The following is a 57,230-nucleotide window of genomic DNA, read 5'->3' on the forward strand; positions in this document are numbered from 1 at the left end:
GTCCGATGATCCGTAAGGATTTGCCGGATCTGGTGTACATGACCGAACAGGACAAGATCGCGGCGATCATCGAGGATATCCGCGAGCGTACGGCCAAAGGGCAGCCGGTGCTGGTGGGCACGGTCTCCATCGAAAAATCTGAAATGGTCTCTCATGAGTTGACGAAGGCCGGTATCGCCCACAGTGTGCTGAATGCCAAGTTCCACGCCAAAGAGGCCGATATCGTTGCTCAGGCCGGTCAGCCGGGCGCAGTCACCATCGCCACCAACATGGCCGGCCGCGGTACCGATATCATGCTGGGCGGCAGCTGGCAGGCAGAGATCGCGCTGCTGGAGTCGCCGACCGAAGCGCAGATCGAGGCAATAAAAGCGGAGTGGCAAACGTGTCACGATGCGGTGCTGGCCGCCGGCGGTCTGCACATCATCGGCACCGAGCGCCATGAGTCGCGCCGTATTGATAACCAGTTGCGCGGCCGCTCCGGTCGTCAGGGGGATGCGGGTTCCTCCCGTTTCTATCTGTCGCTGGAGGACTCCCTGATGCGTATCTTCGCTTCTGATCGCGTGGCCAACATGATGCGTAAGCTGGGGATGAAGCCGGGCGAGGCCATTGAGCACCCATGGGTGACCAAGGCGATCGCCAACGCGCAACGCAAGGTGGAAAGCCGGAACTTCGATATTCGTAAACAGCTGCTTGAGTACGATGATGTGGCCAGCGATCAGCGCCGCGCCATCTATACCCAGCGTAATGAGCTGCTGGACGGCGGTGATGTGGTCGATACCATCAACAGCATCCGTGAGGATGTCTTTAAGGTGGTGATCGACAGCTATATCCCGCCGCAGTCCCTGGAGGAGATGTGGGATGTCGCCGGACTGGAAGAGCGTCTGCGCAATGACTTCGATCTGGAGCTACCGATTACGGAGTGGCTGGATAAAGAGCCGGAGCTGCATGAGGAGACGCTGCGCGAGCGTATTCTGACGATGGCGGTAGAGCACTATCAGAGCAAGGAAGAGGTGGTTGGCGGCGAAATGATGCGCAGCTTTGAAAAGGGCATCATGCTGCAGACCCTGGACTCCCTGTGGAAAGAGCATCTGGCGGCGATGGACTACCTGCGTCAGGGGATTCATCTGCGTGGCTATGCGCAGAAAGATCCCAAGCAGGAGTACAAGCGCGAATCCTTTGCCATGTTTGCGGCGATGCTGGAGTCTCTGAAGTATGAGGTGATAAGCGTACTGAGCAAGGTACAGGTGCGGATGCCGGAAGAGGTTGAGGCGCTGGAGCGCCAGCGCCGCGAGGACGCGGAGCGTCTGGCCCGTCAGCAGCAGCTGAGCCATCTGGACGATCAGAGCGCGGCGGCGCAGGAGATGGCCTCTCAGACCGGCGATCGCAAGATCGGGCGCAACGATCCCTGCCCATGCGGCTCCGGCAAGAAATATAAGCAGTGCCATGGTCGCCTCAACGCCTGATAGTTCGGGCACTAGGTGATTACCGACAGGGAAGCGCAGTGCGCCTCCCTGTTTTTTATTTTACGGGTACCCTGCGGCCAAAGAGAGGTAGATATGATCCAGTCGGTGCCGACGCTACAGATTTCCGTCGGGATTATTCGCAACGCGCGGCAGGAGATCTTTATTGCCCGGCGTCAGTCCGGCAGCCACCTGGCCGGTCTGTGGGAGTTTCCCGGTGGTAAAATTGAGCCGGGAGAGCACGCCCGGCAGGCGCTGGCGCGTGAGCTGCAAGAGGAGGTGGGGATTACTGTAGCGTCAGCGCAGCTGCTGCGGCGTATCGAGCATACCTTCAGCGATCGGCGGGTGGTGCTGCACTTCTTTTTGGTCGGTGCCTGGCAGGGGGAACCCTGTGGTCGGGAAGGGCAAGAGACCCGCTGGGTCGCGGCGGCCTCGCTGTGTGCCGCCGATTTTCCAGCGCCGAACCGGGCGATAATCGAAGAGCTACGCGCCCAGGGATAGCGCACAAAAAAAGGCGCCTATCGGGCGCCTCAATTGCGGTGAGCGAGGGGACAAAGCCTCAGCGGTCGTCGACCTCACTCCACTCTTCGCTGTCGGAGTGGGTCGCGTCACTGGCAATCCGCTTCTCTTCGTTGGCCCATTCGCCCAGATCGATAAGCTGGCAGCGTTTGCTGCAGAACGGGCGGTAAGGACTCTGCTCTCCCCAGATAACCGCGCTGCCGCAGGTCGGACAGGCGACAGTGATGATCTCGTTTTCCATTGCTAACTCCCTAAGGCCGCGGCTCAACAGCAGGCCAGATTGAACGACAGGCGATCCGGTACCACGCCCTGCTCGCTGTCCAGCGGCAGAAAACGAATGGCAAAGCGGCTCTTATGGCCGGAAACCTGCGGATAAATTTGCAGATCCAGCGCCAGCTGAATACGCAGCATCTCGGTGCCGTCGGCATTGTCTTGGTAGAAGCCATGTAGGCTGGTCATCGGCTTAAAGGTGGCGGCCTTTCGCAGCAGATCCAGCACCAGCATCAGGCTGTCCGTCAGCGGTGCCAAGGAGGCTATCCAGGCGTCGATCTGACGATCGCGGGTAGTCTGATCCAGGTTTAGCCACAGGTAGAGCGTCGGCAGATCAAAGCTGCAGCAGCCACCGGGGATCCCCAGCCGTTGGCGGACTAAGGCGACCAGGCGATCTTCGCGCAGCGTCTGACCGATACGCGGTGCTGCCATCAAAATGGCGGCCTGCTGCTTTAGATGCTGGCTCAGCGCATGGATCATCTCCTGATCGACGCCCGGCACGTTGATCCACTGCATTAGCTTGCGCTGCTGGTGCTCCAGCTCTTTGAGCAGCTCGGCCCGTACCTCGCCGCGATCCAGTACGTCGAGCAGGTCGGACAGGGTGCGAAAGAAGGTGAGGGCACCGCTGGTATCGCACTGTGGCCGATGCTGCAGCAGCTGCTGTAGCAGAAACTCCAGGCGCAGCCAGGTGCGCATTTTTTCATTGAGTGGGTATTCAAACAGTATGGCCGGAGCGGTGTCACTCATGCTTGTGATCCTGTCGAGGCGGTCGCCGCCTGCGCGAGCGCCAGATAGCGGCGATGCAGGACGGCGACCTGTGGGGCCAGCGCATCGGCGGACCCGCTGTTATCAATAATATCATCGGCGCAGGCCAGGCGCTGCTCCCGCGTAGCCTGGGCGGCCAGGATGCGCTGCGCCTGTGCTGGGCTGATGCCATCGCGCGCCTGGGTACGTGCCAGCTGCTGTTCGACGGGCAGATCGACGACCGCGATGCGATTCACCTGCGCCGTGAGGTGATTCTCGATCAGCAACGGCACCACCCACAGGGCGTAGGGGGCCGCTATCTGCGCCAGCTGGCGCTGGGTCTCCGCCTGGATCAGCGGGTGCAGCAGGGCGTTAAGCCAGGCTTTTTCCTGCGGCTGGGCAAAAATGATATGACGTAGGGCGGCGCGATTCAGGCTGCCGTCTGCCCGTAAAACCCGCGCGTCAAAATGGGCCGCAATCTGCGCTAGGGCCGGCTGTCCCCGCTCGACCATCTGGCGTGCGATGACGTCGGCATCGACCAGCGGCACGCCGAGGCGGACAAAGGCCTCAGCTACGGTAGATTTACCGCTGCCGATACCACCGGTGAGAGCAACTGTGTATGCCATGAGGAGATCCTGCGAGACTGTGCGCGGGCGTGAGCTGCGCGGAAAAATCGGCGAACCTGCGGATCATAATGGACCTGACGGTAAGTGCAAGCCACGCGTGCGGCAGAAGGCGATACCGAGAGGATGCTGAGGCCGATTATCGTGGGCAAATTCAGAACAGTGTACCTGAAATTTTGTTGAAAAAGCAGACTTGTCGCCGTGTTATTCCTGCGTATGATAACGTCACTGGAACTGGCGTCATACGGCAGCCAATCGTTTGTATGATCACATTTTCTCTAATATTGTCGCCATTAACCAGGAAAGTATCTCATGCGCATTGAAGAAGATCTGAAGCTGGGTTTTAAGGATGTTCTGATCCGTCCGAAGCGTTCTACGCTGAAAAGCCGCTCTGATGTTGAGCTCGCCCGCGAGTATCGCTTTAAGCACAGCGGCTGGCAGTGGTCAGGCGTTCCGCTGATCGCGGCCAACATGGATACCGTCGGCACGTTCAGCATGGCGCGGGTGCTGGCCGGTTTTGATGTGTTGACCGCCGTGCATAAGCACTACAGCGTGGAGCAGTGGCAGAGCTTTGTCTCCAGCGTCGGTGAAGAGACGCTGCGCCATGTGATGGTATCGACCGGGACCTCCGAGGCGGACTTTATCAAGCTGCGTCAGATCCTCGCGCTCTCCCCGTCCCTGAAGTTCATCTGTATCGATGTCGCTAACGGTTATTCCGAACACTTCGTTGATTTTCTGCGCAGGGCGCGCGACGTCTGCCCAGACAAAGTGATCTGCGCCGGTAACGTGGTCACCGGTGAGATGGTGGAGGAGCTGATCCTCTCCGGCGCCGATATTGTTAAGGTGGGAATTGGCCCCGGCTCCGTGTGCACCACCCGGGTCAAGACCGGCGTTGGTTATCCACAGCTCTCTGCCGTCATTGAGTGCGCCGATGCCGCGCACGGGCTGGGCGGGCAGATCGTGTCTGATGGCGGCTGTACCATGCCGGGCGACGTGGCCAAAGCGTTTGGCGGTGGTGCTGACTTCGTGATGCTGGGCGGCATGCTGGCGGCTCATGCGGAGTGCGAAGGACGTATTGTCGAAGAGCAGGGGCGCAAGATGATGCTGTTCTACGGTATGAGCTCGGCCTCGGCGATGAACCGCCATGTCGGCGGCGTCGCAGACTATCGCGCGGCGGAGGGGAAGACCGTTAGCCTTCCGCTGCGTGGTCCGGTGGAAAATACCGTGCGTGATATTCTGGGCGGCCTGCGCTCTGCCTGCACTTACGTCGGGGCATCGCGTCTCAAAGAGCTGACCAAGCGTACGACTTTTATCCGGGTTGCCGAGCAGGAGAACCGTGTTTTTGGCCGGGCCGATTGAGCGCTTGCGCCGAGAGTTCTGTTCCGTATCAATAACGCCGGCGATCGCCGGCGTTATTGCATTACGTTGCCCAGACGCAGAATTGGCAGGTACATGGCCAGCACCAGTAGGGCTATCAGGGTGGCGCTTATCACTAGCATAGCAGGCTCCGCCAGTGAGGCCAGCGTCTCACTGCGCCGTTGTGCGCTGTGGCGATAGAACTCTCCCAGATGGTGGCTGACGGCAGCGAGGCGCCCCGCGGCCTCACCCTGGCGGATCAGCTGTCGGCACTGGGGCGGAAAAAGATGCGGATCGCGCAGGGCCGCCGAGAGCAGCTCTCCCTGACGCAGGCGCAGCACGCCGGTGTGCAGGGCGCGGCGATAGGCTGCCAGCGGTAGAGAGCGGCGGCAGCAATTTAGCGCCGCTGGCAGCGTGATCCCGGCCTGTAGCATCAGTGACAGCATTTGAAACAACTGCGCGAGAGTGACATCGCGCAGCAGAATACCATAGCCCGGAAGGTGCAGGGTGAGGTGCTGCAGCGCGCCCTGTAGCCGTGGGCCGCGGCGGCGCAGCGTGACCAGCGCGAGTCCGGCCAGCGGGATACCCGCTGCCATCCGGTGCCACCCATGACGCAAGGCATCGGCCAGCGTCAGGAGTTGCTGGGTCAGCCAAGGCAGCGGCGCATCGAGCGATGCGTACAGCTGGGCAAATTGCGGCAGCAGGGTTAACAGCATGCCCAGTGCGATCAGCAGTGCGACCGACAGCAGGAACAGCGGGTAGCGTAGTGCACGCAGCAGGCGTTGGTGCAGTGCGTGCGCCTGCTGCTGCTGGCGGGCCAGCTGGCGACAGACGTCGGCCAGTGCGCCGCTTTGCTCCGCCGCCGCCAGGGTTCGACTGTACAGCGCGGGAAAAATAGCGGGCTGCCCGCGCAGCGCCTGAGAGAGTGTCAGCCCATCGGCAACCTCGCGGCTCAACTGATGGATCAGCACCCGCCACTCGGTGTGAGGGTGCCCGTTAGCCATCAGATCCAGCGCCGAGAGCAGCGGTACCCCGGCCTCCAGCAGATCGGCCAACTGGGCTATAAAGTCACTGCAGGCGCCGCCATGCCAGCGATAGCGCAGTGGGCGACGGGCGGTGACGATAGCGAGCGGCAGAATGCCGCGCGCTGCAAGGTCGCGGCGCAGATGGCGACGACTGAGACTGAGCCGCGTTTCCATCCACCCCTTGCCATCCTGATCGATAAGCTGGCAGTGATACAGCCGGGGCTTCACGCCTGCGGTCCCAGCACCCGTAGAATCTCACCCCAGGAGGTCTTGCCCTGTTCGGCCAGGCGGTGGGCCGTCGTGTGCAGCGGGATCATCCCCTGCGCTTCGGCCAGCTGTTGCAGTTGGGCGCTGTCAGCGCCGCTGCGCATGGCCTGTCGTAGGGCGGGCGTCGGCGTCAGCAGCTCAAATAGGGCACGCCGGCCGCGGTAGCCGCCGCTGCAGTGGGCACACTCGCCCGGCAGCCAGCTGGGACGGGCGGCGTCGGGCTCCCGCTGGCGACAGTGGCGGCACAGGCGACGTACCAGACGCTGGGCGATGACCAGCAGCAGGCTGTCGGCCAGCAGATAGGGCGCGATACCCAGCTGTAGCAGGCGGGTCAGGGTCTGGGCCGCGCTATTAGTATGTAGGGTCGAGAGTACCAGATGCCCGGTTTGGGCGGCGTTAACGGCAATATGCGCGGTGGTTTCATCACGGATTTCCCCGATCATGATGACGTCGGGATCTTGGCGCAGCAGGGCGCGCAGTACGGTGGCGAACTGCAGCCCGGCGCGTGGGGCGATCGCGGTCTGATTGATGTTTTCCAGTGGTGTTTCAATGGGATCTTCAACGCTGCAAATATTGAGCGTCTGCGCATTCAGTCGGCGTAGTCCGGCGTAGAGGGTCGCAGTTTTTCCGCTGCCGGTCGGCCCGGTCACTAAGATCAGGCCTTGGGGCTGCGCTAATGCCTGAGCCAGCGTCTGACACTGTGCGGTACCCAGCCCCAGCCGGGCTAGGCTACGGGGCGTTTCCCGCGTGCTGACCTGGCGCAGCACCGCTTTTTCACCGTGTAGCGTCGGTAGCGTAGAGAGGCGAAAGCTGTGCGTTTGTTCGCTCAGGGGGATACACAGTTGGCCATCCTGAGGCAGGCGTCGCTCGGCGATATCCAGACCGGCCAATACCTTCAGGCGGGTCACTAAACGGATGAATTGCAGTGTGGGGTAGTCCGTCAGCGGGTGTAGTACCCCGTCGATACGCAGCCGTACTTGTCCCCGCGTCTCCAGCGGCTCCAGATGGATGTCGGAGGCGCGTCGCCGCAGCGCATGGAGCAGCAACTGTTCCAGCTGTGGGGCGGTTTGGCTCTCCTCCGTGGCGGGATACAGCGCCTCTTCCTCCTCTGACTGCCGACGGCTCAGGGGGCGCCACTGGGCATCCAGGCCGGTAGCGAAACGGATGGCTTCCAGCAGCGCGGCGGGTGCCTCGTTCAGTCCGCCGACGATAATGCTGTGCCGATCCTGATGCAGCAGACGGCAGCGATAGCGGCGGCAGAGCCGCTGGAGATCGCTCATGGTCTCTCTCCGCCGTCGGTTTCTCGCAGGACGCTGCGACAGGCCTCCAGCAGTGCGGTATTATTATCTTCGCTCTGGCAGCGCTGCTGCCAACGCAGGGTGCCCGCGCTGCGATCCAGCGTTGGCGTTAGCGTCACCCGCAGGCCGGCCAGTGTTTGCTGGCCGCTCAGCGAGATAATGCCCGCATCGACACTCAGCGTGCTGACGTAGGCCGACGGCGGAAACGCCGCCAGCCCCAGTTGCGCTTCGCTGCAGGGGGCAAGGTTGCCCTGTTCCAGCGCACACAGTTCGACCTCGGTGCGATAGGGGGTGACCGCCTGCAGAACATCCGTCATGGCCGCTTTTTGCAGGTAGCGCTGATAGGCCGGTACGGCGATGGCGCCGAGAATGGCGATGATGGCGATTACGATCATGAGCTCCAGCAGGGTGAAGCCGTGCTGTGATGACATAGACACCTCCACGGGTTGCGTCTGTAAAGTGTGCCTGAGCGGGCTGCTGCCGACGAGCCGCGCTGACGCAGGCTGCGTGCCGCGCCGCGGTTTAGCTGTATCGGTTGCTCTGGTGTCCGTCGCCGGTGCGGCGTGTGCTATAGAATGGGGCGTCGCTTTTCAGCGGCTTCTCGCGGGGATGAGGGGGCGCGAATGGCGAATCATGCTACCCTGTAGGCAGTTTGAATCGCGGGAGGTCACGTTAGTGATGCAATTAGAGCAGGGATGGCTGACGGGCGCGCGGCGCGTACCGTCACCACATTGTGATGCGCGTCCGCAGGGGGAGTTGCCCTCCCTGCTGGTGATCCACAATATCAGTCTGCCTCCGGGAAAGTTCGGTGGCCCCTATATCGACCACTTGTTCAGCGGTACGCTGGCGTGTGACGGCGATCCTTTTTTTGTCGGTTTGCAGGGGCTGCGGGTCTCTGCGCACTGCTTGATCCGGCGCGATGGGGAGATTGTCCAGTATGTGCCCTTTGAACGCCGGGCGTGGCATGCCGGCGTATCACGCTATCAAGGGCGCGAGCGCTGCAATGATTTTTCTGTGGGCATTGAGCTGGAGGGGACGGATACGCTGGCGTATACCCCGCAGCAGTATCGGGCGCTGGCACGGATCAGCGCACTGTTGATGCGTCACTATCCGATGTCACCGGCGCGGGTGACCGGCCATAGCGATATCGCTCCCGGGCGTAAAACCGATCCCGGTCCGGCGTTCCGCTGGGATGAGTACCATCGTTTACTGCGGACAGCGTTGGCCGGATCCGCGGGTACACCCGATCGTCACTGAAGAGAGAGCTACCGGAGATGACGTTATTCTCGCTACTGCTGGTTTTGGGCTGGGAGCGGCTGTTTAAGCTGGGGGATCGCTGGCAGCTTGATCGCTGTCTTGTCCCGCTGTTTGCCCGCATAAAGCGGGTATCGCTGACCAAAACGCTGCTGCTGCTATTGCTGTGGATGCTGCTGATCGGCGCGCTGCTCCAGGGGATTAAGGGGCTGTTTTTCGGCCTGCCGACGCTGCTGATGTGGGTGTTCATCGGGCTGCTGTGCTTTGGCGCGGGGGCTATTCGCCGCGACTATCGCGCTTATATGAAAGCGGCGCGACGAGGAGAACAGGATGCGATGACGCAGATGACGGCGGAGCTGGCGCTGATCCCGGGGCTGTCGGCCGATACGCGCCCGGAGGTCCGCCTGCGTGAGCTGCAGAGTGTGCTGGTGTGGATCAACTATCGCTTCTATCTGGCGCCGCTGTTCTATTTTGTGATAGCCGGGCCCTACGGCCCGGTGGCGCTGGGCGGCTATGTGCTGCTGCGGGCCTATCAGACCTGGCTGAGCCGTCAGGCCGATCCGCTGATGCGCGCGCAGGCCGGGATCGATCGTCTGCTGCACTGGGTCGACTGGATCCCGGTGCGGCTGGCTGGGATTGCTTACGCCCTGCTGGGGCACGGTGAGCGTGCGCTGCCGGCCTGGCTGGCGTCGCTGGGCGATCTGAGGAGCGGCCAGTACCAGGTACTGACGGGGCTGGCGCAGCTTTCGCTGGCACGCGATCCGCACCTGGATGGGTTAAAGACGCCGCTGGCGGCGGTGACGCTGGCGCGGCGCATTACGCTGGTGCTGATCGTGGCGGTGGCGCTGTTGACCATTTATGGCGCGCTGCTTTAGCGGGATAAGCGTCCGCGTGCGATAGGCGAAAAAACCGGCGCGAGAGATAGCGCCGGTTTTTTTATTGGGTGGCGTGGTGCGTTAGCCGGGGAGTCGTGCGCTGTGTTTCCGCGTACGCTGCTTAAGGGCATAGCCGACGGCCAGTACGATCAGCCATAGCGGGATCAACAGTACTGAAATCTGGATCTCTGGGGTCAAGAGCATAATGACCAGAATGGCGGCCATAAACAGCAGGCACAGATAGTTACCCGCCGGGTACCAGAAGGCGCGAAAACGGGGAACCACGCCTTCGCGGTTTTTCTGCGCCCGAAAGCGCAGATGCGCGATGCTGATCATCGCCCAGTTGATCACCAGCGCGGAGACGACCAGCGCCATTAACAGCTCGAAGGCTTTGCCCGGCATCAGGTAGTTAATCAGTACGCATAGCAGGGTGGCCGCCGCCGAGAGGCCGATCGCCACCACCGGGACACCGCGCCCGTCCACCTTGAGCAGCGCCTTCGGGCCATTCCCCTGCAGGGCCAAGCCGAACAGCATACGGCTGTTGCAGTAGACGCAGCTGTTGTAGACCGACAGCGCCGCGGTCAGCACCACGATATTGAGGACGGTGGCGACCAGGTTACTGTCCAGAGCATGAAAAATCATGACAAACGGGCTGCCGCCCTCGACCACCTTACCCCACGGGTAGAGGGAGAGCAGGATCGCCAGAGAGCCGATGTAGAAAATCAGAATGCGGTAAATGACCTGATTGGTCGCCTTGGGGATGCTGCGCTGCGGATCGTCGGCCTCCGCAGCGGTGATTCCGACCAGCTCCAGACCGCCGAAAGAGAACATGATCACCGCCATTGCCATGACCAGCCCCATGATGCCATTGGGGAAGAATCCGCCCTGATCCCACAGGTTACTCACGGAGGCCTCGGGGCCGCCGTGCCCGCTGAACAGTAGCCAGCCGCCAAAGAGGATCATTCCGATGATGGCGACCACTTTGATGATGGCGAACCAGAACTCCAGCTCGCCGTAAATTTTGACATTGGCCAGGTTGATTGCGTTGATCAGCAGGAAGAAGACCGCTGCGGATACCCAGGTCGGGATGTCCGGAAACCAGTACTGTACATAGATACCCACAGCCGTCAGCTCGGCCATGGCGACCAGTACATACAGCACCCAGTAGTTCCAACCGGAGGCAAAACCGGCAAAGTCTCCCCAGTACTTATAGGCAAAGTGGCTGAATGAACCGGCCACCGGCTCCTCGACCACCATTTCACCCAGTTGACGCATAATCAGAAAAGCGATAAATCCACCGATGGCGTAACCCAACAGCACCGACGGCCCGGCCATCTTAATGGTTTGTGCGATCCCCAGAAACAGCCCTGTACCGATGGCGCCGCCTAGGGCAATCAGCTGTATGTGGCGATTCTTCAGGCCACGGTGTAACTGCTCGCCGTGTTGCTCACTCATATCTCTTACCCTCATCCGGCTCTGTTCAGGGATACTGCCAGCGCCATGCTGTAATAATAACGATACAGAAGCCGGAATATTATGTTTACCGAGCTGTTATATTCAAATGCATAAATAATCTACCAACGCATTGAGAATAATGGTATGCGAAAAAAAATGCATCCGATTTCTATGTGTCGTTCGTTTAGGGCGGCATAGGAGCAGCACAGCGAGAAGTGAGTCGTCTTATTATTTTTTATGCACTTTTCATTTATATCAATGCTGATTGTGGTTGGCTTTCTCGCTTCAGCTAGCGTGAAATGCCGTTTATAAAGCGTTAAAGTCCATGTCGAAAAGGTAAAAACTAATACCGTGACTTGGTTATCACGCTGGTGTTTTATTGATTTTTGTTGTTAACAAATGCGTCATTTCATGATTTGCATCAATAGTTATATGGACAACTGGTGAAGATTTTGTTACTTTGAGGTCATGTTTTTGAAATTGGTAATACCAATTTACTTTGTAGTTCTCCGATGAGAACGTCATCTACGTTCAGAGAAGACATTGTCACATGGCCTACAGCAAAATCCGCCAGCCCAAACTATCGGATGCGATCGAACAGCAGTTGGAATATTTGATCCTGGAAGGAACGCTGCGCCCCGGGGAAAAACTGCTGCCGGAGCGCGAACTGGCAAAGCAGTTCGATGTATCCCGTCCCTCTCTGCGTGAGGCCATTCAGCGCCTGGAAGCCAAAGGTCTGCTGCTGCGTCGTCAGGGAGGGGGCACCTTCGTTCAGGCCAACCTCTGGCAAAGCTTTAGTGACCCGCTGGCAGAGCTGCTCGCGGCCCACCCGGAATCCCAATACGATCTGTTGGAAACCCGCCATGCCCTGGAGGGGATTGCGGCCTATTATGCTGCGCTGCGCGGCACCGATGAAGATTTCGTTCGCCTGCGCGAGTGCCATCTGGCGATTGAAAGCGCTCAGGCTGCAGGTGATCTGGATGGTGAGGCCGATGCGGTGATGCAGTATCAGGTGACGGTGACCGAAGCCGCTCATAACGCGGTGCTGCTCCATCTGCTACGCTGCATGGCGCCGATGCTGGAGAAGAACGTAAAACAGAATTTCGAGCTACTCTATACGCGTCGCGAAATGCTGGCGCTGGTCAGCGATCACCGAGCCAGTATCTTTGCGGCCATCATCGCCCGGGAGCCGGAGCGGGCGCGTGAGGCATCATACCGCCATCTGGCTTTTATTGAAGATATTTTGCTGGAGATGAGCCGTGAGCACAGCCGCCGTGAGCGCTCGCTTCGGCTGCTCCAACAGCGTAAGGATTGAAAATTGGTTCGTACGTCGCCCTTCGGGGCGTGTGCGCCGATGTTAACACTAGGCAACTCACCGATTGGGCCTGTCTTCGTGCGTTTTGATACCAGAGCGCACGAAGACAGGCTCCAGACAACCCATTTAGACAGATAAGGAATACCACCATGTCAGATCGTTTATTCAATGACGTGGATCCGATCGAAACCCGCGATTGGCTGCAGGCGATAGAATCGGTCATCCGTGAAGAAGGCGTAGAGCGTGCGCAGTATCTGATCGATCAGGTACTGAATTCCGCCCGTCAGGGCGGCGTTAATCTGCCTTCCGCTGCGTTGGTCCACAATTACGTGAATACCATTGCTCTGGAAGATGAGCCGGCCTATCCGGGAAATCTGGATCTGGAGCGTCGTATCCGCATTGCCATGCGTTGGAATGCGGTGATGATTGTCCTGCATGCGTCGAAGAAAGATCTGGAGCTGGGTGGTCATATGGCCTCCTATCAGTCTTCCGCTACAGTTTACGAAGTGTGCTTTAACCATTTCTTCCGCGCTCGTAACCAGAAGGACGGCGGCGATCTGGTCTACTTCCAGGGGCATATCTCTCCGGGGATCTATGCTCGCGCCTTCCTGGAAGGACGTCTGACCGAGGAGCAACTGAATAACTTCCGTCAGGAGGTTCACGGTACGGGGCTCTCCTCTTACCCGCATCCTAAGTTGATGCCGGAGTTCTGGCAGTTCCCGACCGTCTCCATGGGTTTGGGGCCGCTGGGGGCGATTTATCAGGCCAAGTTCCTGAAGTACCTGAATCATCGCGGTCTGAAGGATACCGCGGCGCAGCGCGTTTACGCTTTCCTCGGCGACGGTGAGATGGATGAGCCGGAATCTAAGGGTGCCATCACCATCGCCACCCGCGATAAGCTGGACAACCTGTGCTTTGTCATTAACTGCAACCTGCAGCGTCTGGATGGTCCGGTGACGGGGAATGGCAAGATCATCAACGAACTGGAAGGTATCTTCGCCGGTGCGGGATGGAACGTGATCAAGGTGATTTGGGGTTCTCGCTGGGATGCGCTGCTGCGTAAAGATACCAGCGGCAAGCTGATCCAGTTGATGAATGAGACCCTGGACGGTGACTATCAGACCTTCAAGTCAAAGAATGGTGCCTATGTGCGTGAACACTTCTTTGGCCGCTATCCGGAAACCGCGGCGCTGGTCAAGGACATGTCTGACGATGAGATCTGGGCGCTGAATCGCGGTGGCCACGATCCGAAGAAAGTCTACGCTGCCTTTAAGAAAGCCGAAGAGACCAAAGATCAGCCGACGGTGATCCTGGTGCATACCATCAAGGGCTATGGCATGGGTGACACCGCCGAAGGCAAGAACATCGCCCACCAGGTTAAGAAGATGAACATGGATGGCGTGCGTCATTTCCGCGATCGCTTCAATGTGCCGGTGGCCGATGCCGATCTGGAGAAGCTGCCGTACGTCACCTTTGATGCCGATTCTGAAGAGGCGCGCTATCTGCATGAGCGCCGCACCGCGCTGCAGGGCTATGTCCCGACCCGTAGCCCGACCTTCAGCGAGCGTCTGGATCTGCCGGCGTTGGCGGATTTCTCCGCTCTGCTGGAAGAGCAGAACAAAGAGATTTCGACCACCATCGCCTTCGTGCGTGCGCTGAACGTGATGCTGAAGAACAAATCCATCAAGGATCGCCTGGTACCGATCATCGCCGACGAAGCGCGCACCTTCGGTATGGAAGGGCTGTTCCGTCAGATTGGGATTTATAGCCCGAACGGCCAGCGCTACACCCCGCAGGATCGCGAGCAGGTGGCCTACTACAAAGAGGACGAGAAAGGGCAGATTCTACAGGAAGGGATCAACGAGCTGGGTGCCGGGGCATCCTGGCTGGCGGCAGCCACCTCTTACAGCACCAACAATCTGCCGATGATCCCGTTCTACATCTACTACTCCATGTTTGGCTTCCAGCGCATCGGCGACCTGTGCTGGGCGGCGGGCGACCAGCAGGCGCGCGGTTTCCTGATCGGTGGTACCTCCGGGCGCACCACCCTGAATGGGGAAGGTCTGCAGCACGAAGATGGCCACAGCCATATTCAATCCCTGACTATCCCGAACTGCATCTCCTACGATCCGGCCTATGCCTATGAAGTGGCCGTGATCATGCACGACGGCCTGGAGCGCATGTATGGTGATAAGCAGGAGAACGTGTACTACTACATCACCACGCTGAACGAAAACTACCATATGCCGGCGATGCCGCAGGGCGCAGAAGAGGGCATCCGCCGTGGGATCTACTCGTTGGATACCCTGTCCGGTGACAAGGGCAAGGTCCAGCTGCTGGGCTCCGGTTCCATGTTGCGCCACGTCCGTGAGGCCGCGCGTATCCTGTCTGAAGAGTATGGCGTTGGCAGCAATGTGTACAGTGTGACCTCCTTCACCGAGCTGGCGCGCGATGGTCAGGACTGCGAGCGTTGGAACATGCTGCATCCGCTGGAGACCCCGCGCGTACCGTATATCGCTCAGGTGATGAACGATGCGCCGGCCGTGGCGTCTACCGACTATATGAAGCTGTTTGCCGAGCAGGTACGTACCTATGTTCCGGCCAGTGATTACCGCGTGCTGGGCACCGATGGCTTTGGCCGTTCCGACAGCCGTGAAAACCTGCGTCACCACTTTGAGGTCGATGCCTCCTACGTGGTCGTGGCGGCACTGGGTGAACTGGCAAAACGTGGGGAGATCGCTGCTTCCGTGGTGGCGGACGCCATCGGCAAGTTCAATATCGATCCGGAAAAAGTAAACCCGCGTCTGGCATAAGAGGTACGGAATAATGGCAATTGCAATCAAGGTACCGGACATCGGTGCGGATGAAGTAGAAGTCACTGAAATTCTGGTGAAAGTCGGTGACCGGGTTGATGCGGAGCAGTCGCTGATCACCGTTGAGGGCGACAAGGCTTCAATGGAGGTTCCCTCGCCGCAGGCCGGCATTATCCGCGCCATCAAGGTTGTGGTGGGCGATAAGGTCACAACCGGTTCTCTGATCATGGAGTTTGAGGCGGCAGATGCCGCCGCAGCCCAACCGGCGGCTCAGGTGCAGCCGGCAGCGGCTCCGGCCGCCGCTGCGCAGGTGCGTGATGTTCAGGTGCCGGATATCGGTGGCGATGAGGTTGAGGTCACCGAAATTCTGGTTAAGGTGGGCGACAGCGTCAGCGCTGAGCAGTCGCTGATCACCGTCGAAGGCGATAAGGCCTCGATGGAGGTTCCGGCGCCGTTCTCCGGGGTGGTTCAATCCATCACTATCGCCACCGGCGACAAGGTGAAGACCGGTTCGCCGATCATGACCTTCAGCGTGGCGGGCAGCGCGTCAGTGCCGTCGGCATCTGCGCCAGCGGCTGCGCTACCGGTAAGTGCACCGACAGCCTCACCGGTTGCCGCGCCTGCGGTGGTACAGGCGGAGAGCGAATTTACCGAAAACACCGCCTATGTGCATGCGACGCCGGTGATCCGCCGTCTGGCGCGCGAGTTTGGTGTTAACCTGGCCAGGGTAAAAGGCAGTGGGCGTAAAGGCCGTATTCTGCGTGAAGACGTACAGGCTTATGTCAAAGAGCTGATTAAGCGTGCTGAAACTGCACCGGTGGCTGCCGGAGGGGCCCTGCCGGGTCTGCTGCCGTGGCCGAAAGTGGACTTCAGCAAGTTCGGCGAGGTGGAAGAGGTTGAGCTGGATCGTATCCAGAAGATCTCCGGCGCCAACCTGCACCGCAACTGGGTGATGATCCCGCATGTCACCCAGTTTGACGAGACCGATATTACCGAGGTGGAAGCGTTCCGCAAACAGCAGAACGTGGAGTCCGAGAAGCGCAAGCTGGGGGTTAAAATTACCCCGCTGGTGTTTATCATCAAGGCGGTGGCTAAGGCGCTGGAGGCGATGCCGCGCTTTAACAGCTCCCTGTCTGAGGATGCCCAGCGTCTGACGCTGAAGAAGTACATCAATATCGGTGTTGCGGTCGATACGCCGAACGGCCTGGTGGTTCCGGTGCTGCGCGACGTCAATAAGAAGGGCATCATCGAGCTGTCGCGCGATCTGGCGGAAATCTCAGCCAAGGCGCGTGCCGGCAAGCTGACCGCCACGGACATGCAGGGCGGCTGCTTTACCATCTCTAGCTTGGGTGGTATCGGCGGCACGGCGTTTACGCCGATCGTCAACGCACCGGAGGTGGCGATCCTGGGGGTATCCAAGTCGTCGATGAAGCCGGTATGGAATGGGAAAGAGTTTGCGCCGCGCCTGATGCTGCCGCTGGCGCTCTCCTATGACCATCGGGTTATCGACGGTGCCGACGGCGCCCGCTTTATCAGTTTCATCAACAGTGTGATGTCTGATATCCGCCGCCTGGTGATGTAAGCCGAGGGCCGGCTCATGCGCCGGTCTTTTTCTTGAATACGCGGCATGGCTGGTGCTGGCTCGCGTCAGCCATGTCGTCAGAGGCAGACGTCGACGGATCATCCCTTTACAGAATTATTAACATTTCTGTAAACTGTGGGGCGCGACGGGTGCCCCGGCGGAGGCCGCGGCGCCGCGGCGATGTCAGCCCGTGGGGCGGCGGACGGTCGGTCTGGGTGCCATAGCGGTGCATCCACGCCGCCGGAAAAACAATAAAGAGGTCATGATGAGTACTGAAATCAAAACTCAGGTCGTGGTACTTGGGGCGGGCCCTGCAGGGTATTCTGCGGCGTTCCGCTGCGCGGATTTGGGGCTGGAGACCGTTATTGTCGAGCGTTACTCCACCCTGGGCGGGGTGTGCCTGAACGTCGGCTGTATCCCCTCCAAAGCCCTGTTGCACGTGGCTAAAGTGATTGAAGAGGCCAAGGCGCTTGCGGAGCACGGTATCGTGTTCGGCGAGCCGAAGACCGACATTGACAAGATCCGCACCTGGAAAGAGAAGGTGATCGGTCAGCTGACCGGCGGCCTGGCCGGTATGGCCAAAGGCCGTAAGGTACGGGTGGTCAACGGGCTGGGTAAGTTTACCTCGGCCAATACCCTGACGGTTGACGGGGACGCGGAGCAGACGGTGATCCATTTTGATAATGCGATCATTGCAGCCGGTTCCCGTCCCATCCAGCTGCCGTTTATCCCCCATGATGATCCGCGCGTATGGGATTCAACCGACGCGCTGGCCCTGAACAGCGTGCCGCAGCGCCTGCTGGTGATGGGCGGCGGGATTATCGGCCTGGAGATGGGGACGGTATATCATGCGTTGGGCTCCGAGATCGATGTGGTTGAAATGTTCGATCAGGTGATCCCGGCCGCCGATAAGGACGTGGTGAAAGTCTTTACCAAACGCATAGGCAAACGCTTTAACCTGATGCTGGAGACCAAGGTCACCGCCGTGGAGGCCCGTGAAGATGGGATCTATGTTTCCATGGAAGGCAAGAAGGCCCCGGCAGAGGCGCAGCGCTATGACGCCGTGCTGGTGGCCATCGGCCGCGTGCCTAATGGTAAGCTGATCGACGCCGGGCTGGCCGGGGTTGAGGTGGATGAGCGCGGTTTTATCCACGTGGATAAACAGCTGCGTACCAATGTGCCGCACATTTTCGCCATCGGAGATATCGTCGGTCAGCCGATGCTGGCGCACAAAGGGGTTCACGAGGGACACGTTGCCGCAGAGGTTATCGCCGGAATGAAGCACTACTTCGATCCGAAGGTGATCCCCTCTATCGCCTATACCGAGCCGGAGGTCGCATGGGTGGGTCTGACGGAGAAAGAGGCGCGTGATAAAGGCATCAGTTACGAAACCGCCACCTTCCCATGGGCGGCCTCGGGGCGCGCCATCGCCTCTGACTGTGCCGACGGCATGACCAAGCTTATTTTCGATAAAGAGTCCCACCGCATTATCGGTGGGGCGATTGTCGGCACCAACGGCGGCGAGCTGCTCGGTGAAATCGGTCTGGCGATTGAGATGGGTTGCGACGCGGAGGATATTGCTCTGACCATTCATGCGCATCCGACGCTGCATGAGTCCGTTGGCCTGGCGGCCGAGGTCTATGAAGGCAGCATCACCGATCTGCCAAATGCGAAGGCGAAGAAAACGTCGCGCTGAGTTAGCGCCAGTAAAAACGGCTCCCCACTGCAGGAGCCGTTTTTTTTTGCCAGTCGCTGCCGTCAGTCATACCGAAAGCCAATAAAAAAGGCGATGGTCGGTATGCAGATCCCCAGCCCCAATGAGCAGAGAAAATAGTTCATTCCCCACAGGAAGCCATCGTGAGCCAGCATTTCCTGGCCATGCAGACCGCTGTCCAGAGCCAGCGCGTTTTCGCTATGACTGACGTCGATAAGATAAAACAGTGCGCCGACGGCCAGTATCAGGGAAAGGATTTGCAGCAGGGTCAGGCAGCGGGTGTGAGTGGTTGTTAATGGCATCGTCACCTCCCGGGCCGCAGAAAGCGTGGCATGATACAGAAAAATCGCCGGGGGTAAATGCAAAACAGGTCATTCATGTGTATTTATTGTACGTTTTTGGCCAATGGAAAGTGATTTTATATGCTTATGTTGCTTTTTTGTAAACCGTTTAACACGATGGCTAAATGCTGATATGCTGAAAAGGCCATCCGGGTATCCGACAGGCGGTCAGGCGATGGGGCAGGGCACGCTATCGGCATCCCGGTATCTACAATGACAATGAGAGCGAGGAGTCGAGTCGTGCTAAAAGAATACCGTGAGCACGTCGCCGAGCGGGCGGCCCTGGGTGTGGTTCCTAAGCCGCTGGACGCGGCACAGATGGCAGCGCTGGTTGAGCTGCTGAAGTCACCGCCTGCGGGAGAGGAGGCCCTGCTGCTGGATCTCTTGACCAACCGGGTACCGCCGGGCGTTGATGAGGCTGCCTATGTGAAGGCGGCTTTCCTGGCTGCCCTGGTGAAGGGCGAGGCCCACTCGCCGTTGGTCAGCGCAGACAAGGCGCTGGAGCTGTTGGGAACCATGCAGGGTGGTTATAACATTCACCCACTGATTGAAGCGCTGGATAACACGGCGCTGGCGCCGATCGCCGTCGGCGCGCTGTCCCATACTCTGCTGGTCTTCGACAGCTTCCATGACGTTGAGCAGCGTGCACGCGCCGGGAATCCGTTTGCCCACCAGGTACTGCAGTCCTGGGCCGATGCCGAATGGTTCCTGTCCCGCCCGGCTCTGGCGGATAAGCTGACGGTAACCGTATTCAAGGTCAGCGGTGAAACCAATACTGACGATCTGTCTCCGGCGCAGGATGCTTGGTCCCGCCCCGATATTCCGCTGCACGCGCTGGCGCTGCTGAAGAACCCGCGCGATGGCATCACTCCGGATCAGCCTGGCGCCGTAGGGCCGATTCGTCAGATGCAGGCGCTGGCCGGGCAGGGATACCCGCTGGCCTACGTCGGCGATGTGGTGGGTACCGGTTCCTCGCGTAAATCGGCGACTAACTCGGTACTGTGGCTGATGGGGGAGGACATTCCCTTCGTTCCCAACAAACGGGCCGGTGGCGTCGTGCTGGGCGGTAAAATCGCGCCGATATTCTTTAACACCATGGAGGATGCCGGCGCACTGCCGATCGAGGTGGACGTCAGCCTGCTGCAGACCGGTGAGGCGATCGATATCTACCCCTATCTGGGGGAGATCCGCCGCCATGCTGACGGCGCCCCGCTGGCGACCTTTACCTTGAAAACTGAGGTGTTGCTGGATGAAGTGCGCGCCGGCGGGCGTATTCCGCTGATCATTGGCCGGGCGCTGACGGCGCGCGCGCGCGAGGCGCTGGATCTTCCGCCCAGCGATGTCTTCCGCCAGCCCAAAGCGGTCAACGACAGCGGAAAGGGATATACCCTGGCACAGAAAATGGTGGGGCGCGCCTGCGGCGCAGCCGGTGTACGTCCTGGTCAATATTGCGAACCGCGGATGGCCTCCGTCGGCTCGCAGGATACCACCGGCCCGATGACGCGTGATGAGCTGAAGGATCTGGCCTGTTTGGGCTTTTCCGCCGATCTGGTGATGCAGTCCTTCTGCCACACGGCCGCCTATCCCAAGCCTATCGATGTACAGACTCACCATACGCTGCCTGATTTTATTATGAACCGGGGCGGGGTGGCGCTGCGTCCGGGTGATGGCATTATCCACTCCTGGCTGAACCGGATGCTGTTACCGGATACCGTTGGCACCGGCGGTGACTCCCATACCCGCTTCCCTATCGGGATTTCGTTCCCGGCGGGGTCCGGCCTGGTGGCGTTCGCCGCTGCGACCGGGGTGATGCCGCTGGATATGCCGGAGTCGGTTCTGGTGCGTTTTAAAGGGCAGATGCAGCCGGGGATCACCCTGCGCGATCTGGTACATGCCATCCCCTATCACGCGATTCAACAGGGGCTGCTGACCGTCGAGAAGCAGGGTAAGAAGAACATCTTCTCCGGACGGATCCTGGAGATCGAAGGGCTGCCGCAGCTGAAGGTTGAGCAGGCCTTTGAGCTGGCTGATGCCTCGGCGGAACGTTCGGCGGCTGGCTGCACCATTAAGCTGGATCGTGCGCCGATCGTGGAGTATCTGCAGTCCAATATCGTGCTGCTGCGCTGGATGATCGCCGAGGGCTACGGCGATCGCCGCACACTGGAGCGGCGCATCCGCGCCATGGAGAAATGGCTGGCCGATCCGCAGCTGCTGGAGGCGGACGCTGACGCCGAGTATGCCGCGGTGATCGAGATCGATCTCGACGCGATTAAAGAGCCTATTCTGTGCGCCCCCAACGATCCGGACGATGCCCGCCTGTTGTCACAGGTGGCCGGGGCGAAGATCGATGAGGTCTTTATTGGCTCCTGCATGACCAATATTGGCCACTTCCGCGCCGCCGGTAAGCTGCTTGACAGCCATCAGGGACAGCTGCCGACGCGGCTGTGGGTGGCGCCGCCGACCCGAATGGATGCTGCGCAGCTGACGGAGGAGGGGTACTACAGCGTGTTCGGCAAGAGCGGGGCACGCGTTGAGATCCCCGGCTGCTCCCTATGCATGGGTAACCAGGCCCGGGTCGCTGACGGGGTGACGGTAGTATCGACGTCGACACGTAATTTCCCGAACCGCCTTGGTACCGGCGCCAACGTCTATCTGGCATCGGCCGAGCTGGCGGCAGTGTCAGCCTTATTGGGCCAGCTGCCGGATGTCGCACAGTATCAGCAGTTTATGGCAAAGGTTGGGGAGTCGGCGGCAGACACTTACCGTTATCTCAACTTTAATCGCCTGATGCCGTACACCGAGAAAGCCGGGCAGGTGATCTTCCAGACCGCGGTATAAGCGCCCCTCGTCGGGATCTCGGGGGGAGTCTGTCTTTGCGGGCTCCCCCTTTTTTTACCGGTGTTACATAGCATTGCAATACATCGACATAACTTGACGCTTAGCCCCGTAATCTAATTATATTGGGTTGATTTTTGGGGTGTGGAGATGAAAAAAGGCTGGATGGATCAACTGCAGTCGCTGCTGGGTGACGCTAAGCGCGGCAACGGCGGCGAAGGGCTGAGCAAGCTGCTGGCACCGGCGGCGCTCGGTGGCCTGGCAGGGGTGTTGCTGGGGAATAAATCCGTGCGCAAGCAGGCGGGTAAGCTGGGTAAGAATGCCCTGCTGCTTGGTGGCGGCGCGGCGATCGGTGCCCTGCTGTGGAACAAATACCGCGAGCGGGTGAGAGAGACGCATCGCGATGAGCCGCAGTACGGTCAGCAGAGCGCACCGCCCGATGCGCGCGCGCGGCGTCTGGTGCAGGCGCTGGTGTTTGCCGCGAAAAGCGATGGTCACATTGATTATCGGGAGCAGCAGGCCATCAACGATGCCCTGACGCGGCTGGCGCTGGGCGATGAGGCACGCGGTTGGGTGGGCCAGGCGTTGGAGCGCCCCCTCGATCCACATCTGCTGTCCCGCGAGGTGCAGGATGAGGAGGAGGCGCTGGAGATTTATGCTGTGAGCTGTACGGTCATCGATATCGACCATTTTATGGAGCGCAGCTATCTGGATGCGCTGGCACAGGCGCTGGGCATTCCATCGGATGTGGCGCAGGGGCTGGAGCGTAATATTGGCGCCGGGAGTGCATAGCTGGCAGGGAATCCTACCCCTATTGACCCTCAGAGGCTTTTTTGCTGAAATCGCTCGCCACACAGCGCGGAGACCCAGTCTCCGCGTTATTTTTTGCAGATTGCGAGCCGGATTTCAGGCCGCATCATGGCGTTGAGTTACACTGAAAAAGAGTCCCCTGATGGGACTGAGAGGGAGGGCTGGCTGTGGATTATGAGTTTCGCCATGATATTGGAGGCCAGGTGATCGCGTTGTTTTCGATGGGACATGAAGCCGTCGGGCACTGGCTTAATGAAGAGGTCAAGGGAGATTTGGCGCTGCTGTCGCGTATCGAGCAGGAGGCCGCAGCGCTGAAGGGCAGCGAACGGCAGTGGCAGCTGGAGGGGCATGAGTACACCCTGTGGCTGGACAGCGAAGAGGTGATGGTACGCGCGAACCAGCTGGCGCTGGAGAGTGATGAGCTGGATGACGGTATGCGCTATTACGATGAAGAGAGCCTCTCGCTGTGCGGGCTGGAGGATTTTCTACAGGTGCTGACGCGCTACCGCAGTTTTATTCAACAGCACTAAGCGCGGCGGGTCGTCGCGCCCGTCCGGCGGCGGGGGCTCCAGCACAGCAGTGATCCCGTCACCACCAGTAGTACGCCGGGCCACAGCTTGGTCGGTGTCGGCGCTGCCAGCCACAGTACGGCAATGGCAATGGACAGCAGCGGTGTAAAGTAAGAAAGGGCCACGACCAGCGTGGCGTTGCCCCTTTTCATCGCCTGATCCCAGCGCCGCTCGGGTCATGCACAACGGAGGCGGCGGCGTCAGCAGCCACAGACACAGGGCGGTTATTATAAGAAACAGTGGCAGGACGACGCTCTGGCTCCACGGCAGAATGGCGAACACGCGCAATAACGTCGCCCGGTGTTTCATGGCTATCATCCCTGTTAGGCCGGCGCTGAATGTAACATGTTGATGTTATCTGGCGCAGGCGGCGAGGTGAAATGATTTCACGCTGACGGGCGTGCAGGGCGCGTATAACGGGGCGACGAGAGGTCAGTTAGCGTAGGTCAGCAGTCCCAGCGAATCACGGGCCAGGTATTTGCATTTTGTTTCTATCGGTATGGCGATGCGGCTTAAATCATGGTAACTCTCCTCACCCAGCCTTTTCATCTGCTTGGTGTTGTAATTACGCATATCCCAGCCGTTGCGGCTGGCAAAGAAGACGATCGCCCGCTTAATCTGATTATTGGGGAGGTCGTGGTAGCCACAATCATTTTTTAAATAGACGAAAATAGCGGTTAAGTCAGCCAAATCTTCCGCCTGCATCTCATCCAGCGCCCGACTGGAGGTCGTGATACTCAGTAAGCCCAACAATAGCACTAGCAGAGAGGTTTTTTTCATACCGGAAAACACGATTTGTCATTGTGCTATGACGGTATCATATTTCATCGGTATGACTACAGTCTGATAGTTACTTTTAATATGTAATTAGAGGAGATTTTATGCCATTTGGCCTATGGTCGGCCGGAATGCTTTTCGTACCTTAGGGCGGCAGACCCGTTTAAGTAGCCCCCTTGGCCTGCTATACTCTGCGCCCTTAACAAACCGCGCTTGTTTTGTGCCGTTGAGCGGAGCCATCCGCCGGCACAGGACAGGTTGATTTTGCCGTCCGCCCGCGCGACGGCACGCACGCAGGGTAAAACCGATGAAACATACCGTAGAAGTCATGATCTCTGAACAGGAGATCAAGGCACGCGTAGCTGAACTGGGACGCCAGATCTCCGATCGTTACCGTAACAGTGGCAAAGAGCTGGTGCTGGTGGGGCTGCTGCGCGGCTCCTTCATCTTTATGGCCGATTTGTGCCGCCAGATCAGCGTACCGCATGAAGTCGACTTTCTGACGGCCTCCAGCTATGGCACCGCCATGAATAGCTCCCGTGATGTCAAGATCCTCAAGGATTTGGATGAGGATATTCGCGATAAGGATGTCCTGATCGTTGAAGATATCATCGACTCCGGCAATACCCTGAGCAAGGTGCGCGAGCTGTTTAGCTTGCGTGGCCCGAACTCACTGGCCATCTGCACGCTGCTGGACAAGCCGAGCCGTCGCGAGGTCGCTGTTCCGGTGGAGTATATCGGCTTTTCGATCCCCGATGAGTTCGTGGTGGGGTTTGGTATCGACTACGCTCAGCGCTATCGCTATCTGCCCTATATTGGCAAAGTTACCATGCTGGAAGAGTAATTCCGCGCTGCGGTGCACAAGGCGACTTCGGGTCGCCTTTTTAGTGTATACACTAGTATCTGTACGACAATCGCTCGAATGATGAATAATTAATTCGTTGACCGGACAGCATTTTTTTATGAACCCGCGCGGATTAGCCTTCCAGGCTTTGCTGTTGTAGCAGTTTGGCCATGGCATTGCGGTAGCGTACTTCCAGACTCTCACGGCTGATGGCGGTAATGTCCAGATCGTGCAGACGTCCGTCCTGCAGACCATAGACCCAGCCATGGATCATCACTTTTTGCCCGCGTTTCCACGCTGACTGTAGAATGGTGGAGTGCCCTAAATTGTAGACTTGCTCAATCACGTTCAGCTCACACAGCGTATCCATGCGTTTTTCCGGCGGCAGTTCGCCCAGCAGGGTACTGTGCTTGTACCAGATGTCGCGAATATGCAGCAGCCAGTTGTCAATAAGCCCAAGTTCAGGATTGTTGACGGCGGCTTCGACCCCGCCGCAGCCCAGGTGACCACAGATGATGATGTGCTCAACCTGTAGCACGTCGACCGCATACTGCACCACGGATAGGCAGTTCAGGTCGGTATGGATCACCAGATTGGCGACGTTGCGGTGTACAAATAGCTCCCCCGGCTGTAGACCGGTCAACTGCTCCGCTGGTACCCGGCTGTCCGAACAGCCAATCCACAGGAAGCGTGGACGCTGGGATTCTGCCAGCTTGGCGAAGAAGTTCGGATTATCCTCCTTCACCTGCTGTGACCATGCCTGGTTGTTGGCGATCAGTTTCTCGATTTCTTTCATGAAGGTTAATCAGCTGTAGCGGGAAAGAGGCCTAATATAGGCCAATCGACGGGCTTTGGAAATCGGAACAGTGGGCCCTGCGGGCGTTTTACTCAACGCTGAACCCGATGCCATGGTGCGTGTTGAGTGGGATATCATGGGGCGTGATCCGCTGCAGTTTGGCCCTTAGCGTCTTGATATGGTGCTCGATGCTGCGCTCGCCGCCCTTCTCATTCAGCGGGCGCAGCAGATCGTTCAGCTGGCTGCGGGAGAACACTTTTCCCCGTCCCTGCAGCAGCGTTTTCAGCAGCAGGTATTCACAGTGGTTCAGCTGCAGGGCATGTCCAACATAGTGGGCGCAGCTGCGGCTATCGTTGAGGGTAAAGTTGCCATAGCACTCCAGGCGGGTCGCCTTGCTACCCATCCTTTCCGGGTGCGGCAGCAACGTGCGCATACGCACGCAGATTTCACGGGCGGAAAAGGGGGGGAGAATGACGGCGCTGTGCGGCAGTGCGGTATCACTGGCCTGCGCTGCTTCCCCGGGGGTGCTGGCCAGAAAGAGCAGCGGCAGCGTGGGGTGGTGTGCCTGTAGGTGGCGCCCCAGCGCCAGGCCGCTACCGTCGGGCAGCGTCAGTTGGATGATAGCGAACTGCGGTATTTGCTGTTTAAGGGCGTCAAGGGCGGGCTGGATATGGTTAAACCAACATACGTTAAACCCTTCCGTTTCCAGCGTATAGATCAACGGGTCAGCGGTGCTGGCCCGATCTTCGATAAGCCAAATTAACGGTGGCACAGGATGTCTTCCACGACAGGATGAATCGTTGCATCATAACAAAGTCGACCCGCCAGTGGCAGCAGGTGATTTCAGACAACACGTTATGTAACATATAATCTTGCAGAGAGAGCCCGTGGGGGGAGTCGTTTTGCCGCTCCCTGAAGGTCTCTGCGTGCACCGCGCTGCGTCCAGGGCAAAACGCTTGATGTAAGGTTAATCCATCGCCATGACGAATGCTCTTGAGCTATCTCAGCTTACCAAAACCTATGCCGGCGGCGTTCAGGCGCTGCGCGGTATTGATTTAACCGTAGAGGCCGGTGATTTTTATGCGTTGCTGGGGCCAAACGGCGCTGGAAAATCCACCACCATTGGCATTATCAGTTCGCTGGTAAATAAGAGCGGTGGGCAGGTGAACGTATTTGGTTATGATATTGACCGCGATCTGGTCAATGCCAAGCGCCAGCTGGGGTTGGTGCCGCAGGAGTTTAATTTTAACCCGTTTGAGACCGTATTACAGATTGTGGTGAATCAGGCCGGTTACTACGGCGTGAAACGCCACGAGGCGATGCAGCGCGCCGAGCGCTATCTGAGCCAGCTGGATCTGTGGAAAAAGCGCAATGAGCGTGCGCTGATGCTGTCGGGAGGAATGAAGCGTCGCCTGATGATCGCCCGGGCCCTGATGCATCAGCCAAAGCTTTTGATCCTGGATGAACCGACGGCCGGGGTTGACATTGAGCTGCGCCGGGCGATGTGGGGATTTCTGAAAGAGCTGAACGCCCAGGGAACCACGATTATTTTGACAACCCACTATCTGGAAGAGGCGGAGATGTTGTGTCGTAATATCGGTATTATTCAGCATGGGCTACTGATCGAGAACACCCCGATGAAAGCGCTGCTGGCGCAGCTTAAGTCGGAGACCTTCATCCTCGATCTGGCGGCCAAAAGTCCGCTTCCCCGCTTGGAGGGATACCAGCACCGGCTGTGCGATACTACGACGTTGGAGGTGGAGGTGCTGCGTGAGCAGGGACTCAACGGGGTATTCAGCCAACTGAGCGCTCAGGGGGTTCAGGTGCTCAGCATGCGCAATAAGGCCAATCGGTTGGAAGAACTGTTTGTGTCATTGCTCAACGCTGAACAGGAGAAGCAGTCATGAGGCGTTTGTACTGGGTGGCGCTTTGCAGCATCTGGAGCAAGGAGGTTCACCGTTTTGGCCGTATCTGGGTGCAGACGCTGGTACCGCCGGTGATCACTATGACTCTGTATTTCATTATATTTGGGAACCTGATTGGTGCACGCATTGGTGAGATGCACGGATTCAGCTACATGCAGTTCATTGTGCCGGGGCTTATCATGATGTCGGTGATCACCAACGCCTATGCCAACGTGGCCGCATCGTTTTTCAGCGCCAAGTTTCAGCGCAGTATTGAGGAGTTGCTGGTGGCGCCGGTGCCGACTCATGTGATCATCGCCGGCTACGTTGGCGGTGGCGTGGCACGCGGGGTCTGCGTCGGCTTTCTGGTTACGCTGATCTCGCTGTTTTTTGTGCCGCTGGTGGTAAACAGCTGGCTGGTGGTGGTGATGACCCTGTTGTGTACGGCGGTGCTGTTCTCCCTTGGTGGGCTGATCAACGCGGTGTATGCACGTACCTTCGACGATATCAGCCTGGTGCCGACCTTTGTACTGACGCCGCTGACCTATCTCGGCGGGGTGTTTTACGCTCTGAGTCTACTGCCACCGTTCTGGCAGACGGTCTCCAAGCTCAACCCCATCGTTTATATGATAAGCGGGTTCCGCTACGGTTTCCTGGGGATCCACGATGTGCCGCTGACGCAGACGTTTGCCGTTTTACTGGGATTCATTGTTGTACTGTATCTTATGGTCTGGTACCTAATTGATCGGGGGCGCGGCTTGCGCAGCTGATCGTGCGATATCATGCGGCACCTACCGTATATGCTGGGGGCGGTGCCGTAAAATTCATCATTTCTGCCTGACCTCACACTCCTGAGTCGCCGTTATCACCGATTGCTGCCTACGACGCCGTTTCCTGTTACACCATCATTATCAAGAGTGTTTATGCCTGGCCGTTGTGTCGGCGGGCGGTGCTGAAAGGATGGACTGCATGCTGGGTATCGTATTTGCCGGACACAGCGGTTTTAGCAGCGGAATGCTGAAGGCCTTAACCCATCTGCAGGGTGCCCGGCCGCCCCAGTGCGTGGTCGTAGAGTACAGCGACGGCGTGAGCGCCAATATGCTCAGTCGTATGATGTGCGATGCGCTGCATCAGGTGGACAGCGGCAGTGGCGTGGTGATCGTTACGGATATTCTCGGCGCGCCGCCGTTCCGCGCCGCCGCGTTAATGTGCCATAAACATCCGCATTGTGAGGTGGTGGTCGGGGTGAGCCTGTCGGCGCTGGCGGCGCTGTGGTCACAGCGTACACAGAGCGATGCCGCCATGTTTCGCGAGGCCCTATTGGCGCAGACACAGCGTCACGCCACCAGCCTGTGGCATGAGCAGAGCCGCCAGGCTGCGCTGTTTACGCCCCCCACCTCTGGGGTGTAGACAGCGCGCGGTGGCTCGCTGGGGAAAAGATAATCATTGCGTTGTTACGCAGCGATTGTCTTTGCTTGCGTTGTGATAGACAACCTGCGCTAATATATAAAAATGTGAAGTTGAACGGTCAAACAACACAACTTTCATTGCCTCATTTCGGTCCTCTTTCCTTTCGATTTATGCGTAATCGTTCGCTTAACAAAGGCGCCAGGCAGGATAACTCTCAGGCTGGCGCCACGGCGTAGCCGTACGCCGAATCTTTCGGTTGGCAATTAACTGAAAGTATTCCTGTTGCTATCTAATGGAAAAATAAGATGTAACTTCGATCACATCTGGTCTGTGATTCCTTTGCTGTAATGTGATGGTCGCTGTACGAGAAGGTTTATCTCCGACCTTGACCGTCTGGGAGGCTGTATGGGCATCGATACCTTAAGGCGCCGTGAACAGATCATCGACAGGCTATGCCTGGAGGGTAGCGTGCGGGTGGAGCAGCTGCGTCACCACTTTGGCGTCTCCAGCGTGACTATCCGTAATGATCTGCGCTATCTGGAGCAAAGAGGGTGTGCGCTGCGCTCCTACGGTGGTGCCATGCTGAACCAGCAGTTTGTCTTCGATCGGCCGCTGCAGGACAAAGGTCGCCTGAACCGCGACGTAAAGTCGCGTATTGCCGCGCGGGCGGCGGCGCTGGTGCAGGACGGCGATACGCTGATCATCGATTCCGGCTCCACCACGGCCCAAATAGCCCCCTTTCTGAAGGTACGCCGCCATCTGGTGGTGGTGACCAATGCCTTGAATATCGCCTGTGAGCTGGCGGGGTATGAGCAGATTGATGTGCTGGTTCTGGGTGGCAACGTACGCCAAAACGCCTACTCCCTCTATGGACAGACTGCTGAGCAGCAGCTGCGCCAGTATCATTTCGATCGGCTATTTCTGGGGGTCGATGGTTTTGATCTTATCTGCGGCATCACTACACCTCATGCGGGGGAGGCTCAGCTTAACCGGGTAATGTGCGACGTGGCCAGTGAGATCATCGCCGTTGTGGATGCCAGTAAATTTGGCCGGAAAAGCTTTTGTACCATTCGCGGTGCCGCACAGATCCACCGAGTGATCACTGACAGTCGGATCCCGGAGGGGTATCACCGTGCGCTGTGCGATTTAGGGGTGGATGTGATCATCGCTGACGGATGACGGCGAACACCCCATCGTCTCTGTTTTCGTTATGCAGCGTAGCCGGGCGCCGGCTGTGCAGGGGAGACTTTACCCTGAGAAGGAGCTTCCTGCGGCCTGACTCAATCTGAGGATTAAACGCATGAGTGATGAGGTACTTGGCTACTCCCCTGCGTGGATACAGGCACGCGGAGTCTGGCATACGGCCCGCGAAATAGCGCAACAGCCGGTACTCTGGCGGATGCTACAGCGCGAACTGAGAGAGGCGCAGTCGCGTTGGCATTCCTTCCTTCAGACCATACCGGCACCGCCTGCACTGCGTAGCGCTAAGCGGCGATGGCATGGCGCGCTGGCGTGTGATCTGGACGATCTGTGGCTGATGTTTCCATTTTTGCAGTACCTGCAGACGCTGGCGCTAGAGACCTCTCTGGCGCTGGGGATCACGCCGGATAACCCCTACCCGAGCAGGGAGGTCAATCGGGTGGTGCAGGGCGTTGTCATTGATGAGTATCCCGTAACGCATTCAACGATAGCCACGATGGAGGTGTGATATATGTCAACCCCTAACATCCTGATGACCCGTATCGATAACCGGCTGGTGCATGGGCAGGTCGGGGTGACCTGGACCAATACGCTGGGCGCCAATCTGGTGCTGGTTGCCAACGACGCCGCTGCCGCCGACCCCATCCAACAGAATCTGATGGATATGGTGGTGGCGGAGGGCGTGCAAACCCGCTATTTCACTCTGCAAAAAACCATCGAGGTGATCCACCGTGCCGCGGATCGCCAGAAGATCTTCATCGTCTGCAAAACGCCGCAGGATGTGCTGACGCTGGTGCGCGGCGGGGTGCCCATTCACTTTGTCAACGTCGGCAACATGCACTTTTCACAGGGAAAGCGCCAGATCCACAAGACGGTGTCGGTGGATGATGAGGATATCGCAACGTTCCATGCGCTGGCGCAGCTTGGCATTCCCTGCGAGATCCGCCGGGTGCCGGATGAGGCGGGGGAGTCGATTCACCCGCTGTTGGACTGAATGCAGGAGGTAAACCATGTTAACCGATGCATTATTGATAGGGCTGCTGGCTGGTATCGCCGGCATCGACCTGTTCGACGGACTGACCCACCTGCACCGTCCGGTGGTGATCGGGCCGCTGGTCGGGCTGATCTTGGGCGATATACAGACCGGCCTGCTGGTCGGCGGGACGCTGGAGCTGGTGTGGATGGGAATGGTGCCTCTGGCCGGCGCTCAGCCACCCAACGTGGTGATCGGCGGTGTCATCGGTACCGCGTTCGCCATTTTGACCCACGCCGATCCCAAGGTTGCCATCGGGGTCGCGGTACCCTTCTCCATCGCGGTGCAGGGCGGCATTACCCTGCTGTTTACCGCCTATTCGCCGATGATGCACCGCTGCGATGAGATGGTGAAGCGGCTGAACTGGCGTGGGGTGGAGTGGGTGAACTACGCCGGGCTGCTGATCCTGTTCTGCTTCTACTTTACCGTCGCATTTTTACCGGTCTATTTCGGGGCCGATGCCGCCAGCGCCATGGTGGAGAGGGCCCCGACCTGGCTGCTGGACGGGCTGGCCGTTGCGGGGGGAATGATGCCGGCCATCGGCTTCTCTCTGCTGATGAAGATTATGATGAAGAAGACCTATGTGGCCTATTTTATTCTGGGCTTTATCTCCGTGACATTCCTGAATATGCCGATTATCGCGGTAGCGCTGGGCGCACTGGCGATCGCCCTGATCGATTTCTTTAACCGTACCCGCAATGAAGCCGCGCTGACACAGCGTCCTGCCGCGCGCCAGAACCAGGAGATGGAAGAAGATGGCATTTAACGATAGCGATGACACGCTGGTGGCCAAGGCAGAAAAGCGGATGGCCCAGGCGCTGGCCACCAGCCAGGCCGAGAGCGACGAGTATGTGGATCAAACGCCGGGGCAGGCGATGAGCCGCCGCGATATCAATATTATGGCGCTGCGTTCCCTGCTGCTGCAGGCCTCCTTTAACTATGAGCGTATGCAGGCGGGCGGCTGGCTGTATACCCTGATCCCCAGCCTGCGCAAGATCCACCGCAATCCACAGGATCTTGCCAACTCAATGAAAATGCACATGGAGTTTATCAATGTGCACCCCTTTGACGTCACCTTTCTGTCCGGGCTGGTGCTGGCGATGGAGCGTGGCAAAGAGCGCGTCTCGACCATCCGCGCGGTGAAGGTGGCGCTGATGGGGCCTCTGGGCGGCATCGGTGACGCGCTGTTCTGGCTGACGCTGCTGCCTATCTGCGCCGGCATCGGCGCCTCGCTGGCGCTGGAGGGGAGTCTGTTCGGGCCGCTGGTGTTCCTGCTGCTGTTCAACGCGGTGCACTTTGCCCTGCGCTTTGGGCTGGCGCACTATGGCTACAGCGCGGGAACCAGCGCGCTGGCGCTATTGAAAACCCATACCAAAAATATCTCTCACGCCGCCTCGATCGTGGGCATGACGGTGATAGGAGCGCTGGTGGCCTCTTATGTTCACCTCTCGACGCCGCTGGTGATGCACGCCGGCAAGGCGACGGTGGCGCTGCAGAAGGAGGTGTTGGACAAGTTGATGCCCAACCTGCTGCCCCTGTGCTTCACCCTGCTGGTGTATTGGCTGATGAAGCGGGGCTATTCGCCGATCAAGCTGATCGGTGTGACGGTGGCCGTGGGCATCGTGGGCAAATTGGTTGGCTTTCTGTAAGGGACATCAGGCAGGGGATTGTGATTACCGGCGATGGCGGTTTTGCCAGCGGGCTACGACAGGGCGTTGAACAGGTGGTCGGCGTCCAGATGCCGTGTCAGGCGGTCGACGTTCCCGACGGCATGAGTACAGTCGGGCTGTCGCAGTCCTTGGCCGAAGCTTGTCAGCGCTGCGACAGCGGCGATGGTAGCAGTGCTACGGCTATGAGCTTCTGGCCGAAACCAATAGCAGATGGTGGCAGAAAAATGGTGCTGGAGCGTGAGGGGTTTGATGCAGCGGCGTTTCGCGGGCAGGCACAGTGCTGCGGACGGCGTGGCTTGACCAGCCTATGGCATGAGGGACGGTGCGGCGTACAGCACGGCGCCGCGGCCGGTAACGATGGTATTTGAGGTGGAGGAGAGAGGATGTACCTGATACCCCATCGGGTGATGTCGTATCGGCCCAGTGGAGAGGATATGCGGTGCCGCCGTTCAATATCCACAACCTGCGGAGACGGTACTGGCGGTGATGGAGACCGCCGCCGAGCTGGCATCGCCTGTGATTTTGTCGGCGGTGCCGGAACTTTCGGCTACGCTGGCACCGATAACCTGGTGACGCTGTGTTGTCAGGCGGCGGCGCGCCACGATCTGTCGCTGGCGCTGCATTTGGATCATCACGCGTCGCCGACCGATATTGCGGCAAAGGTACGCGCGGGCGTTCGTTCGGTGATGAGCGGCATCTCTCATTCTTCCCTTTGAACAGAATATCGCGACGGTGACCGGGGTCGTATGCTTTTTCCGCCACTATGGAGTTAGCATTGAGGCTGCACTGGGGCGTTTGGTGGGAGAGGAGGAGACGCTGAATGATCCCGCCGTCGTACAGTCTGTCGAGCGAACCGGGATAGATCCCCTGGCTGTAGCCATCGGCTCGGCGCATGGTTTGTATCTCGGGACGCCACATCTGGATTTTGCGCAGGCGTCGGTGGCGATCCCACGGGTATAGCACGACACCTCCGGGCTGCCTGCGGCGCTGAGATGTTATTCCGCCGAAAATCAGGATGATAACGATCCGCGTCAATATATGCATGTGGGGAAACAGGCTATGCGTGAGGGGGGCCGATAAGATCCGCCACTGCGCCAGCGCAGGGGAGTGGTAGCAGCATACTGATTTGAAAAGATGTTACCTCTTTGGTCGCTCATCGCCGCGCGTGCTATGCTGAAGATATCACCCATTGGGCAACGGATGCTCCGCACTGATTTTTTCATGTATAGGCATTTATTATTGGCGGGTCTGCTACTGCTGGCCACGCTTTCTGTAGCCCGGGGAGGACAGCTCGCGGCGGGCGCTGACTCGGCGCGTTATATGGTGACGCTGCGCGACAGTGAGATTTACTCCCCGGTTGGCGATCGCATCATTCCCGTAGGGCGCCTGAACCGGGGGATGCTGCTCAATGTACAGCCCGCTGACAACGGCTATTTCATCTTTCGCTTTGGCAACGCCAGCGGGTTTATTGCCAGAGATAGTCTGGCGGCGTCGACGCCGCCGCTGCCGGCGGCCCGCGACGTCGCCCTGCTGCATAAAAAGAGCCTGGACTATTTGCTGACCCTGCACCCGGTCATGGTCTATGACCGCCCGGAGAGAACGGCGGCGCCGGTCGCGAGTCTGATGGGAAATCTACGCTATCCTATCTTGGCCAGAGAGACGGACGCGGCGGGCTGGCGCTGGCTGGTGATCAACCTGGGCGGACGGCTGGCCTATGTACGCGCCGATCGGGTTGAGCTGGACAACGGCATTCCGATCCTCACCTATCACCACATATTGAAAAATGAGGAGAACCACCGCTTTCGCCACACTTCGACCACCACCTCGGTCCAGGCGTTTGATGCGCAGATGGCCTATCTGCGCCAGGCGGGCTATTTGACCATTTCGCTGTACCAGCTGGAGGGATATCTGCGTGGCAATGAAAACCTGCCGGCGCGCGCGGTAGCGCTGACCTTTGACGATGGGCTCAAGTCGGTCTATCGCTATGCCTATCCGATCCTGAGGGAGAACGGCCAGCGGGCGACCGCATTTATTATCTCATCGCGGATTAAGCGTTATCCTCAGCCCTGGAATCCCAACGGCCTGCAGTTTATGAGTCTGGCGGAGCTGCACACGATTCAGTCGGTATTCGATATTCAGTCCCATAGCCATTTTCTGCACCGTCTCTCCGCGGATAAACGGCCGATCCTGTTTCGGCGTAGCCAGCATAATATCCTGTTTGATTTTGAGCGCTCGCGCCGGGCGCTGACACAGTTTACTCCGCACGTGCTGTATCTTTCCTACCCTTTTGGCGGCTTTAACCGTCAGGCGATTGAGGCTGCCCATCAGGCCGGCTATCACATGGCGGTGACCACGGTACGCGGCAAGGTGCGGCGTGGCGATAATCCCTACACCCTGAAACGACTGTATGTCCTGCGCACCGACTCGGTTCAGACCATGGCACGCCTGATAGCCAATCAGCCACAGGATGTGCCGCCGGTCGATACGCCGGTACCAATTCGCCTGCCACCGCTCATGCAGGCGCTGATCCCGTTGGATTGAGTCCGCGGCATCGGGGCTGATTATGGCCAGACACGCGGGAAGCGCCGCAGCGCTGTGTTGATGCCAGAGCTGTTGGACTTGTGTATTGAGCGGTCTGGATGCCACTCCACCGCTTTCGGCAGCCCAGGAGATTGAGGTGATAGAACAAACGTATCCCGGGTAAAACCAGCGGTACCAGCGCCAGCAAACACCGTGTCAGACGGCGCAGGGGCTGCGCCGGTAGATCGTGGATGGTCGCACAGAGCAGAGGGATGGCGATGACCACGAAAAGCTGGATCCACTCGTTTACCCTCTCACCGTGGTACAGAGTGAGTCACAGATAGATCCGCGCCAGCGGGAGCAGAAATCGCAGGAGCAGGCTTCAGAGGGGGGGGGCGATGGCCAGCGCAATCGCCCGCTGTACAGGTATGCAGGATACAGCGGTAAAATACGGACAGCAGCGCGACGGTAGTGCGCAGGTTTAGCTTTGGCCATCTCTGCATGCGAACCCAGTGAAACGCGGGGTATCCGGGGGGTATCCGCCACAGGGCGGCTAAAAGATAGTTATCATATATTGAATCTCCGGGGGGTATCCGTCACAGGGCGGCTAAAAGATAGTTATCATATATTGAATCTACTGATGCCGGAGAGATTGATCACCAAGTCCTGCCAGGTCAGATCCTCCCGCCCGCACAGGCGAGGCGTCGACATTCAGACGCCCAGTATGCCGAAGGTGACAGCGATAAGGTGGGGGGATACCCGTAACCGTCTGGTGCCAGTGTGGAGAAATAGAGCAGCAGCTTTATCATAAACCCGGCGAGCCACGGGTTTCTGGGTGAGCCCCACTCGCGCTTTGTGCCCAATGTGCCACTTCGGTGGCATCATAGGGAGCGCAGGGTTCAACCATGGCGTGGCGGGGTAAGTGCGTGGTATAGATTCATAGTCACGGTATCAGCTGCGGCGGAGGAGCGGTATGCAACCAGCGGGGGGCATGACTGGCACCCCCTGAATATCCAATATTCCTATTCGCGGCGTTGCAGGGCCACGGGACGATGTGCTTGCTGGGAAGCGGTCCGTTAATTATGGCAGGAGTGGCGGGAAAAGTGAACAATGAACCGCTGCGGACGCTCGCCGCAGCGGAAGGCACTCAGGCGACTTGTACCGGAACAGATTTGGCCAGGCGCTTCATCTGGTTGGCGCCTTCGAAGTAGACCACCCTGGGGTGGTGTGTGCGAGCCTGCTCATCGGGTATCTGAACATAGCTGCAGATGATCAGTGTGTCGCCGACGCAGGCGCAGCGGGCGGCGGCACCGTTGACCGAGATAATTTTGGAACCGGGCTCGGCGGCGATGGCGTAGGTGGAGAAGCGCTGGCCGTTGTCGACATTATAAATATCGATAGCCTCATATTGCAGGATACCGGCCGCGTTCAGGAAATCCTGATCGATTGCGCAGGAGCCTTCGTAATTCAGGTCGGACTGGGTGACTTTCACGCGGTGCAGTTTACCCTGTAGCATTGTACGTACCATAGTGTAATACCTGTAATCATCGTAATGGAGCCGACGTGCAGCACGATAAAATAATATAACGTCAACCGCCATGTGGCTACAGCGGTTGACGTTATGGTTGCGCATTTCGCCGTCGCTGTCTACCCGCCGACCGTTACGCGTCGGCGTTAAAGGCAATGCGTACGTTGTCGATGAGCCGTGCCTGCCCAAGCCAGGCTGCCATCAGCACGATCGCTGTACGGGTATCGACGTTGACGTCACCCAGCGTGTCGGCGTCGCGAATAAACAGCTCATCGGGACAGAAACCTGCCTGACGAAGACGACTGGCGGTCTGCTCCAGCAGGGCCTCCAGATCGCGCTCGCCGTTCTCCAGCTGACTGGCCAGCTGCATCATGATGTTGTACAGGCGCGGCGCCAGACGGCGCTCATCACTATCGAGGTAGCCATTGCGTGAGCTGAGTGCCAGTCCATCCTCGCCGCGGACGATAGGGACGCCGACGATCTCGGTGCCATAGCCCATATCTGCGACCAGCTTGCGGATCAGCTGCAGCTGCTGATAATCCTTTTCACCAAAGCAGGCCAGATCCGGCTGCACCAGATTAAACAGCTTGCTGACGATGGTGGCGACCCCGCGGAAGTGACCCGGACGGCTGGCCCCCTCAAGAATGGACGAGAGCGCGGGAACATCGACGTAGGTCTGCTGCGATACGCCCTGGGGATAGATCTCCTCGGCGGCCGGGGCAAAGACCAAATCGACTCCGTGACGGTTCAGCTGTTCACAGTCCTCTTGCAGGGTGCGCGGGTAACGTGCCAGATCGTCCGGGCGATCGAACTGCATCGGGTTGACGAACACCGATACGATCACCACGTCGGCTCTGGCGTGGGCCTCGTTGACCAGGGCCATATGCCCATCATGCAGGTTGCCCATGGTTGGAACCAGTGCAATACGTTTCCCTTCCTGGCGCCAGCGGCGTACTTCGCGGCGCAGCAGAGGGACAGTCTCAAGAATCAGCACAGCTCGTTCTCCAGCAGAAAAATCGGGCGGCCTGTCTGGCCCGCCGCCCAGAATTCCGATCAGTTTCAGTTAAAGGTATGTTCGTCGGCGGGGAACAGCCCCTGTTCGACGTCATTGATATAGCGGCGCACCGCCGCGCGGATATCGCCTTCGGCCGCGAGGAAATTCTTTACAAAGCTCGGCATGTGTCCGCTGCTGATCCCCAGCGCATCGTGCATGACCAGGATCTGGCCGTCGGTATCTCTGCCGGCACCGATGCCGATCACCGGAATACGCAGCGCCTCAGAGATCGTCTTGGCAACCTGGGCAGGCACACATTCCAGAACCAGCATCTGGGCACCGGCTCCCTCTAACGCCAGCGCATCGGAGAGCAGCTGATCCGCCGCATCCTGATCGCGCCCCTGCACCCGATAACCGCCGAAGATATTGACGGACTGCGGCATCAGCCCCAGATGTCCGCACACCGGCACCGCGCGCTCTGTCAACATACGCACACTGTCGCACAACCAGGCGCCGCCCTCCATTTTGACCAGATTTGCCCCGGCGCGCATCAGCTCCGCGGCGTTCGTGCAGGCCAGCTCTGGCGTAGCATAGGACATAAACGGCATATCGGCCATCAGCAGGCAGGCCGGCGCACCGGCGCGTACAGCGCGGGTATGGTAGGCGATATCCGCCACGGTCACCGACAGCGTGGTATCGTGGCCCTGCAGGGTCATCCCCAGCGAGTCTCCGACCAGCATAACGTCGATACCCTGCTCGGCAAACAGCCGGGCGAAGCTGGCATCATATGCGGTGATCGTGGCGAACTTGTGCTTCTCCTGCTTACGCTTGCGCAGGTGTGATAGCGTGGTTGGCGTCATCACTGTCTCCCATTGTCGACCGGCCGAGGGCCGGACAGGTAAGGTTGGGCGGTGCACTGCAGGCACCACTGTGGCGTGTTCTACTGCAAGAAAATCGTTTGCGGTGGAGGAAGATCAAGCAAAGGCGTTAAGCATGGCATTCTCTATGGGAGAGGCGCAGAGAAAGGCGGTCCGCAGCGTGGAGCGCCGGATCAGGCTGGCGTGTCCTGTGCAGGCAGGGCGATCAGGGTGTCTGCATCGTTCAGACGGGCGATGACATCGCGCAGCATCTCACCGTCGGGAAAGCGCAGATCGGGGGCGATCTCCGCCAGCGGCACCAGCATAAAGCTGCGGTTTTTCATGTCGTAGTGGGGCACCGTCAGGCGCGCGCTGTGGATAACCTGCTCACCAAACAGCATGATATCCACATCCAGCGTACGCGGCCCCCAGCGCTCGGTCTTGCGCTCCCGCCCCTGCAGATGCTCAATGCACTGTGTACAGTCCAGCAGAGCTTCGGGGGAGAGTGCGGTCTCCAGCGCGACGGCAGCGTTGACGTAGTCTGGCTGATCCTGAGGCCCGAGGGGACGGGTGCGATACAGGGACGAGGCGGCCAGCAGACGGCACTGCGGCAGCGCAGCCAGCGCATGAATAGCCTGCCGCACCTGACGGTGCGGTTCGGCTAAGTTACTGCCCAGCGCGAGATAGACCCGGGTCATGCACCGCTGCCTTCGCGGCGTGGAGCCCTACGGCGCGGTCTGCGGCGGCGACGGATGGCATTGCCGTCACCATCGTCGTCCAGGGTGTTGACCATGGCCTTTTGCTGGGAGACGCTGGAGATCTGGAAGGAGCCCCACCAGTCCGCCAGGCGCTGTAGCTCGGCGCTGTGTTCGGCCTCGGCACGCAGCGCCAGCAGGTCATAAGCAGCGCGGAATTTGGGCTGCTCCAGCAGTTTATGGGCGCGCTTACCTTGGCGGCGCGACAGGCGCAGCTGCAGAGTCCAGATATCGCGGATCAGGGCGGTGATGCGTTTTGGGATCGCCAGAGAGCGGCACTGCTCATCCAGGATGTCGTTCATTGCCAGGGCGAACGCATCGTGATAGGTCAGCCCCCCCTCTTGGGTGATTTTTTGCGCCAGCTCGATCAGCGGATACCATAGCATAGTGGCAAACAGAAACGCCGGGTTGACCCGCATATCGTTTTGGATTCGGTGATCGGTGTTCTTCAGCACCTGTGCCAGGATCTTTTCCATCGGGCTATCGCCATTAGGGGTAAAGTGGCGGCAGATCACCGGGAACAGCGGCTGAAACAGCTGGTATTCGCGCAGCTTCAGATAGGTTTCATAGCCATAGCCCGCCTGCAATAGCTTCAGAGCCTCCTCAAACAGGCGTGCAGCGGGGATATCGCGTAGCAGCGATGCCAGATGGGCGATGGGCGCCGCCGTTTCCGGGTTGATGGACATCTGCAGCTTGGCGGCGAAGCGTACCGCCCGCAACATGCGTACCGGATCCTCCCGGTAGCGTGTCTCGGGATCGCCGATCAGACGGATTTGCCCGGCGTGCAGATCGTTCAGGCCGCCGGTATAGTCACGGACACTGAAGTCGGCCACGCTGTAATAGAGGCTGTTAATGGTAAAGTCACGCCGCTGGGCGTCTTCTTCAATATTGCCGTAGACGTTGTCGCGCAGCAGCATGCCATTTTTGCCCTGCTGGGCAATGTTTTTGCCCTCATTGGCATGCTCGTGGTGACCGCGGAAGGTCGCAACCTCAATGATCTCCGGACCGAACATGACATGCGCCAGCCGAAAACGGCGTCCGACCAGGCGGCAGTTGCGGAACAGTTTACGTACCTGCTCCGGCGTAGCGTTGGTGGTCACATCGAAATCTTTCGGGCGTTTTCCCAGCAACAGATCGCGGACGCCGCCACCGACCAGATAGGCTTCATAGCCTGATTTATTCAGGCGGTACAGGACCTTCAGCGCATTTTCGCTGATTTGCTGACGCGAGATTGTATGCTGGTCACGCGGGATTACGCTCAGATGGGCAGACTCCTGCTCCGGTGCGCTGTCCGTCTCGCGATTTAGCACTCTACGGCAAAAGTTGGCGACTCGGGTAAAAATGGTACACCTCGATAGTGTCTGGTAAATAGCTCCGTCATCGGTCAGGCGATCGCGCCAACGTAGGCGCGCTGAGGCCGATGGGGCATGGTGTGCAGAAAAATAAGCGGCTAATCATAGCTCACGCAGGGGAATTTGAGAATGGTACAGACGGAATCGTTATCGGCTGAGTGACCTGAAGCGGTACTTTTTCCAGTCGCCAGTGGGCTACCGCCTGGGTTAACAGCGCCTCCGTGCTCAGTTCGCGCAGCGCCGCGTCGGGCGTTTGGCCCAGAAACGTCAGCGCCTGCAGCAGCAGCGGACGCGGATCGTCAAGCGGAATCGGTCTGGCGTGATTCTGCTTGGAGAGCTTGTTGCCGTCGTCATTGAGTGCCAGCGGCAGGTGCAGATAGGCTGGCTCTTGCCACCCCAGCTGGCGATACAGCGCTATCTGACGCACCGTCGGCGCGATCAGATCAGCGCCGCGGACGATTTCATTGACGCCCTGAAAATGGTCGTCAGCCACCACCGCCAGATTATAGGCAAACAGGCCATCTTTACGGTGTATGATAAAATCCTCGCGCGCCAGCGCCGCATCGGCGTCGAGCCAGCCGTGCAGGCGATCGTGAAAGCCGTATACCGGGCGAGTCTGGCGCAGGCGTAGCGCCGCACCGAGCGCCCCTTGTGCCAGATAGCGGCAATGCCCGTCATACAGCCCCCCCAGCGCGTGAATACGCTGGCGGGTACAGGTGCAGTAATAGGCCAGCCCCTGGCGATGCAGCTGCTCCAGGATGGCGTGATAGGCCTCGTGGCGCTGCGATTGGTATAGCACCGGGCCATCCCAGTGCAGGCCATAGTGTTCCAGGGCACGCAGGATACGGGCGGCGGCGCCGGGCACTTCGCGCGGCGGATCGATATCCTCAATCCGTACCAGCCAGCGGCCGCCGCAGGCGCGCGCGCGCAGGTAGCTGCCGAGGGCGGCAATCAGGGAACCAAAGTGTAAATCGCCGGAGGGAGAGGGCGCAAAACGGCCGATGTACTCCGGGGGCGTAGGCAGGGCATATGACATTTTTAACAGCGACGTTTCTGCCGGAGACGATCCGGATCGTGGGTGTGCACGCCGCCCGTCGGTGTCCGCTGGCCGACAGCGTACAAAGGAAATGGGGCCCGGATGGCGGGCCCCCCAATAGGACTTTAGCCTGCCATCTGCTTTTCGCGGATTTCGGCCAGGGTCTTACAATCGATGCACAGATCGGCGGTCGGACGGGCTTCCAGACGGCGGATACCGATCTCAACGCCGCAGGATTCGCAGAAACCGAAGTCATCATCCTCGATTTTCTGTAGCGTTTTCTCGATTTTTTTGATCAGTTTGCGCTCGCGATCGCGGTTACGCAGTTCCAGGCTGAACTCCTCTTCCTGGGTCGCGCGGTCGGCGGGATCCGGGAAGTTGGCAGCCTCTTCCTGCATATGGGATACGGTACGATCCACTTCATCCCTGAGCTGGTTACGCCATGCCTCAAGAATTCGCTTAAAGTGCGCCAGCTGGGCGTTGTTCATATACTCCTCGCCCGGCTTTTCTTGATATGGCTCCACCCCAGCAATGGCGAGAATGCTTAAGGACGACGGTTTACGGTTTTGCCCTTCTTGCATGCTGCTTCTCCTAATAACACGCATTAGCGATCCCCAAATGGGGTAAAAAATCAGGCCGCTATAAATAACAGATGCGGTAGAGGTTGGCAATTATTCCTGTCTACGGCTTGACAAGGGTGTGAAGGGCGGCGTATTTAGCCGTGTTTAATCCTTTTCCACCGTTTATTGCCGACGATGTACCGTCGTGCGGCGCGCTTAAACTGTTACCGGCAGCGGCTGCGTGAGCCTGATACCTGCAGGGTTTATCTGCGCGCCGTAGCAGAGAACCTCCACCCCGAGATCGCTCGCCTGGGCCAATAGTTGCGCATAGCGGGGATCGATGTGGCGGGCCGCCCGCACATGCGTAATCCCGCTGTGCAGCACGGCGAAAAACAGCACCGCCCGCACACCGCTCTGCACCTGATGCTGCAGTTCGCGCAGATGTTTTTGCCCCCGCTCGGTGACCGCATCGGGGAAGTATCCACATGCCGACTGCAGCAACGTGACTGACTTCACTTCAATATAGCAGTCGGGACGATCTTCTGCCTGTAGCAACAAGTCGATGCGGCTATTTTCTGCCCCATAGCGCACTTCGCTGCGTATTTTAGTGTAACCGGATACTTCGCCGATCCGCTGCTGTGCAATCGCCTCATATACCAGCGTGTTGGCGCGCAGGGTATTTATGCAGATCCAGTCTCCAGCCTGAGTATGGGTGAGCTCCCAGCTTGACGGATATTTACGCTTAGGGTTGTCCGAGGATGAGTACCACACCGTATCGCCCGGCGTGGCGCAGCCGGTCATCGCGCCGGTATTGGCACAGTGCAGGGTGATGATTTGGCCGTCGGGGCGGCGTACGTCGGCCAGAAAACGTTTATAGCGCTTGATCAGGATAGCGCTCTGCAGGGGCGTGGTGAACTGCATGGTGGGGCTCCTGTGGGTTAGTCATCGCGCCGCAGGGGCCATCTGGCCAGCGGTTGATAGCGGATGCGTCCCTGAGCCTGCTGCGAGCTGAACAGGGAAAAGTGGGTGACGTCGAACGTCCAGCGAAAGGTCGCCGCAGGGATCGCGACCGGCTGATAGGCGTGGCGCAGCAGCGTAACATGGGGATGAAAAGGGGACGGGCTCTGGTAGCAGCCGCTGCGTGCCGCCTGTGAGCGGAGCAGCTCCGCCAGCTGGATCAGTCCGCGCGGCGCCCGGCGTATACCCAGCCAGACCACGCCGGGGCGCGGCCACTGGCCGGCGTCATCCAGCGTCAGGCTAAAGGGCGCCTGACGGATACGCCCAGCCAGCGTCTGCAGACGCTGCTGCTGTGCGCTGCCAACGTCGCCGAGAAAAGCCAGCGTCAGATGTAGGTTGGCAGCGGCGATCGGTCGTCCCGCCTGGGAAGAAAAGTGCCCGGCCCGCCACTGGTTCAGCGTTTGCTGCAGCGGCGGCGGTAGCGGAATGGCAAAAAAAAGGCGTTGCTGCATGGTGGTTTCCCGTTAAGCGCATCGCCCGATGCTACAATGCGCGGCAGAAATTGTTAATACGCTGGGGTAAACGGCGTCGGCGCCGTTTACCCCGTCGCGAAAGAGAGTGGAGTCCACTGTGTCTTTATTACCCGTTGCCGCGGTGCTGCCCGATCTGCTTGCCGCCCTGCAGTCTGCCTCCCAGGTGCTGCTTAACGCCCCGACCGGGGCGGGAAAATCCACTTGGCTGCCGCTGCAGCTGTTACAGTCTCCCAGTCTGAATGGGCGTATCGTTATGCTGGAACCGCGGCGTTTGGCCGCGCGGACTGTGGCGCACCGGCTGGCGCAGCAGCTGGGCGAGCCGCTGGGCGAGACGGTTGGCTATCGGATGCGCGGAGAGAATCGGGTCGGTAAAAATACCCGTCTGGAGGTCGTGACGGAGGGGGTTCTGACCCGCATGCTGCAGCGAGATCCGATGCTGGAAGGGGTGGCGCTGGTGATCCTTGATGAGTTTCATGAGCGTAGCTTGCAGGCGGATTTGGCGCTGGCGCTGCTGCTGGATGTACAGGCCGGGCTACGGGACGATCTGCGGTTGCTGATTATGTCGGCGACTCTCGATGATGCCCGCCTGGGGACGCTGTTACCCGATGCGCCGACCATCGTCTCTGCGGGGCGCAGCTATCCGGTGGCGCGTCACTATCATTCCGTATCCCCCCATGAGCGCATTGAGCAGGCCGCCGCCGCCGCGGTGCTGAGCCTGATGAACCGGGAGAGCGGCTCGCTGCTGCTGTTTTTACCCGGGGTGGGCGAGATCCGACGTTGCGCGGCGCTGCTGGAGGAGAGCGTCGCCGAAGATACCGACATCTGTCCCTTATACGGGGCGCTGTCGCTGGCCGAGCAGCAGCTGGCCATCGCGCCTGCGCCGGTGGGGCGGCGCAAAGTGGTGCTGGCGACCAATATTGCGGAAACCAGCCTCACTATTGATGGCATTCGTCTGGTGGTCGACAGTGCGCTGGAGCGCGTCAGTCAGTTTGACGTGCGCAGCGGGCTGACGCGGCTGGTGACCCAGCGGGCGAGTCAGGCGTCGATGACACAGCGCGCCGGGCGCGCCGGACGTCTGAGCGAGGGGATTTGCTGGCATCTGGTATCGGCTGAGCAGGCCGAGCGGGCCAGCGACTATGCCCAGGCCGAGATCCTGCGCAGCGATCTGAGCGCGCTGTGGCTGGATTTGCTCAGCTGGGGCTGCCGGGATGCGCAGCAGCTGACGTGGCTCGACGCGCCGCCGACCGCGGCGCTGGGTGCGGCACAGCGCCTGCTGCTGCAGCTGGACGCGCTGGATCTGCAAGGGGGACTGAGTGCGCTGGGGCGGGAGATGGCCCGCACGGGCAGCGATCCGCGCCTGGCGGCGATGCTGTGCGCCGCCCGTGACGCCGGCGATGCCGCGTTGGCCTGTGCCGCCCTGCTGGCGGCGATTGTCGAGGAACCGCCGCGTCAGGGGAGCGCCGATATGCGCCAGGCGCTCTACCATCCTCAGCCACACTGGCGTCAGCGGGCGGCGCAGCTGGTTAAGCGTGTGGGAGGGCGGAGGGCGGAGGCCGATCTGGAGTTGGCGCCGCGGTGGCTGGCGCATGCCTATCCTGACCGGATCGCCGCCGCGCGCGGGCAGGATGGGCGCTATCTTCTGGCCAACGGGTTGGGCGCGGCGCTGGATGCGGACGATGCGCTGGGGCGGATGCCGGGGCTGATCGCCGCCTCGCTGCTGCAGGGGGCTTCCGGCGGCGAGCCGCGGATTCTGCTGGCGCTGCCCTGCGATCTGGCATCGCTGGCGGCCCAGCTGCCGCACTTGGTTAGCGAAGGCACCGGTGTTGAGTGGGATGAGGCCAAAGGAACCCTGCGCGCCTGGCGTCGCGTCCAGCTGGGGCGCCTGGTGCTGCGTGCGCAGCCGCTGGCCCGTCCCGATGAGGCCACGCTGGCGCAGGCACTATTGGAATGGGTGCGTACGCAGGGGGTGACCGCGCTGGGGTGGGACGAGGCGGCCACGCAGCTGCGCCTGCGTTTGATCTGTGCCCAGCGCTGGCTGCCAGAGCATGCCTGGCCGGCGGTGGATGATGAGAGCCTGCTGGTGTCGCTGGAGCAGTGGCTGCTGCCCGCGCTGTATGGCGTCCGCGATCTGCGGGGGCTGCGTCAGATCGATCTGGCCGGGGCGCTGCTGCGACTGCTCGACTGGAACACGCGTCAGCGGCTGGATAGTGAGCTGCCGACTCATTACACTGTGCCGACCGGATCGTGTCTGGCGATTCGCTATTTTAGCGATAAACCGCCGGCGCTGGCGGTACGTCTGCAGGAGATGTTCGGTGAGCGGGAGAGTCCGCATATCGCACAGGGGCGCGTCGCACTGGTGCTGGAGCTATTGTCTCCGGCGCAGCGGCCGCTGCAGATCACCCGCGATCTGGCGGGATTCTGGCAGGGTGCCTATCGTGAAGTGCAGAAAGAGATGAAGGGGCGCTATCCCAAGCACGTCTGGCCGGACGATCCGGCCAACGCGCAGCCGACCCGGCGCACCAAGCGGCATTAATTTTCAGAGCGTTCCTCTGTTATTTGCGGGGGACACAGGCGCATATTAGGCGGTTTAGGCCGTATTACAGCCGGAGAAACAGGTTATGTCTGGGGACGATCGCCAGCCAATCGGGCGCAAGGGTAAGAAACGGGCGGCGCAGCCGCTACGCGGAGAGCCTACGCGCCGTCGCCGTCGTTATGACGAGGATGACTACGACGAGGATGACCAGGAGCGTGGGGAGAGTGATGATGACGGATATGATGATGATGATGAGGGTGATGTGGCGCACAAACAGGTAAAACGTTCCCGCCGACGCCGCGTGCTGTGGCTGCTGTTTCGTCTGGCGCTGGTCGCGCTGGTCGTTATCGGCGCCTACGGGGTCTATCTCGATCAGCAGATCCGCAGCCGTATCGACGGTAAGGTCTGGCAGCTGCCGGCCGCCGTGTATGGCCGGATGGTCAGCCTTGAGCCGGGGATGAACTACAGCAAGAAAGAGATGATCAATCTGCTGGAGGGCATGCAGTACCGCGAGGTGAGCCGTATCACCCGCCCAGGCGAGTTTACCGTCTCGGGCAGCAGTATCGATATGCTACGCCGTCCCTTTGATTTTCCTGATGGAAAAGAGAGGCAGATCCACGCTCGCCTGGTATTTGACGAAGATGGCCTGAGCGAAATTGTCAATCTGGAGAATAAGCGCCAGTTTGGCTTTTTCCGTCTCGATCCCCGGCTGATTACGATGCTGCAGTCGCCCAACGGCGAGCAGCGTCTGTTTGTGCCGCGCAGCGGCTTCCCAACGCTGCTGGTGGATACCCTGCTGGCGACGGAGGATCGCCACTTCTATCAGCACGACGGCATCAGCTTCTACTCCATTGGCCGTGCGCTGCTGGCCAACCTGACGGCCGGCCGTACGGTGCAGGGGGGAAGCACCCTGACCCAGCAGCTGGTGAAAAACCTGTTCCTGAGCAATGAGCGCTCCCTGTGGCGCAAGCTTAACGAAGCCTATATGGCGCTGATCCTCGATTATCGCTACAGCAAGGATCGCATTCTGGAGCTGTACCTCAACGAGGTGTACCTGGGGCAGAGCGGCAACGATCAGATCCGCGGTTTCCCGCTGGCCAGCCTGTATTACTTTGGCCGCCCGGTCGAAGAGCTGAGCCTGGATCAGCAGGCGCTGCTGGTGGGCATGGTCAAGGGGGCATCGCTGTATAACCCGTGGCGCAATCCCAAGCTGGCGCTGGAGCGGCGCAATGTGGTGCTGCATCTGCTGTTGGAGCAGAAGATCATCGATCAGGATCTGTACAACATGCTCAGCGCCCGTCCGCTCGGGGTACAGCCCAAGGGGGGAGTTATCTCGCCTCAGCCTGCGTTTATGCAGCTGGTGCGCCAGGAGCTGCAGGCCAAGCTTGGCGATAAGGTACAGGATCTCTCCGGGGTGAAGATCTTTACCACCCTCGATCCTGTCTCGCAGGATGCGGCGGAAAAAGCCGTCGAGGCCGGTATTCCGGCGCTGCGCGCTGCGCGCCACTTAGATGATCTGGAGGCGGCCATGGTGGTGGTCGATCGCTTCAGCGGCGAGGTGCGTGCGATGGTGGGCGGCGCGCAGACCCAGTTTGCCGGCTTTAACCGTGCGATGGACGCCCGTCGTCTGATCGGCTCGCTGGCCAAGCCGCCAACCTATCTGACGGCGCTGAGTGAGCCGGTTAGCTATCGCCTGAATACCCCGCTGACGGATCAGCCGGTGTCGATCAAGCTCTCCAACGGCACCTACTGGGAGCCGAAAAACTACGATCGTCAGTACCGTGGACAGGTGATGCTGATGACCGCGCTGGCGCAGTCGCTCAACGTACCGACGGTGAATTTGGGCATGGCGCTGGGGCTGGACAGGATCAGTGCAACCTGGCAACAGCTGGGCGTCCCGAAGAGCGTCATTGATCCGGTTCCCGCCATGCTGCTGGGCGCGATCAACCTGACGCCGATGGAGGTGGCTCAGGCCTATCAGACCATCGCCGCCGGTGGTAATCGGGCGACGCTGTCGGCGTTGCGTTCGGTGATCGCCGAGGACGGCACCGTACTGTATCAGAGTTTGCCCCAGGCCCAGAGCGTGGTGGCCCCGCAGGCGGCCTACCTGACGTTGTATGCCATGCAGCAGGGGGTGGTGAGCGGAACCTCGCGGTCGCTGTCGGGGAAGTTTGGTCGTTACCATCTGGCGGCCAAGACCGGTACCACGAACGATCTGCGCGATAGCTGGTTTGCCGGTATTGACGGGAAGGAGGTCACGATCACCTGGGTTGGACGCGATAATAACGGCCCCTCCAAGTTGACCGGGGCCAGCGGTGCCCTGACCCTGTACCGTCGCTATCTGGAGAATCAGACGCCGCTGGCGTTGGATTTGGTGCCGCCGCAGGGGATTAGCATGGTGGGGATCGATGCTGCCGGTAATTTCCAGTGCGGCAGCGGGCGAACCCTTCCGGTCTGGACCGACAATCCGCAGTCGCTGTGCAGTGCCTCCTCATCGGCGGCGCCTGTCGGGGGTACGTCAGGCAGTGAAAGTGATGGTGTCGCCAGTTGGATCAAGGATATGTTTGGTCGCAACTGAGCAAACTGACATTGCCAGGTCATATCTCTGAACGGAGGCGTAATCTGTAAAAAAGTAGCCAGTCAGCGAAGCAACTGACTGGCTACTTAATAAGGTGCTTGTTCACCACGTCAGGGAAGGAGCTTTACCATCCATCCCTACTCCTGCGGGAGACCTTATCTTATTAGAAGTTGTACTGAATGCCGATGCCTACCTGGTTGTCGGTATCGACGTTGTTACTCCGACTGAATTTATCTTCATCCAGCAGGTTAACCTTATATTCAATGTAGGTCAGCATGTTTTTATTTAATGCAAATTCGGCACCGAAGCTGAGGTAGTTCACCAGATCGGCGGACTTGACGCTGCTGCCATCGCCCAGGGTGCCTGAATCAGCGTTCAGATCCAGACCGCGTGACAGAACATAGCCAATGGAAGGACGCAGGCCAAAGTCAAACTGATACTGGGCAACAGCCTCAAAGTTCTGAGTTTTGTTGGCAATAAGATTATTTTTATTGAATGGAGTCATATTGCGGGTTTCCGCATACATGGCTGCCAGATAAAGATTATTGGCGTCGTATTTGGCGGCGATAGTCCAAGCTTCGGCGCGCTGGCCACGAGCTTTGCCTAACAGGCCAGAGGTTTGAGCATCGCTGCGATCTGATCCGCTATAGGCGGCGGCCAGGCCGATGCCAATGGGGAGCTCATAGGTGACTGCCAGCGCGACCCCATCGCCGTTATCGCGTCGCACCGATGCATTACCACGGTTACTGGTGCCACTTTGTAAATCGCGTTTTTCTGAAACTGAAATATTTTCTATATTTCCTGTCACCGCATTTTTGACTGGAATAGTGCGTTTAACCTCGTCTCCATTACCTTCATTTTTACCTTGGTACTGCAGGGCGATATTCAGCCCGTCGATCAGGTTGAAGAAGTTGCGGTTACGGTAAGTCGCCAGATTGTTGGCGCGTCCGGTCATATAGTTGTCGGTCATGGTATAGGAGTCACCGCCGTAAACCGGGAATACGTCGGTAAAGTTTTCTACGTCTTTCAGCACGCCATTGTTGCGGCCATAATCCAGTGAGCCAAACTGGGTTATATTGAAACCCACAAATCCCAGACGTGTATAGCTGTTCGGATTTCCTTCGTCACGGCTAGCCTTGGTCTGAAACTCCCAGCGTCCATAGCCTGTCAGAACCTCATTGATCTGCGTCTCGCCTTTAAAACCCAGGCGAGCGTAACTGTCATCGCCGTTGCCCTCACCGCTGTAAAACTCCCCGGCAAGACGGCCATATAAATCAAGTTTATTGCCATTCTTATTATATATCTCAGCCGAATTGGCCATGCCCGCCGCCAGCAGAACTGGAATCGCCACTGCAAGGTATTTATATTTCATATCATATCCTTGATTGGAATAAATAATGGTTATAAATGCGCTTCATAATAATGGTGATGTAACCAAAGGCAGGATAATCGCCAGACAATAAAAATGGCACAATGACTCACGGCAATCTTATTACATAATGTAACTTACAAAGTTCAAACGCTTTCTTATTAATATTTTTGGCTTGTTAGTTTTGTGAATAAATTTTATTTCTAATCAGATTTTTATAAAAAATATATATTATATTTTTATAAAAATATCACATGTGTGCTATTTTATTGATATCTATAAATATAATTCCATGTAATCATAGATATATTCATTTTAATAATTATTAACAATGCTTTATTTGATATAATGATGTTTATTTTTCTCTTTTGTCTATTGGTTTTGTTATTATAATAAATTTAAATTATGATTCACTTTTTATTAATTTGGTTTTTGTCGGTTATTGTGCCTTTTATTCTGTGATATTGATGGTGTGGTTTTGAAAAGATTAAAATAACAGAGGATAATTTGGTGATTTAAAACAAAATAAAAAATATGAATATATTTAAATTTACATTTGGTTACATTGTGTGTGGAAAATGGGAAGGCCAGAGCCTTCCCGTTCCAGAATTGAATGTGGCGCTTAGAAGAAGGATGCGTCGTCGTCGTCACCGCCGTCAAAGAAGCCGCCATCCAGCGGATCGGAAAAACCGTTATCTTGGTCAAATCCACCGCTATTGTCTTGGTGCCAGTCGGCATTTTGCCAATCGGCATCATTTTGGCCGGTGTCCTGGGCATCGTTGCCCCGATCGGCATCGCTGTTGGTTGCCTCCGGCGCAGGATTGTCCTCAATGATATTGACGATCTCCTCTGGACGGCTCTGATGGAACAGTCCGGTCAGCATATTGGCCATCACCATCCCCCCGGCGACGCCGGCCGCCGTCTGCAGCGCACCGCCCAGGAAACTGCCAGCTCGGGAGGGCGCTGCCGCTGGTTGGCCATATCCCGGCGCCGGCTGATTATAGCCGGGCTGAGCATAGTTGGCTGCACCAGGGATCGGCTGGCTGCCCAGCGGCGTACGGGAAGGCGCCGCCGCAGCGGATGACGACGTATCGCTGCTCTGGCTGCCGCCACCGAACAGGCCGGCGAGGAAACCACCGCTGCTGCGCGGCTGGCTCTGGAGCTGGCTGACCTGCTGCTGCAGCTGTTCAACCTGTTGATTGAGGCGCTTGAGGGCGGCTTCCTGGATCAGCATGGCCTGTGCCATGTAATAAGGCGCGGCCGGCTGCTTGGCCAGGCAGGACTGGATAAGCCGCTGTGCGTCGGCGTCGCGGGGACCGCTGCCGGCCTCAGCCTGCTGCAGACGGGAAAAAAGACCTTCAATGATACGTTGTTCTTCAGTTTGCATAATCTGCCTCAACACAGCGCCCGCCGTAGCGGGGTTGATAACGTTGGTAGCCGGTAAAGCGAAAATGGTCCCTACAAAACCGATTCCGGCAGAACCGGGACGGTATTGCAGCGCACCGTGCTCAGGGACGAACGGCCGCCGATTCTCTGAGTAATGTAATGCCCAGATACAGCAACGCAATCCCCCTTTACCTAAAGCCACATTGCCTGATATTTCTCTACATTAGGAAGCCCGCATCGTGTGCAGCGGCAGCGGGATCAGCGGGCCAGCTGCTCCAGCAGCGGCAGCAGGATCCTAACCCCCTCGCGGGTGCGGGCCCGGATCCGCCCCGGCAGGTGCCGATCCAAATATTTCATATTGTCGTACTGGGGCTGATGCCAGCTGGTGCCCTGTGCAAACAGGCTGCCGCCGTGGCGTGTCTGGCGCGTCGGATCCTGGCTATCTGCGGCAGAGAGCAGCAGCAGCGGAAGTCCGGCCTGAGAAAACAGCGCCATCCCCTCGTTCTGGGGGGGGGATTGATCCAGCATCGCGCTGTTGCCGCGTGCGATGTGGATGCCGTCGCGTTTGGCCAGCTGCAGCAGGCGATCGCGGCTGCGCTCGGCCAGCGCCTGAGCGTTGCTGGTGGCGAGCAGCTTGTCGCCGCTGATCAGGGAGTCTATGCCAATCACCAGCAGGGTATTTTTCTTCTCCTCCGGCGTCATGCGGCTAAGGTAGTTTTCGATCCCCTTGCCGCCGAGCTCCTGTGCACTCAGCGCCAGAAAGCGGATGCCGACCTGGGTTTTTACCGTGCGCAGGCGTTCGGCCAGCTCCAGCATGACGCCGACGCCGGAGGCGTTATCATCGACCCCCTGGAGCGTCAGCCCGCCCAAATTATGGTTAACGTCGTCATCACTCTGCGGGGTAAAGGTATCCAGATGGGCGACGATCAGGATCTGCTTAGCGCTGTGCCCTACTTTAGCGGCGATCACCGAGGTGGCAGTAACGTTGTGCCAGCTGTTTTTACCGTTGCTGTCGCGGTACAGATAGCGGGTCTTAAAATCGCGCAGGTTGCTGTCATAACCCATCTGACGAAAGCGCTGGTTGACATAGTCGGCCATCATCAGTTCGGCGGGGCTGCCCGCCATGCGGCCGGGAAAGTAGGTGGCGATATGGCGTACTTCCTGATCGGCGATTTTTCCAATGGGCTGGTGGGTCTGGGCGCTGACCGGTGTGGCGAGCGCGCAGCCCAGGCAGAGCGCGGCCAGGGAGAGAGAGTATCTGCAGCGGGAAAGCATGAATCGGGCGTCCTTTGTATCGGTCTGTCGATGGCGCGTCACACGTCGGCAGAGGTATTTATCTGCCAAATATTATCGCCTGTGACAGGGGATTAAACAATTTCTTGCGCAGACAAAGGGGAAAATAGAGAGGGCCGGTGGGGATGATAAGGGGAGATAACGCCGTGTCCAGATGTCATGTCTCCGTACGGCACCGTTTAGGCTGCTGAGGCCGCTGCCGCGCGCCATGAGAAAGGGAGAAGGAGAGAACAATTGGTAACAAATTTAGCCGTGCAAATGTTAGACGTTTTGTCCTTCGGCGGTATTATCAGCGCATATGCCAGCGTGGGTCTGAGACCGTACGGCTCTGGCATTCGGTGTTGCGCCCGTCGGCCCGGTTTTGCCCGGCGCGCAGTGGTGAGGCCAGTCGCCTTTCCGCGTATGTGAACGCTTTGCTGCCGCAGGATACGGGTATGCTGATTAATGCCGCCAACAGGCGGGCCGATGAACAGACAACCGCCGAACGCGAAGAGCCCTCTTATGCTTTCAGCGGCGGCGTGTTGGGGTTTGTTTTCTATTGGCTGGCGTTCGCGCTGCCCTTTGTCGTTTATGGTACCAATACGCTGTTGTTTATGCTGTATACCTGGCCCTTTTTTCTGGCACTGCTGCCGGTGTCGGTGCTGGTGGGCATTCTGATCCACCGTCTGCTCTCCGGGCGTCTGCTGCTCAGTGTACCGCTGTGCGCGCTGCTGGTGGTTACCCTGTTCTGGCAAACCTTTTCTCTGCTGAGCGGATGGTAAGCGGGCTATCCAGCTGTCTCGTTGTTTTCCGATAACTCGCTGGGATAGATATATCTCGTGATTATCAAGAAATGGTCAGTGAGAGTATAACGGCCATGACCATGGCAGTCCCTTCGCCAGCGGCAGATACGCAGGGCTGAGGCGGACGGATCGCCCGGTAGCAAAAAGCGCTACAGAGGCCATGGGTAAGCCGACGGATTTTCTGCAGCAGTTGGCGGGCAGTATTTCCGCCGATCCCGCACGGTGTGGCGATGGCGTAAATGGTTCCCGAGCGGGGCGCGCGACGATGTTTATCTCTGGCTTACGCCGACGCGACGACGGATCGTCACCCTGCCGTGCAGGCTTCTGCGCGATTGCGCCTGATGCTGCGTGGGTAAGCCTATCTTTTCGGCGGTGATCCGCTTTTTTACATAACTTTATCGTTATACATACCCCGGTCACCCCACTTTCCTATGTTATGATGCGCCACTTGAGCATTTTATACGGTTTCTCAGACAGTATTGTGGTGACAGATGACGAACTATCTGCATTTCCCCAGTTTTGACCCGGTGATTTTCTCCATCGGTCCGGTAGCGCTGCACTGGTATGGCTTGATGTATCTGGTGGGCTTTGTCTTTGCCATGTGGCTGGCGGTGCGTCGGGCTAACCGACCGGGCAGCGGTTGGACTAAGGACGAGGTTGAAAACCTGCTGTACGTCTGTTTTCTCGGGGTATTCCTCGGCGGGCGCATCGGCTATGTCCTGTTCTATAACCTGCCGCTGTTTATCGATAACCCCCTGTATCTGTTTAAGGTCTGGGATGGTGGCATGTCTTTCCACGGCGGTCTGATCGGGGTGATCCTGGCCATGTTGTGGTTCGCCCGTCGCACCAAGCGTACCTTCTTCCAGGTTTCTGACTTTATTGCGCCGCTGGTACCGTTTGGTCTGGGCGCCGGGCGTCTGGGCAACTTTATTAACGGCGAGCTGTGGGGCCGCGTGACGCTGGATACGCCCTGGGCAATGCTGTTTCCAGGCTCCAGCAGTGAGGATATGCAGCTGGCGGCGACCCACCCACAGTGGCAGGCGGTGTATAACCATTTTGGCTTGCTGCCGCGCCATCCGTCGCAGCTGTATGAGCTGTTACTGGAAGGGGTCGTACTGTTTATTATCCTGAATCTGTTTATTCGCAAGCCGCGCCCGATGGGCAGCGTCTCCGGACTGTTCCTGGTGGGCTATGGTGCCTTCCGTATTATCTGTGAGTTTTTCCGCCAGCCGGATGCGCAGCTCGGCCTGTTTGATGGGGTGATCAGCATGGGGCAGATCCTCTCCATACCGATGATCGTGGTCGGCGTTATCATGATGGTGTGGGCCTATCGTCATTCGCCACGCGCGCAGGCGTCCTGATTTTTTCCGTAGAGAGTTAGAGGTGACATGAAACAGTATCTGGATTTGATGAGAAAAGTGCTGGCAGAGGGGACACCCAAGGCCGATCGTACCGGTACCGGCACCCTGTCGATTTTTGGCCATCAGATGCGTTTCAATCTGCAGCAGGGTTTCCCCTTGGTGACCACCAAGAAGTGCCACCTTCGGTCGATCATTCATGAGCTGCTTTGGTTCCTTAACGGGGAGACCAACGTCAGTTACCTGCATGAGAATAACGTCACCATTTGGGATGAGTGGGCTGATGATAACGGCGATCTCGGCCCGGTATACGGCAAGCAGTGGCGCGCCTGGGGCTGCGCTGACGGTCGCCAGGTGGATCAGATCAGTCAGGTGATGGAGCAGCTGCGCCAGGAGCCCGACTCGCGCAGGATCATCGTGTCAGCCTGGAACGTGGGTGAGCTGGATCAGATGGCGCTGGCGCCTTGCCACGCCTTTTTCCAGTTCTATGTCGCCGACGGCCGCCTCTCGTGCCAGCTGTATCAGCGCTCCTGCGACGTATTCCTGGGACTGCCGTTCAATATTGCCAGCTATGCGCTGCTGGTTCATATGATGGCGCAGCAGCTGGATCTGCAGGTCGGCGACTTTGTCTGGACCGGTGGGGATACCCATTTGTACAGCAACCATATGGAGCAGACGGCGTTGCAGTTGACCCGTGAGCCGCGTGCACTGCCGCGTTTGGTGCTGGCACGCCGTCCTGCGTCGATCTTCGATTACCGCTTCGAGGACTTCATCATCGAAGGCTATGATCCGCACCCGGCGATTAAAGCTCCTGTCGCCGTGTGATGCGCAGCGACGCACACTCATCTGTAAACGCCGGTCCTGTGCCGGCGTTTTTTATTGGTGTCGGCCGGATCCCGCCGCGATAGCGCTTGGTCTGCCGTCGTCGCCTGCTTAGGCTGAATGCCGTCACGGCGAGGGCCGCCGTGCCATCGTGCGAACGGGGGCGGTCATGCGGGATACGCCGCGGGGATACACCCTGCTGGAGGTGATGCTGGTTTGTGGACTGCTGGCGCTGCTGGCCGCCGCGGCGCTGCCATTCTGGCTGCCGCGCCGCGATCAGCAGCAGATACTGGCAGAGAGTCTGCGCCTGCAGGCGTATCTGCTGACGCTGCGCGAGCAGGCCTTTCGCAGCAACGGGGTGCGTCACATCCTGCTCCGTCGCGGCAGCGGGGGGGAGGCCTGTCTGGTTGGACAGCCACAGGATGACTGCCGCACCGTCGCGGCCTTTGTGCCGATAGCGCCGCTGCGCCTGGAGGCGCAGATGTCTTCAGACGCCGGGTTTTACGGTGTACGCAATACGGCGCGCCCGGGGCATATCCGCCTGAGCGATGAGCGGCGCGCCGTTCGGGTGATCTGGTCGGCGCAGGGGAGGGTGAGGCTGTGCGCAGAGTATGGACTGCCGGTGCTGACGGCGTGCGATACCAGCGGGGAATGAGTCTGCTGTCGGTCATGGTGGGGCTGTTTCTCGGTGCGCTGGTGATGTCGGCCGCCCTGCGCCTGGTCAGTGAACTGCGGCGCCAGGGGCTGGTTGCTCAGCGTCAGCTGCAGCGCATGGAGGAGGCGGAGGGGCTGCTGGATCGGCTGGAGAAGGATCTGCGCCGCAGCGGATTTTGCGCGGCGCCCTGTCGCCGTCCGGCGCCGCCGGTGCAGATAGCCGCTATGCGTGGGGAGCCGGACGGCTCCTGCGTGCTGTTGGCTTACGATCTGGACGGCGATGGCGCCGTTGAGGAGGCCGAACGCTTTGGCTGGCGTCTGCGCCAAGGGGCGCTGGAGGCGCGTCGCAGTGCCACGCTCTGTGACGGCAGTGGCTGGGAGCGGGTGAGCGATGAGCGGCGTTGGCGGGTCGAGTCGCTGCGTATTGTTCGTCGTGCGGCGACCTTTCACCTGACCCTGAGCCTGGCGGAGCGACGATACCCCGATACGCCGCTGGTGCTGCGGCAGTGGCTGTCCGCACCGAATCTGGCGCGGAACGCAGCCCCATGAGGCGTCAGCGCGGTGCCGCGCTGCTGGGCACATTGCTGGCTGCGTTGGCGCTGGC

At 59.1% G+C, this 57,230-nt stretch carries 53 protein-coding genes and 3 pseudogenes (2 of these 56 running past the window's edge); 32 read left to right on the plus strand and 24 right to left on the minus strand.

All coding sequences use genetic code 11. The annotated features are described in order from the left end of the window. A protein-coding gene (gene secA, locus EIEH_RS12250) for a preprotein translocase subunit SecA (protein ID WP_015870159.1) crosses the window boundary here: on the plus strand, positions 1–1,463 show its 3' portion. Its footprint begins 1,246 nt before the window's first position; the window shows 1,463 of its 2,709 coding nt (coding positions 1,247–2,709); its start codon lies off the left edge, out of view; it ends in the stop codon at positions 1,461–1,463. Between the two features lie 93 nt (positions 1,464–1,556). Then, the gene (mutT, locus tag EIEH_RS12255; protein ID WP_015870160.1) at positions 1,557–1,961 is read left to right on the plus strand and encodes an 8-oxo-dGTP diphosphatase MutT; all 405 of its coding nucleotides are present in this window, start codon (positions 1,557–1,559) and stop codon (positions 1,959–1,961) included. Between the two features lie 58 nt (positions 1,962–2,019). Here the strand turns inward: mutT and yacG are convergent, their stop codons facing one another. The 3 genes from yacG to coaE are packed head-to-tail and all read right to left on the minus strand — an operon-like array spanning position 2,020 to position 3,619. Further along, on the minus strand, positions 2,020–2,220 hold the full coding sequence (yacG, locus tag EIEH_RS12260) for a DNA gyrase inhibitor YacG (protein WP_015870161.1): 201 nt from the start codon (positions 2,218–2,220) through the stop codon (positions 2,020–2,022). A gap of 23 nt (positions 2,221–2,243) precedes the next feature. Beyond that, complete coding sequence (gene zapD, locus EIEH_RS12265; protein WP_015870162.1) at positions 2,244–2,996, minus strand: cell division protein ZapD; 753 nt, start codon at positions 2,994–2,996, stop codon at positions 2,244–2,246. After that, positions 2,993–3,619, minus strand: coding sequence for a dephospho-CoA kinase (gene coaE, locus EIEH_RS12270; protein ID WP_015870163.1), 627 nt, complete (start codon positions 3,617–3,619; stop codon positions 2,993–2,995). The genes zapD and coaE overlap by 4 nt, the downstream gene beginning before the upstream one ends. Before the next feature lie 309 nt (positions 3,620–3,928). Here coaE and EIEH_RS12275 point away from each other — a divergent pair, with 309 nt between their 5' ends. Further along, positions 3,929–4,975 carry a GMP reductase gene (locus tag EIEH_RS12275; protein WP_015870164.1) on the plus strand — a complete coding sequence of 349 codons (1,047 nt, stop codon included), beginning with the start codon at positions 3,929–3,931 and terminating at the stop codon, positions 4,973–4,975. A gap of 53 nt (positions 4,976–5,028) precedes the next feature. On the opposite strand, the gene EIEH_RS12280 is transcribed toward EIEH_RS12275, so the two are convergent. The 3 genes from EIEH_RS12280 to ppdD are packed head-to-tail and all read right to left on the minus strand — an operon-like array spanning position 5,029 to position 7,993. Next, positions 5,029–6,225 (minus strand): type II secretion system F family protein, encoded by a 1,197-nt coding sequence (locus EIEH_RS12280; RefSeq protein ID WP_015870165.1) that lies wholly within the window; start codon positions 6,223–6,225, stop codon positions 5,029–5,031. Beyond that, the gene (locus EIEH_RS12285; RefSeq protein WP_015870166.1) at positions 6,222–7,544 is read right to left on the minus strand and encodes a GspE/PulE family protein; all 1,323 of its coding nucleotides are present in this window, start codon (positions 7,542–7,544) and stop codon (positions 6,222–6,224) included. Before EIEH_RS12285 ends, EIEH_RS12280 begins: the two co-directional genes overlap by 4 nt. Further along, positions 7,541–7,993 (minus strand): prepilin peptidase-dependent pilin, encoded by a 453-nt coding sequence (ppdD, locus tag EIEH_RS12290; protein ID WP_015870167.1) that lies wholly within the window; start codon positions 7,991–7,993, stop codon positions 7,541–7,543. Before ppdD ends, EIEH_RS12285 begins: the two co-directional genes overlap by 4 nt. Positions 7,994–8,240: 247 nt before the next feature. Here ppdD and ampD point away from each other — a divergent pair, with 247 nt between their 5' ends. Then, positions 8,241–8,819, plus strand: coding sequence for a 1,6-anhydro-N-acetylmuramyl-L-alanine amidase AmpD (ampD, locus tag EIEH_RS12295; protein WP_015870168.1), 579 nt, complete (start codon positions 8,241–8,243; stop codon positions 8,817–8,819). A 17-nt stretch (positions 8,820–8,836) separates the two neighbouring features. After that, the gene (gene ampE / locus EIEH_RS12300) at positions 8,837–9,691 is read left to right on the plus strand and encodes a beta-lactamase regulator AmpE (protein WP_015870169.1); all 855 of its coding nucleotides are present in this window, start codon (positions 8,837–8,839) and stop codon (positions 9,689–9,691) included. An 81-nt stretch (positions 9,692–9,772) separates the two neighbouring features. Here ampE and EIEH_RS12305 read toward each other — a convergent pair whose 3' ends face one another. Further along, on the minus strand, positions 9,773–11,146 hold the full coding sequence (locus EIEH_RS12305; RefSeq protein ID WP_015870170.1) for an amino acid permease: 1,374 nt from the start codon (positions 11,144–11,146) through the stop codon (positions 9,773–9,775). A gap of 550 nt (positions 11,147–11,696) precedes the next feature. On the opposite strand from EIEH_RS12305, the gene pdhR reads away from it, so the two are divergent. The 4 genes from pdhR to lpdA all read left to right on the plus strand — a co-directional run bounded on the left by pdhR (position 11,697) and on the right by lpdA (position 18,552). Next, positions 11,697–12,461: a pyruvate dehydrogenase complex transcriptional repressor PdhR gene (gene pdhR / locus EIEH_RS12310; protein WP_015870171.1), complete on the plus strand. Its 765-nt coding sequence runs from the start codon at positions 11,697–11,699 to the stop codon at positions 12,459–12,461. Positions 12,462–12,610: 149 nt separating this feature from the next. Further along, positions 12,611–15,274: a pyruvate dehydrogenase (acetyl-transferring), homodimeric type gene (gene aceE / locus EIEH_RS12315; protein WP_015870172.1), complete on the plus strand. Its 2,664-nt coding sequence runs from the start codon at positions 12,611–12,613 to the stop codon at positions 15,272–15,274. Positions 15,275–15,287: 13 nt separating this feature from the next. Beyond that, complete coding sequence (aceF, locus tag EIEH_RS12320) at positions 15,288–16,856, plus strand: pyruvate dehydrogenase complex dihydrolipoyllysine-residue acetyltransferase (RefSeq protein ID WP_015870173.1); 1,569 nt, start codon at positions 15,288–15,290, stop codon at positions 16,854–16,856. Positions 16,857–17,121: 265 nt separating this feature from the next. Next, positions 17,122–18,552, plus strand: a complete 1,431-nt coding sequence (lpdA, locus tag EIEH_RS12325) for a dihydrolipoyl dehydrogenase (protein WP_035609736.1) — start codon at positions 17,122–17,124, stop codon at positions 18,550–18,552. A gap of 62 nt (positions 18,553–18,614) precedes the next feature. Here the strand turns inward: lpdA and EIEH_RS12330 are convergent, their stop codons facing one another. Continuing rightward, entirely contained in the window at positions 18,615–18,872 is a 258-nt protein-coding gene (locus EIEH_RS12330) for a hypothetical protein (RefSeq protein WP_015870175.1), read from the minus strand. A gap of 279 nt (positions 18,873–19,151) precedes the next feature. Between EIEH_RS12330 and acnB the strand changes: the two genes are divergently transcribed. The 3 genes from acnB (at position 19,152) to EIEH_RS12345 (ending at position 23,086) form a co-directional block, all read left to right on the plus strand. Further along, the gene (gene acnB / locus EIEH_RS12335) at positions 19,152–21,749 is read left to right on the plus strand and encodes a bifunctional aconitate hydratase 2/2-methylisocitrate dehydratase (protein ID WP_015870177.1); all 2,598 of its coding nucleotides are present in this window, start codon (positions 19,152–19,154) and stop codon (positions 21,747–21,749) included. A 147-nt stretch (positions 21,750–21,896) separates the two neighbouring features. Beyond that, positions 21,897–22,538: a tellurite resistance TerB family protein gene (locus EIEH_RS12340; RefSeq protein WP_015870178.1), complete on the plus strand. Its 642-nt coding sequence runs from the start codon at positions 21,897–21,899 to the stop codon at positions 22,536–22,538. Between the two features lie 185 nt (positions 22,539–22,723). Continuing rightward, positions 22,724–23,086, plus strand: a complete 363-nt coding sequence (locus tag EIEH_RS12345; protein ID WP_015870179.1) for a YacL family protein — start codon at positions 22,724–22,726, stop codon at positions 23,084–23,086. Here the strand turns inward: EIEH_RS12345 and EIEH_RS12350 are convergent. After that, a pseudogene (locus EIEH_RS12350) lies at positions 23,083–23,289 on the minus strand (EamA family transporter); the annotation flags it as partial. The gene EIEH_RS12345 and the pseudogene EIEH_RS12350 sit on opposite strands and share 4 nt — an antisense overlap. 268 nt (positions 23,290–23,557) lie before the next feature. Next, complete coding sequence (locus EIEH_RS12355; protein ID WP_035609739.1) at positions 23,558–23,905, minus strand: YacC family pilotin-like protein; 348 nt, start codon at positions 23,903–23,905, stop codon at positions 23,558–23,560. Between the two features lie 304 nt (positions 23,906–24,209). Between EIEH_RS12355 and hpt the strand changes: the two genes are divergently transcribed. Next, entirely contained in the window at positions 24,210–24,746 is a 537-nt protein-coding gene (gene hpt / locus EIEH_RS12360) for a hypoxanthine phosphoribosyltransferase (RefSeq protein ID WP_015870182.1), read from the plus strand. A 133-nt stretch (positions 24,747–24,879) separates the two neighbouring features. On the opposite strand, the gene can is transcribed toward hpt, so the two are convergent. Beyond that, a complete protein-coding gene (gene can, locus EIEH_RS12365; RefSeq protein WP_015870183.1) occupies positions 24,880–25,542 on the minus strand; it encodes a carbonate dehydratase in 663 nt (220 codons plus the stop codon). Positions 25,543–25,630: 88 nt separating this feature from the next. Continuing rightward, a complete protein-coding gene (locus tag EIEH_RS12370; RefSeq protein ID WP_015870184.1) occupies positions 25,631–26,314 on the minus strand; it encodes a winged helix-turn-helix domain-containing protein in 684 nt (227 codons plus the stop codon). Between the two features lie 208 nt (positions 26,315–26,522). Here EIEH_RS12370 and EIEH_RS12375 point away from each other — a divergent pair, with 208 nt between their 5' ends. The 11 genes and pseudogenes from EIEH_RS12375 (at position 26,523) to EIEH_RS12425 (ending at position 35,300) form a co-directional block, all read left to right on the plus strand. Continuing rightward, entirely contained in the window at positions 26,523–27,449 is a 927-nt protein-coding gene (locus EIEH_RS12375; protein ID WP_015870185.1) for an ABC transporter ATP-binding protein, read from the plus strand. Continuing rightward, positions 27,446–28,216, plus strand: a complete 771-nt coding sequence (locus EIEH_RS12380) for an ABC transporter permease (protein ID WP_015870186.1) — start codon at positions 27,446–27,448, stop codon at positions 28,214–28,216. The genes EIEH_RS12375 and EIEH_RS12380 overlap by 4 nt, the downstream gene beginning before the upstream one ends. A gap of 199 nt (positions 28,217–28,415) precedes the next feature. Next, positions 28,416–28,856, plus strand: a complete 441-nt coding sequence (locus EIEH_RS12385; protein WP_015870187.1) for a PTS sugar transporter subunit IIA — start codon at positions 28,416–28,418, stop codon at positions 28,854–28,856. A 405-nt stretch (positions 28,857–29,261) separates the two neighbouring features. Then, positions 29,262–30,035, plus strand: coding sequence for a transcriptional repressor AgaR (gene agaR / locus EIEH_RS12390; RefSeq protein WP_015870188.1), 774 nt, complete (start codon positions 29,262–29,264; stop codon positions 30,033–30,035). Positions 30,036–30,360: 325 nt separating this feature from the next. Further along, a pseudogene (locus tag EIEH_RS19745) lies at positions 30,361–30,564 on the plus strand (tagatose-6-phosphate ketose isomerase); the annotation flags it as partial. A gap of 3 nt (positions 30,565–30,567) precedes the next feature. After that, positions 30,568–31,050 carry a PTS N-acetylgalactosamine transporter subunit IIB gene (gene agaV / locus EIEH_RS12400; protein ID WP_015870190.1) on the plus strand — a complete coding sequence of 161 codons (483 nt, stop codon included), beginning with the start codon at positions 30,568–30,570 and terminating at the stop codon, positions 31,048–31,050. 16 nt (positions 31,051–31,066) lie between these two features. Beyond that, on the plus strand, positions 31,067–31,855 hold the full coding sequence (gene agaW, locus EIEH_RS12405) for a PTS N-acetylgalactosamine transporter subunit IIC (protein WP_015870191.1): 789 nt from the start codon (positions 31,067–31,069) through the stop codon (positions 31,853–31,855). Next, positions 31,845–32,738, plus strand: a complete 894-nt coding sequence (locus EIEH_RS12410; protein ID WP_015870192.1) for a PTS system mannose/fructose/sorbose family transporter subunit IID — start codon at positions 31,845–31,847, stop codon at positions 32,736–32,738. The genes agaW and EIEH_RS12410 overlap by 11 nt, the downstream gene beginning before the upstream one ends. Before the next feature lie 20 nt (positions 32,739–32,758). Continuing rightward, positions 32,759–33,127, plus strand: coding sequence for a PTS sugar transporter subunit IIA (locus tag EIEH_RS12415; RefSeq protein WP_015870193.1), 369 nt, complete (start codon positions 32,759–32,761; stop codon positions 33,125–33,127). A 15-nt stretch (positions 33,128–33,142) separates the two neighbouring features. After that, a pseudogene (locus EIEH_RS17815) lies at positions 33,143–33,873 on the plus strand (class II fructose-bisphosphate aldolase). Between the two features lie 107 nt (positions 33,874–33,980). Beyond that, complete coding sequence (locus EIEH_RS12425) at positions 33,981–35,300, plus strand: polysaccharide deacetylase family protein (RefSeq protein ID WP_035609745.1); 1,320 nt, start codon at positions 33,981–33,983, stop codon at positions 35,298–35,300. A 1,126-nt stretch (positions 35,301–36,426) separates the two neighbouring features. Here EIEH_RS12425 and panD read toward each other — a convergent pair. From panD to thpR, 9 genes are all read right to left on the minus strand, one after another. After that, positions 36,427–36,807, minus strand: a complete 381-nt coding sequence (gene panD, locus EIEH_RS12430) for an aspartate 1-decarboxylase (protein ID WP_015870198.1) — start codon at positions 36,805–36,807, stop codon at positions 36,427–36,429. Between the two features lie 133 nt (positions 36,808–36,940). Beyond that, positions 36,941–37,801 (minus strand): pantoate--beta-alanine ligase, encoded by an 861-nt coding sequence (gene panC, locus EIEH_RS12435; protein WP_015870199.1) that lies wholly within the window; start codon positions 37,799–37,801, stop codon positions 36,941–36,943. 65 nt (positions 37,802–37,866) lie between these two features. Beyond that, positions 37,867–38,661 carry a 3-methyl-2-oxobutanoate hydroxymethyltransferase gene (panB, locus tag EIEH_RS12440; RefSeq protein WP_015870200.1) on the minus strand — a complete coding sequence of 265 codons (795 nt, stop codon included), beginning with the start codon at positions 38,659–38,661 and terminating at the stop codon, positions 37,867–37,869. A 191-nt stretch (positions 38,662–38,852) separates the two neighbouring features. Beyond that, positions 38,853–39,356, minus strand: a complete 504-nt coding sequence (gene folK / locus EIEH_RS12445; protein WP_015870201.1) for a 2-amino-4-hydroxy-6-hydroxymethyldihydropteridine diphosphokinase — start codon at positions 39,354–39,356, stop codon at positions 38,853–38,855. Next, positions 39,353–40,756, minus strand: coding sequence for a polynucleotide adenylyltransferase PcnB (pcnB, locus tag EIEH_RS12450; protein ID WP_204365809.1), 1,404 nt, complete (start codon positions 40,754–40,756; stop codon positions 39,353–39,355). Before pcnB ends, folK begins: the two co-directional genes overlap by 4 nt. A gap of 118 nt (positions 40,757–40,874) precedes the next feature. After that, positions 40,875–41,801, minus strand: a complete 927-nt coding sequence (gene gluQRS / locus EIEH_RS12455; RefSeq protein ID WP_015870203.1) for a tRNA glutamyl-Q(34) synthetase GluQRS — start codon at positions 41,799–41,801, stop codon at positions 40,875–40,877. Between the two features lie 125 nt (positions 41,802–41,926). Beyond that, positions 41,927–42,382 (minus strand): RNA polymerase-binding protein DksA, encoded by a 456-nt coding sequence (dksA, locus tag EIEH_RS12460; protein ID WP_015870204.1) that lies wholly within the window; start codon positions 42,380–42,382, stop codon positions 41,927–41,929. A gap of 195 nt (positions 42,383–42,577) precedes the next feature. Beyond that, positions 42,578–43,282: a DNA/RNA nuclease SfsA gene (gene sfsA, locus EIEH_RS12465; protein WP_015870205.1), complete on the minus strand. Its 705-nt coding sequence runs from the start codon at positions 43,280–43,282 to the stop codon at positions 42,578–42,580. Positions 43,283–43,299: 17 nt separating this feature from the next. Continuing rightward, entirely contained in the window at positions 43,300–43,830 is a 531-nt protein-coding gene (thpR, locus tag EIEH_RS12470; protein ID WP_015870206.1) for an RNA 2',3'-cyclic phosphodiesterase, read from the minus strand. A gap of 118 nt (positions 43,831–43,948) precedes the next feature. On the opposite strand from thpR, the gene hrpB reads away from it, so the two are divergent. Together hrpB and mrcB are read left to right on the plus strand one after the other, a co-directional pair. After that, positions 43,949–46,384, plus strand: a complete 2,436-nt coding sequence (gene hrpB / locus EIEH_RS12475) for an ATP-dependent helicase HrpB (protein WP_015870207.1) — start codon at positions 43,949–43,951, stop codon at positions 46,382–46,384. 85 nt (positions 46,385–46,469) lie between these two features. Beyond that, a complete protein-coding gene (mrcB, locus tag EIEH_RS12480; RefSeq protein ID WP_015870208.1) occupies positions 46,470–48,962 on the plus strand; it encodes a bifunctional glycosyl transferase/transpeptidase in 2,493 nt (830 codons plus the stop codon). A gap of 163 nt (positions 48,963–49,125) precedes the next feature. Here the strand turns inward: mrcB and EIEH_RS12485 are convergent, their stop codons facing one another. The 3 genes from EIEH_RS12485 to EIEH_RS12495 all read right to left on the minus strand — a co-directional run bounded on the left by EIEH_RS12485 (position 49,126) and on the right by EIEH_RS12495 (position 52,992). Further along, the gene (locus EIEH_RS12485; RefSeq protein WP_015870209.1) at positions 49,126–50,334 is read right to left on the minus strand and encodes a porin; all 1,209 of its coding nucleotides are present in this window, start codon (positions 50,332–50,334) and stop codon (positions 49,126–49,128) included. A gap of 619 nt (positions 50,335–50,953) precedes the next feature. Continuing rightward, positions 50,954–51,718: a DUF2076 domain-containing protein gene (locus EIEH_RS12490; protein WP_015870211.1), complete on the minus strand. Its 765-nt coding sequence runs from the start codon at positions 51,716–51,718 to the stop codon at positions 50,954–50,956. A gap of 257 nt (positions 51,719–51,975) precedes the next feature. Beyond that, complete coding sequence (locus EIEH_RS12495; RefSeq protein ID WP_015870212.1) at positions 51,976–52,992, minus strand: aminopeptidase; 1,017 nt, start codon at positions 52,990–52,992, stop codon at positions 51,976–51,978. A gap of 455 nt (positions 52,993–53,447) precedes the next feature. On the opposite strand from EIEH_RS12495, the gene EIEH_RS12500 reads away from it, so the two are divergent. The 6 genes from EIEH_RS12500 to EIEH_RS12525 all read left to right on the plus strand — a co-directional run. After that, positions 53,448–53,771, plus strand: a complete 324-nt coding sequence (locus EIEH_RS12500; RefSeq protein ID WP_370447964.1) for a DUF3561 family protein — start codon at positions 53,448–53,450, stop codon at positions 53,769–53,771. A gap of 512 nt (positions 53,772–54,283) precedes the next feature. After that, positions 54,284–55,153 (plus strand): prolipoprotein diacylglyceryl transferase, encoded by an 870-nt coding sequence (gene lgt / locus EIEH_RS12505; RefSeq protein ID WP_015870214.1) that lies wholly within the window; start codon positions 54,284–54,286, stop codon positions 55,151–55,153. 27 nt (positions 55,154–55,180) lie between these two features. Beyond that, positions 55,181–55,975, plus strand: a complete 795-nt coding sequence (gene thyA / locus EIEH_RS12510) for a thymidylate synthase (protein WP_015870215.1) — start codon at positions 55,181–55,183, stop codon at positions 55,973–55,975. A gap of 166 nt (positions 55,976–56,141) precedes the next feature. After that, positions 56,142–56,627, plus strand: coding sequence for a prepilin-type N-terminal cleavage/methylation domain-containing protein (locus EIEH_RS12515; protein ID WP_015870216.1), 486 nt, complete (start codon positions 56,142–56,144; stop codon positions 56,625–56,627). Next, positions 56,573–57,175 (plus strand): prepilin-type N-terminal cleavage/methylation domain-containing protein, encoded by a 603-nt coding sequence (locus tag EIEH_RS12520; RefSeq protein ID WP_233420353.1) that lies wholly within the window; start codon positions 56,573–56,575, stop codon positions 57,173–57,175. Before EIEH_RS12515 ends, EIEH_RS12520 begins: the two co-directional genes overlap by 55 nt. Then, a protein-coding gene (locus EIEH_RS12525) for a DUF2509 family protein (protein WP_015870218.1) crosses the window boundary here: on the plus strand, positions 57,172–57,230 show its 5' end (the start). It continues 385 nt past the right edge of the window; only the first 59 of its 444 coding nucleotides appear in the window; it begins with the start codon at positions 57,172–57,174; the stop codon falls past the right edge of the window. Before EIEH_RS12520 ends, EIEH_RS12525 begins: the two co-directional genes overlap by 4 nt.

The sequence above is a fragment of the Edwardsiella ictaluri ATCC 33202 genome, assembly GCF_000264785.1.
GTDB classification, from domain to species: domain Bacteria; phylum Pseudomonadota; class Gammaproteobacteria; order Enterobacterales; family Enterobacteriaceae; genus Edwardsiella; species Edwardsiella ictaluri.

Coding starts and splice junctions, on each gene's coding strand:
- mutT (WP_015870160.1), top strand. CDS start 1,557: ATGATCCAGTCGGTGCCGACGCTACAGATTTCCGTCGGGATTATTCGC.
- yacG (WP_015870161.1), bottom strand. CDS start 2,220: ATGGAAAACGAGATCATCACTGTCGCCTGTCCGACCTGCGGCAGCGCG.
- zapD (WP_015870162.1), bottom strand. CDS start 2,996: ATGAGTGACACCGCTCCGGCCATACTGTTTGAATACCCACTCAATGAA.
- coaE (WP_015870163.1), bottom strand. CDS start 3,619: ATGGCATACACAGTTGCTCTCACCGGTGGTATCGGCAGCGGTAAATCT.
- EIEH_RS12275 (WP_015870164.1), top strand. CDS start 3,929: ATGCGCATTGAAGAAGATCTGAAGCTGGGTTTTAAGGATGTTCTGATC.
- EIEH_RS12285 (WP_015870166.1), bottom strand. CDS start 7,544: ATGAGCGATCTCCAGCGGCTCTGCCGCCGCTATCGCTGCCGTCTGCTG.
- ppdD (WP_015870167.1), bottom strand. CDS start 7,993: ATGTCATCACAGCACGGCTTCACCCTGCTGGAGCTCATGATCGTAATC.
- ampD (WP_015870168.1), top strand. CDS start 8,241: ATGCAATTAGAGCAGGGATGGCTGACGGGCGCGCGGCGCGTACCGTCA.
- ampE (WP_015870169.1), top strand. CDS start 8,837: ATGACGTTATTCTCGCTACTGCTGGTTTTGGGCTGGGAGCGGCTGTTT.
- EIEH_RS12305 (WP_015870170.1), bottom strand. CDS start 11,146: ATGAGTGAGCAACACGGCGAGCAGTTACACCGTGGCCTGAAGAATCGC.
- pdhR (WP_015870171.1), top strand. CDS start 11,697: ATGGCCTACAGCAAAATCCGCCAGCCCAAACTATCGGATGCGATCGAA.
- aceE (WP_015870172.1), top strand. CDS start 12,611: ATGTCAGATCGTTTATTCAATGACGTGGATCCGATCGAAACCCGCGAT.
- aceF (WP_015870173.1), top strand. CDS start 15,288: ATGGCAATTGCAATCAAGGTACCGGACATCGGTGCGGATGAAGTAGAA.
- lpdA (WP_035609736.1), top strand. CDS start 17,122: ATGAGTACTGAAATCAAAACTCAGGTCGTGGTACTTGGGGCGGGCCCT.
- EIEH_RS12330 (WP_015870175.1), bottom strand. CDS start 18,872: ATGCCATTAACAACCACTCACACCCGCTGCCTGACCCTGCTGCAAATC.
- EIEH_RS12340 (WP_015870178.1), top strand. CDS start 21,897: ATGAAAAAAGGCTGGATGGATCAACTGCAGTCGCTGCTGGGTGACGCT.
- EIEH_RS12355 (WP_035609739.1), bottom strand. CDS start 23,905: ATGAAAAAAACCTCTCTGCTAGTGCTATTGTTGGGCTTACTGAGTATC.
- hpt (WP_015870182.1), top strand. CDS start 24,210: ATGAAACATACCGTAGAAGTCATGATCTCTGAACAGGAGATCAAGGCA.
- can (WP_015870183.1), bottom strand. CDS start 25,542: ATGAAAGAAATCGAGAAACTGATCGCCAACAACCAGGCATGGTCACAG.
- EIEH_RS12375 (WP_015870185.1), top strand. CDS start 26,523: ATGACGAATGCTCTTGAGCTATCTCAGCTTACCAAAACCTATGCCGGC.
- EIEH_RS12380 (WP_015870186.1), top strand. CDS start 27,446: ATGAGGCGTTTGTACTGGGTGGCGCTTTGCAGCATCTGGAGCAAGGAG.
- EIEH_RS12385 (WP_015870187.1), top strand. CDS start 28,416: ATGCTGGGTATCGTATTTGCCGGACACAGCGGTTTTAGCAGCGGAATG.
- agaR (WP_015870188.1), top strand. CDS start 29,262: ATGGGCATCGATACCTTAAGGCGCCGTGAACAGATCATCGACAGGCTA.
- agaV (WP_015870190.1), top strand. CDS start 30,568: ATGTCAACCCCTAACATCCTGATGACCCGTATCGATAACCGGCTGGTG.
- agaW (WP_015870191.1), top strand. CDS start 31,067: ATGTTAACCGATGCATTATTGATAGGGCTGCTGGCTGGTATCGCCGGC.
- EIEH_RS12410 (WP_015870192.1), top strand. CDS start 31,845: ATGGCATTTAACGATAGCGATGACACGCTGGTGGCCAAGGCAGAAAAG.
- EIEH_RS12425 (WP_035609745.1), top strand. CDS start 33,981: ATGTATAGGCATTTATTATTGGCGGGTCTGCTACTGCTGGCCACGCTT.
- panD (WP_015870198.1), bottom strand. CDS start 36,807: ATGGTACGTACAATGCTACAGGGTAAACTGCACCGCGTGAAAGTCACC.
- panB (WP_015870200.1), bottom strand. CDS start 38,661: ATGACGCCAACCACGCTATCACACCTGCGCAAGCGTAAGCAGGAGAAG.
- folK (WP_015870201.1), bottom strand. CDS start 39,356: ATGACCCGGGTCTATCTCGCGCTGGGCAGTAACTTAGCCGAACCGCAC.
- gluQRS (WP_015870203.1), bottom strand. CDS start 41,801: ATGTCATATGCCCTGCCTACGCCCCCGGAGTACATCGGCCGTTTTGCG.
- dksA (WP_015870204.1), bottom strand. CDS start 42,382: ATGCAAGAAGGGCAAAACCGTAAACCGTCGTCCTTAAGCATTCTCGCC.
- sfsA (WP_015870205.1), bottom strand. CDS start 43,282: ATGCAGTTCACCACGCCCCTGCAGAGCGCTATCCTGATCAAGCGCTAT.
- thpR (WP_015870206.1), bottom strand. CDS start 43,830: ATGCAGCAACGCCTTTTTTTTGCCATTCCGCTACCGCCGCCGCTGCAG.
- mrcB (WP_015870208.1), top strand. CDS start 46,470: ATGTCTGGGGACGATCGCCAGCCAATCGGGCGCAAGGGTAAGAAACGG.
- EIEH_RS12485 (WP_015870209.1), bottom strand. CDS start 50,334: ATGAAATATAAATACCTTGCAGTGGCGATTCCAGTTCTGCTGGCGGCG.
- EIEH_RS12490 (WP_015870211.1), bottom strand. CDS start 51,718: ATGCAAACTGAAGAACAACGTATCATTGAAGGTCTTTTTTCCCGTCTG.
- EIEH_RS12495 (WP_015870212.1), bottom strand. CDS start 52,992: ATGCTTTCCCGCTGCAGATACTCTCTCTCCCTGGCCGCGCTCTGCCTG.
- lgt (WP_015870214.1), top strand. CDS start 54,284: ATGACGAACTATCTGCATTTCCCCAGTTTTGACCCGGTGATTTTCTCC.
- thyA (WP_015870215.1), top strand. CDS start 55,181: ATGAAACAGTATCTGGATTTGATGAGAAAAGTGCTGGCAGAGGGGACA.
- EIEH_RS12515 (WP_015870216.1), top strand. CDS start 56,142: ATGCGGGATACGCCGCGGGGATACACCCTGCTGGAGGTGATGCTGGTT.